This window comes from Acinetobacter sp. AOR14_HL (genome assembly GCF_027855175.1).
Lineage (GTDB): Bacteria > Pseudomonadota > Gammaproteobacteria > Pseudomonadales > Moraxellaceae > Acinetobacter > Acinetobacter calcoaceticus.
This window is the reverse complement of sequence record NZ_JAKTII010000004.1, coordinates 1-57,671: the sequence shown is the minus strand read 5'-3', so window position 1 is coordinate 57,671 and position 57,671 is coordinate 1. Positions and strand designations below refer to the sequence as shown.

The 57,671-nt window shown below is 38.3% G+C and carries 57 protein-coding genes (1 of these 57 running past the window's edge); 23 read left to right on the top strand and 34 right to left on the bottom strand.

The window, feature by feature from the left end; translation table 11 throughout:
* The 10 genes from prmA to MKL38_RS04280 form a co-directional block, all read left to right on the top strand.
* Positions 1-858, top strand: partial view of a 50S ribosomal protein L11 methyltransferase gene (gene prmA, locus MKL38_RS04325; RefSeq protein WP_005039579.1) — the 3' portion only. The gene continues 48 nt to the left of window position 1, outside the view; only the last 858 of its 906 coding nucleotides appear in the window; the start codon falls outside the window, past its left edge; the stop codon is at positions 856-858.
* A gap of 13 nt (positions 859-871) precedes the next feature.
* Complete coding sequence (locus tag MKL38_RS04320; RefSeq protein ID WP_003652503.1) at positions 872-1,717, top strand: zinc-ribbon and DUF3426 domain-containing protein; 846 nt, start codon at positions 872-874, stop codon at positions 1,715-1,717.
* A gap of 376 nt (positions 1,718-2,093) precedes the next feature.
* Positions 2,094-2,363 (top strand): DNA-binding transcriptional regulator Fis, encoded by a 270-nt coding sequence (gene fis, locus MKL38_RS04315; RefSeq protein ID WP_001086304.1) that lies wholly within the window; start codon positions 2,094-2,096, stop codon positions 2,361-2,363.
* 85 nt (positions 2,364-2,448) lie between these two features.
* Positions 2,449-4,023 (top strand): bifunctional phosphoribosylaminoimidazolecarboxamide formyltransferase/IMP cyclohydrolase, encoded by a 1,575-nt coding sequence (gene purH / locus MKL38_RS04310; protein ID WP_270902629.1) that lies wholly within the window; start codon positions 2,449-2,451, stop codon positions 4,021-4,023.
* Between the two features lie 125 nt (positions 4,024-4,148).
* A complete protein-coding gene (purD, locus tag MKL38_RS04305) occupies positions 4,149-5,432 on the top strand; it encodes a phosphoribosylamine--glycine ligase (RefSeq protein WP_270902628.1) in 1,284 nt (427 codons plus the stop codon).
* Positions 5,433-5,922: 490 nt separating this feature from the next.
* A complete protein-coding gene (locus tag MKL38_RS04300) occupies positions 5,923-6,795 on the top strand; it encodes a MetQ/NlpA family ABC transporter substrate-binding protein (protein WP_270902627.1) in 873 nt (290 codons plus the stop codon).
* A 75-nt stretch (positions 6,796-6,870) separates the two neighbouring features.
* Positions 6,871-7,896, top strand: a complete 1,026-nt coding sequence (locus MKL38_RS04295) for a methionine ABC transporter ATP-binding protein (RefSeq protein ID WP_045430473.1) — start codon at positions 6,871-6,873, stop codon at positions 7,894-7,896.
* A complete protein-coding gene (locus MKL38_RS04290; RefSeq protein WP_017392060.1) occupies positions 7,893-8,588 on the top strand; it encodes a methionine ABC transporter permease in 696 nt (231 codons plus the stop codon). The genes MKL38_RS04295 and MKL38_RS04290 overlap by 4 nt, the downstream gene beginning before the upstream one ends.
* 156 nt (positions 8,589-8,744) lie before the next feature.
* A complete protein-coding gene (gene gloB, locus MKL38_RS04285) occupies positions 8,745-9,476 on the top strand; it encodes a hydroxyacylglutathione hydrolase (RefSeq protein WP_270902626.1) in 732 nt (243 codons plus the stop codon).
* 355 nt (positions 9,477-9,831) lie between these two features.
* Positions 9,832-10,035, top strand: a complete 204-nt coding sequence (locus tag MKL38_RS04280; RefSeq protein WP_003652518.1) for a hypothetical protein — start codon at positions 9,832-9,834, stop codon at positions 10,033-10,035.
* A gap of 167 nt (positions 10,036-10,202) precedes the next feature.
* Here MKL38_RS04280 and MKL38_RS04275 read toward each other — a convergent pair whose 3' ends face one another.
* Complete coding sequence (locus tag MKL38_RS04275) at positions 10,203-11,501, bottom strand: dicarboxylate/amino acid:cation symporter (RefSeq protein WP_003652519.1); 1,299 nt, start codon at positions 11,499-11,501, stop codon at positions 10,203-10,205.
* 446 nt (positions 11,502-11,947) lie between these two features.
* Positions 11,948-12,520 (bottom strand): TetR/AcrR family transcriptional regulator, encoded by a 573-nt coding sequence (locus MKL38_RS04270; protein WP_270902625.1) that lies wholly within the window; start codon positions 12,518-12,520, stop codon positions 11,948-11,950.
* 135 nt (positions 12,521-12,655) lie between these two features.
* Between MKL38_RS04270 and MKL38_RS04265 the strand changes: the two genes are divergently transcribed.
* The gene (locus MKL38_RS04265) at positions 12,656-13,858 is read left to right on the top strand and encodes an MFS transporter (RefSeq protein ID WP_209831106.1); all 1,203 of its coding nucleotides are present in this window, start codon (positions 12,656-12,658) and stop codon (positions 13,856-13,858) included.
* A 38-nt stretch (positions 13,859-13,896) separates the two neighbouring features.
* Here the strand turns inward: MKL38_RS04265 and MKL38_RS04260 are convergent, their stop codons facing one another.
* The 8 genes from MKL38_RS04260 to MKL38_RS04225 form a co-directional block, all read right to left on the bottom strand.
* Complete coding sequence (locus tag MKL38_RS04260) at positions 13,897-15,048, bottom strand: sterol desaturase family protein (protein ID WP_270902624.1); 1,152 nt, start codon at positions 15,046-15,048, stop codon at positions 13,897-13,899.
* Between the two features lie 147 nt (positions 15,049-15,195).
* Positions 15,196-16,086: a LysR family transcriptional regulator gene (locus MKL38_RS04255; protein WP_205468886.1), complete on the bottom strand. Its 891-nt coding sequence runs from the start codon at positions 16,084-16,086 to the stop codon at positions 15,196-15,198.
* A gap of 90 nt (positions 16,087-16,176) precedes the next feature.
* On the bottom strand, positions 16,177-17,532 hold the full coding sequence (locus tag MKL38_RS04250; protein ID WP_270902623.1) for an MFS transporter: 1,356 nt from the start codon (positions 17,530-17,532) through the stop codon (positions 16,177-16,179).
* Between the two features lie 42 nt (positions 17,533-17,574).
* Positions 17,575-18,852, bottom strand: a complete 1,278-nt coding sequence (salA, locus tag MKL38_RS04245) for a salicylate 1-monooxygenase (protein WP_270902622.1) — start codon at positions 18,850-18,852, stop codon at positions 17,575-17,577.
* 177 nt (positions 18,853-19,029) lie between these two features.
* Positions 19,030-20,403 (bottom strand): PQQ-dependent sugar dehydrogenase, encoded by a 1,374-nt coding sequence (locus tag MKL38_RS04240; protein WP_270902621.1) that lies wholly within the window; start codon positions 20,401-20,403, stop codon positions 19,030-19,032.
* 70 nt (positions 20,404-20,473) lie between these two features.
* Complete coding sequence (locus tag MKL38_RS04235; protein WP_270902620.1) at positions 20,474-20,884, bottom strand: PH domain-containing protein; 411 nt, start codon at positions 20,882-20,884, stop codon at positions 20,474-20,476.
* 70 nt (positions 20,885-20,954) lie between these two features.
* A complete protein-coding gene (locus MKL38_RS04230) occupies positions 20,955-22,784 on the bottom strand; it encodes a DUF1302 domain-containing protein (RefSeq protein ID WP_270902719.1) in 1,830 nt (609 codons plus the stop codon).
* Positions 22,785-22,886: 102 nt separating this feature from the next.
* Positions 22,887-23,492: an RBBP9/YdeN family alpha/beta hydrolase gene (locus MKL38_RS04225; RefSeq protein ID WP_270902619.1), complete on the bottom strand. Its 606-nt coding sequence runs from the start codon at positions 23,490-23,492 to the stop codon at positions 22,887-22,889.
* A 291-nt stretch (positions 23,493-23,783) separates the two neighbouring features.
* On the opposite strand from MKL38_RS04225, the gene MKL38_RS04220 reads away from it, so the two are divergent.
* The gene (locus tag MKL38_RS04220; protein WP_270902618.1) at positions 23,784-24,794 is read left to right on the top strand and encodes an AraC family transcriptional regulator; all 1,011 of its coding nucleotides are present in this window, start codon (positions 23,784-23,786) and stop codon (positions 24,792-24,794) included.
* 73 nt (positions 24,795-24,867) lie between these two features.
* Here MKL38_RS04220 and MKL38_RS04215 read toward each other — a convergent pair whose 3' ends face one another.
* The 8 genes from MKL38_RS04215 to MKL38_RS04180 all read right to left on the bottom strand — a co-directional run bounded on the left by MKL38_RS04215 (position 24,868) and on the right by MKL38_RS04180 (position 32,153).
* Positions 24,868-25,878, bottom strand: coding sequence for a YeiH family protein (locus MKL38_RS04215; RefSeq protein WP_270902617.1), 1,011 nt, complete (start codon positions 25,876-25,878; stop codon positions 24,868-24,870).
* Positions 25,871-26,197 (bottom strand): Rieske (2Fe-2S) protein, encoded by a 327-nt coding sequence (locus MKL38_RS04210; protein WP_270902616.1) that lies wholly within the window; start codon positions 26,195-26,197, stop codon positions 25,871-25,873. Before MKL38_RS04210 ends, MKL38_RS04215 begins: the two co-directional genes overlap by 8 nt.
* Complete coding sequence (locus tag MKL38_RS04205; RefSeq protein ID WP_270902615.1) at positions 26,194-26,850, bottom strand: DsbA family oxidoreductase; 657 nt, start codon at positions 26,848-26,850, stop codon at positions 26,194-26,196. The genes MKL38_RS04210 and MKL38_RS04205 overlap by 4 nt, the downstream gene beginning before the upstream one ends.
* The gene (locus MKL38_RS04200) at positions 26,847-28,196 is read right to left on the bottom strand and encodes an MFS transporter (RefSeq protein WP_270902614.1); all 1,350 of its coding nucleotides are present in this window, start codon (positions 28,194-28,196) and stop codon (positions 26,847-26,849) included. Before MKL38_RS04200 ends, MKL38_RS04205 begins: the two co-directional genes overlap by 4 nt.
* Positions 28,197-28,313: 117 nt before the next feature.
* Positions 28,314-29,366 carry a 3-keto-5-aminohexanoate cleavage protein gene (locus MKL38_RS04195; RefSeq protein WP_270902613.1) on the bottom strand — a complete coding sequence of 351 codons (1,053 nt, stop codon included), beginning with the start codon at positions 29,364-29,366 and terminating at the stop codon, positions 28,314-28,316.
* Between the two features lie 60 nt (positions 29,367-29,426).
* Entirely contained in the window at positions 29,427-30,275 is an 849-nt protein-coding gene (locus MKL38_RS04190) for a TauD/TfdA dioxygenase family protein (RefSeq protein WP_270902612.1), read from the bottom strand.
* Between the two features lie 11 nt (positions 30,276-30,286).
* Complete coding sequence (locus MKL38_RS04185; RefSeq protein WP_039247267.1) at positions 30,287-31,273, bottom strand: quinone oxidoreductase family protein; 987 nt, start codon at positions 31,271-31,273, stop codon at positions 30,287-30,289.
* A gap of 136 nt (positions 31,274-31,409) precedes the next feature.
* Complete coding sequence (locus MKL38_RS04180; RefSeq protein WP_270902611.1) at positions 31,410-32,153, bottom strand: aspartate/glutamate racemase family protein; 744 nt, start codon at positions 32,151-32,153, stop codon at positions 31,410-31,412.
* Between the two features lie 249 nt (positions 32,154-32,402).
* Here MKL38_RS04180 and MKL38_RS04175 point away from each other — a divergent pair, with 249 nt between their 5' ends.
* From MKL38_RS04175 to MKL38_RS04165, 3 genes are read left to right on the top strand one after another with little or no spacing between them, the layout of a single operon-like run.
* On the top strand, positions 32,403-32,975 hold the full coding sequence (locus MKL38_RS04175) for a nuclear transport factor 2 family protein (protein ID WP_270902610.1): 573 nt from the start codon (positions 32,403-32,405) through the stop codon (positions 32,973-32,975).
* Entirely contained in the window at positions 32,942-33,436 is a 495-nt protein-coding gene (locus tag MKL38_RS04170) for a chalcone isomerase family protein (RefSeq protein ID WP_270902609.1), read from the top strand. Before MKL38_RS04175 ends, MKL38_RS04170 begins: the two co-directional genes overlap by 34 nt.
* A 17-nt stretch (positions 33,437-33,453) precedes the next feature.
* Positions 33,454-34,149 (top strand): response regulator transcription factor, encoded by a 696-nt coding sequence (locus MKL38_RS04165; protein WP_270902608.1) that lies wholly within the window; start codon positions 33,454-33,456, stop codon positions 34,147-34,149.
* On the opposite strand, the gene MKL38_RS04160 is transcribed toward MKL38_RS04165, so the two are convergent.
* The 10 genes from MKL38_RS04160 to MKL38_RS04115 form a co-directional block, all read right to left on the bottom strand.
* Positions 34,146-35,474: a sensor histidine kinase gene (locus tag MKL38_RS04160; RefSeq protein WP_270902607.1), complete on the bottom strand. Its 1,329-nt coding sequence runs from the start codon at positions 35,472-35,474 to the stop codon at positions 34,146-34,148. The genes MKL38_RS04165 and MKL38_RS04160 overlap by 4 nt on opposite strands.
* Before the next feature lie 29 nt (positions 35,475-35,503).
* A complete protein-coding gene (locus MKL38_RS04155) occupies positions 35,504-36,553 on the bottom strand; it encodes an SAM-dependent methyltransferase (protein ID WP_270902606.1) in 1,050 nt (349 codons plus the stop codon).
* Between the two features lie 8 nt (positions 36,554-36,561).
* Positions 36,562-37,341 (bottom strand): DUF1295 domain-containing protein, encoded by a 780-nt coding sequence (locus tag MKL38_RS04150; protein ID WP_270902605.1) that lies wholly within the window; start codon positions 37,339-37,341, stop codon positions 36,562-36,564.
* Between the two features lie 29 nt (positions 37,342-37,370).
* Positions 37,371-38,570, bottom strand: coding sequence for an SAM-dependent methyltransferase (locus MKL38_RS04145; RefSeq protein WP_270902604.1), 1,200 nt, complete (start codon positions 38,568-38,570; stop codon positions 37,371-37,373).
* A complete protein-coding gene (locus MKL38_RS04140; protein WP_270902603.1) occupies positions 38,567-39,358 on the bottom strand; it encodes a DUF1365 domain-containing protein in 792 nt (263 codons plus the stop codon). Before MKL38_RS04140 ends, MKL38_RS04145 begins: the two co-directional genes overlap by 4 nt.
* A gap of 22 nt (positions 39,359-39,380) precedes the next feature.
* Positions 39,381-40,643 (bottom strand): NAD(P)/FAD-dependent oxidoreductase, encoded by a 1,263-nt coding sequence (locus tag MKL38_RS04135; RefSeq protein WP_270902602.1) that lies wholly within the window; start codon positions 40,641-40,643, stop codon positions 39,381-39,383.
* Positions 40,640-41,611 (bottom strand): acyl-CoA desaturase, encoded by a 972-nt coding sequence (locus tag MKL38_RS04130; RefSeq protein ID WP_270902601.1) that lies wholly within the window; start codon positions 41,609-41,611, stop codon positions 40,640-40,642. The genes MKL38_RS04135 and MKL38_RS04130 overlap by 4 nt, the downstream gene beginning before the upstream one ends.
* Before the next feature lie 120 nt (positions 41,612-41,731).
* Positions 41,732-42,295: a lipocalin family protein gene (locus MKL38_RS04125; protein WP_270902600.1), complete on the bottom strand. Its 564-nt coding sequence runs from the start codon at positions 42,293-42,295 to the stop codon at positions 41,732-41,734.
* A 96-nt stretch (positions 42,296-42,391) separates the two neighbouring features.
* Positions 42,392-43,795 (bottom strand): heavy metal sensor histidine kinase, encoded by a 1,404-nt coding sequence (locus MKL38_RS04120; RefSeq protein ID WP_270902599.1) that lies wholly within the window; start codon positions 43,793-43,795, stop codon positions 42,392-42,394.
* Positions 43,792-44,463, bottom strand: coding sequence for a heavy metal response regulator transcription factor (locus MKL38_RS04115; protein ID WP_270902598.1), 672 nt, complete (start codon positions 44,461-44,463; stop codon positions 43,792-43,794). Before MKL38_RS04115 ends, MKL38_RS04120 begins: the two co-directional genes overlap by 4 nt.
* A gap of 125 nt (positions 44,464-44,588) precedes the next feature.
* Here MKL38_RS04115 and MKL38_RS04110 point away from each other — a divergent pair, with 125 nt between their 5' ends.
* On the top strand, positions 44,589-45,056 hold the full coding sequence (locus tag MKL38_RS04110; RefSeq protein ID WP_270902718.1) for a GlcG/HbpS family heme-binding protein: 468 nt from the start codon (positions 44,589-44,591) through the stop codon (positions 45,054-45,056).
* Positions 45,057-45,066: 10 nt separating this feature from the next.
* Positions 45,067-45,468 (top strand): hydroxyisourate hydrolase, encoded by a 402-nt coding sequence (gene uraH / locus MKL38_RS04105; RefSeq protein WP_270902597.1) that lies wholly within the window; start codon positions 45,067-45,069, stop codon positions 45,466-45,468.
* Between the two features lie 59 nt (positions 45,469-45,527).
* Here uraH and MKL38_RS04100 read toward each other — a convergent pair whose 3' ends face one another.
* From MKL38_RS04100 to MKL38_RS04080, 5 genes are all read right to left on the bottom strand, one after another.
* Positions 45,528-46,235, bottom strand: coding sequence for a PqiC family protein (locus tag MKL38_RS04100; RefSeq protein WP_045125716.1), 708 nt, complete (start codon positions 46,233-46,235; stop codon positions 45,528-45,530).
* Complete coding sequence (locus MKL38_RS04095) at positions 46,225-47,892, bottom strand: PqiB family protein (protein ID WP_151743223.1); 1,668 nt, start codon at positions 47,890-47,892, stop codon at positions 46,225-46,227. Before MKL38_RS04095 ends, MKL38_RS04100 begins: the two co-directional genes overlap by 11 nt.
* 7 nt (positions 47,893-47,899) lie before the next feature.
* The gene (locus tag MKL38_RS04090) at positions 47,900-48,709 is read right to left on the bottom strand and encodes a paraquat-inducible protein A (RefSeq protein WP_045430348.1); all 810 of its coding nucleotides are present in this window, start codon (positions 48,707-48,709) and stop codon (positions 47,900-47,902) included.
* Positions 48,706-49,314 carry a paraquat-inducible protein A gene (locus MKL38_RS04085; RefSeq protein ID WP_045430345.1) on the bottom strand — a complete coding sequence of 203 codons (609 nt, stop codon included), beginning with the start codon at positions 49,312-49,314 and terminating at the stop codon, positions 48,706-48,708. The genes MKL38_RS04090 and MKL38_RS04085 overlap by 4 nt, the downstream gene beginning before the upstream one ends.
* 278 nt (positions 49,315-49,592) lie before the next feature.
* Positions 49,593-50,477 carry a LysR substrate-binding domain-containing protein gene (locus MKL38_RS04080; RefSeq protein ID WP_270902596.1) on the bottom strand — a complete coding sequence of 295 codons (885 nt, stop codon included), beginning with the start codon at positions 50,475-50,477 and terminating at the stop codon, positions 49,593-49,595.
* A gap of 93 nt (positions 50,478-50,570) precedes the next feature.
* On the opposite strand from MKL38_RS04080, the gene MKL38_RS04075 reads away from it, so the two are divergent.
* The 4 genes from MKL38_RS04075 (at position 50,571) to MKL38_RS04060 (ending at position 55,210) form a co-directional block, all read left to right on the top strand.
* Complete coding sequence (locus tag MKL38_RS04075) at positions 50,571-50,888, top strand: carboxymuconolactone decarboxylase family protein (protein WP_092706670.1); 318 nt, start codon at positions 50,571-50,573, stop codon at positions 50,886-50,888.
* Positions 50,879-51,289: a tautomerase family protein gene (locus tag MKL38_RS04070; protein WP_270902595.1), complete on the top strand. Its 411-nt coding sequence runs from the start codon at positions 50,879-50,881 to the stop codon at positions 51,287-51,289. The genes MKL38_RS04075 and MKL38_RS04070 overlap by 10 nt, the downstream gene beginning before the upstream one ends.
* Positions 51,290-51,869: 580 nt before the next feature.
* Positions 51,870-53,555, top strand: a complete 1,686-nt coding sequence (gene aspT, locus MKL38_RS04065) for an aspartate-alanine antiporter (RefSeq protein ID WP_270902594.1) — start codon at positions 51,870-51,872, stop codon at positions 53,553-53,555.
* A 56-nt stretch (positions 53,556-53,611) separates the two neighbouring features.
* A complete protein-coding gene (locus MKL38_RS04060; protein WP_270902593.1) occupies positions 53,612-55,210 on the top strand; it encodes a bifunctional aspartate transaminase/aspartate 4-decarboxylase in 1,599 nt (532 codons plus the stop codon).
* Positions 55,211-55,260: 50 nt separating this feature from the next.
* On the opposite strand, the gene MKL38_RS04055 is transcribed toward MKL38_RS04060, so the two are convergent.
* Entirely contained in the window at positions 55,261-55,815 is a 555-nt protein-coding gene (locus MKL38_RS04055) for a TetR/AcrR family transcriptional regulator (protein ID WP_270902592.1), read from the bottom strand.
* Positions 55,816-56,255: 440 nt separating this feature from the next.
* On the opposite strand from MKL38_RS04055, the gene MKL38_RS04050 reads away from it, so the two are divergent.
* A complete protein-coding gene (locus MKL38_RS04050; protein ID WP_270902241.1) occupies positions 56,256-56,765 on the top strand; it encodes a helix-turn-helix domain-containing protein in 510 nt (169 codons plus the stop codon).
* 5 nt (positions 56,766-56,770) lie between these two features.
* Entirely contained in the window at positions 56,771-57,640 is an 870-nt protein-coding gene (locus MKL38_RS04045) for an IS3 family transposase (RefSeq protein WP_270902571.1), read from the top strand.
* Positions 57,641-57,671 lie beyond the last annotated feature (31 nt).

The window sequence follows — 57,671 nt, the reverse complement described above, 5'->3', positions numbered from 1 at the left end:
TTCACAGAAACACTTTTAATGTCTCTAGGTGCGGTAAGCGTAACTCTGGATGATGCTGAAGATCAGGCTTTACTTGAACCATTACCAGGTGAAACACCTTTATGGAATAAAGTGATTGTGACAGGCATTTATCAACAAGACGAACAAGACCCTATTGATGTCGACACTTTAGAAGCTTTCTTAAAAGCTCAACTTCCAGACGCTCCTATCCGTCATGAAGAACTTGAAGATCAAGTGTGGGAACGCGCTTGGATGGACTATTACGAGCCAATTCAAATTGGGGAAAAGTTCTGGATCGTACCTGAATGGCTAGAGCCACCAGAAGCTGATGCAACGAATATTAAGCTAGACCCAGGTCTTGCGTTTGGTACAGGTAACCACGCAAGTACTTTCTTATGCTTACAATGGCTAGGTAAAACTGACGTTAAAGATAAGATCGTCATTGATTATGGTTGTGGTTCAGGCATTTTAGGTGTAGCAGCTTTATTATTAGGCGCTAAAAAAGTATATGCCACTGATATTGACCCTCAGGCTGTTTTAGCAACAAAACAAAATGCTGAACTTAATGGCGTATTAGATCGACTATATGTAGGTCTTCCTGAAGAGTTTGATCAAGAGTTCAAACCTCAACAGGCAGATGTTTTAGTTGCAAACATTTTAGCGGGTCCATTAATGGCACTTGCGCCGGAGTTTGCAAATTTACTTAAATCTGACGGTGAGTTCGCACTTGCAGGTGTAATTGAAGAGCAAGTTGCTGATGTTTCACGTGTTTATTCTGAATTTTTTGATATATTAGATGTCGAAAAACGCGAAGAAAATTGGTGTCGCATTTCAGGAAAACGTAAAACAATAAATTGAGATTTTTTAACTCATGAATGAAAAACAAACCCGCTGCCCTAAATGCTTAACAGTCTATAAAGTGTCTCTTACTCAATTAACTGTTGCTCAGGGTATGGTTTGTTGCCCTAAATGTGATTCGAGCTTTAATGCACTCACCCATCTGATTAATATTGAACAGCCTGTTATGGTTAACTCATCTACATTAGTCAACGGTTCAATGCAAACTAGATATATGACTCACTCTCACGTGTTAGATATCTTTGATCAAAAAGTTGAGAATTCGAATATTGATCTTTTAACCTATCTCAACAACTTAAATTATTTTCACAACGAACCTATTAACGCTCTACCAAATCTTAATTTAGCTGAACAAGCATCTTCACAAGAACAAGATAATAATAAAAAGCATAGTTGGCTGTACTACACGCTTTGGAGCTCTGCCAACCTTATTTTAATTTTAGTCTTCACTTTTCAAATTCTCTGGTTTAACCCTAAGCTCATGCATGCAAGCCCAACCGTCAGCCATGCATTTAATTATGTATGTGAAATACTGCACTGCAATAAGTCAGCTGAACAATATCAACTTATTTATATAGAAAAGTTAAAACTCCGCAAAGTTGACACAAGTCATACGCAATTTTCAGGCATATTGCTTAATCAGAATGATAAAAGTATTGAACTTCCTAACTTAAAGTTGAGTTTCGCAACAGAGTCAAACAAAAAAGAAGAAATTATATTGACTCCTCAACAGTATCTTGTTGAAAACTTACGAGGTATTCAGCGCATTCCCTCGAATACCCCTTTCCGATTCCAATTTGAGCTAAACAGAAGCAAAAAAAGCCTACTAAATTATCGATTAGAAATTGTCCACCCCTAAAATGTAAAAAAAGTGAAAAAAAAATAAAAAAAAATGCAGTTAATTTGCTCACTTTTTCCTAGACAATGGTATGATACGCGCCACGAAAGCTTTGACTCGTATACTCCTCGCTCTCAATCCAAAAAAAATACTGTTAAGCATGTGTGCTTTTCTACATTAAGCACATAGCCTAACTTTTTTTGTTTTTGAGGGAGCTGTAACAAATATTTAACTATTGTTACGCTTATTTTTTATTCAATACGAAGAAATATGGCAAGCTAATTGTTCTTATGTTTTAGAGTCACTGTTTTAGGATCTAAAACAGGGCTCCGTATTTTTAGACCACATTTATATACTACTTTATCCAAGCTAGTATTTGATTTTCGGATTAACTCGCATGAATAGCAAATCTCCTATTTTTACTGCACAATCTGATGTTGCTCTTCGCATCCACGTGGATCGCGCAGTTCGTCATTATTTTGCACAATTGCAAGGTGAGCAGCCATCTCAGGTATATGACATGGTGCTAGCAGAAATGGAGAAACCTCTTTTATCTGTAGTTCTTGAATATACACGTGGTAATCAGACCCGTGCTGCAGAGATTCTTGGACTCAACCGTGGCACTTTACGCAAAAAGTTAAAAGCTCACGGTTTGATGAGTGAATAAATGATAAAATGCTCACGACGTCGTGGGCATTTTTTTATGCTTATTGGTTTTAATCCGTAGACTTGAAATTGTTGAATTAAACATCATGACTATTAAACGTGCTTTGATTTCTGTATCTGACAAGACAGGAATTGTCGAATTTGCTCAAAACCTTGCAGCTTTAGGGGTAGAACTATTATCTACAGGCGGCACATACAAGTTGCTTAAAGATAATAATATCGCTGTGGTTGAAGTATCTGAACATACTGGCTTCCCTGAAATGATGGATGGTCGTGTTAAGACATTACATCCAAAAATTCATGGCGGTATTCTCGCTCGCCGCGGTTTAGACGAAGCAGTAATGGAAGAACACAACATTGATCCGATTGATCTTGTTATCGTGAACCTTTACCCATTCGCTGCAACAGTTGCAAAACCTAACTGTTCACTTGCTGATGCTATCGAAAATATCGACATCGGCGGTCCAACAATGGTTCGTGCTGCTGCTAAAAACCATGCTTCTGTCGGTATTGTTGTAAATGCTTCAGATTACGATACAGTTATTACTGAATTAAAAGCTGCTGGTTCACTTTCTTATGAAACACGCTTCGATTTAGCGGTTAAAGCATTTGAACATACAGCTCAATATGACGGCATGATCGCTTCTTACCTAGGTGCTCGCGTTGGCAAGACCGAAGGTGAAGCTGATTTATTCCCTCGTACGTTCAATACTCAATTGAACAAAGCACAAGATTTACGTTACGGTGAAAACCCACATCAATCTGCTGCATTTTACGTTGAAGCAAATGCAAAAGAAGCGTCAGTTTCTACAGCAAAACAGTTACAAGGCAAAGAATTGTCTTATAACAACATTGCAGATACAGATGCTGCACTTGAATGTGTGAAATCATTTGCAAAACCTGCTTGTGTAATTGTAAAACACGCTAATCCTTGTGGTGTTGCTGTTTCTTTAGACGGCATTAAAGCTGCTTACGATTTAGCTTATGCGACTGACCCAGAATCTGCTTTCGGCGGTATTATTGCATTTAACCGTGAGTTAGATGTTGCAACTGCTCAAGCAATTGTAGAGCGTCAATTCGTTGAAGTAATCATTGCTCCAAGTATTGCTGATGGCGTGCTTGAAGTTACTGGCGCGAAGAAAAACGTACGTGTTTTAGTTTGTGGCGAATTACCTGCGATTGACGCACGTGCACCACAACTTGACTACAAACGCGTTAATGGCGGTTTATTAGTTCAAGATCAAGACTTAGGTATGATTACTAAAGATGATCTTAAAGTAGTAACCAAATGCGCACCAACTGAACAAGAAATTGATGACCTCATCTTTGCTTGGAAAGTTGCGAAATATGTAAAATCAAATGCAATTGTTTATGCGAAAAACCGCCAAACTATTGGTGTAGGTGCAGGTCAAATGAGCCGTGTTAACTCAGCTCGTATTGCTGCCATTAAAGCTGAACATGCTGGTTTGGTTGTTGAAGGCGCTGTAATGGCATCTGATGCATTCTTCCCGTTCCGTGACGGTATTGATAATGCGGCTAAAGCTGGCATTAAATGCATTATTCAACCAGGTGGCTCTATGCGTGATGAGGAAGTTATTGCAGCAGCTGATGAAGCTGGTATTGCAATGGTCTTCACTGGTATGCGCCACTTCCGCCACTAATTTAAATTTAGTCCTCCCTAACCCTCCTTTCATTCAGGAGGGTTTTCCACAATAATGGAGCTAACTCTCCACCTTGAGGGATAGAGGGGGATGAAAAAGGATTAAAGTTAAGGAACAAATTAAAAATGAATATTTTAGTTTTAGGTAGTGGTGGTCGTGAACATGCTTTAGCATGGAAAATTGCGCAAGATACCAATGTTACTCAAGTTTTTGTTGCACCAGGTAATGCTGGAACTGCAACAGAAGACAAATGTCTTAACGTTCAGCTTGATATTTTAGACAATCCAGCAATTATTGCTTTTGCTAAAGAAAATAATGTTGATCTTATTATTGTTGGTCCAGAAGCACCATTAGTTAATGGTGTGGTAGATTCTGCACGTGAAGCAGGTTTAAAAATTTGGGGACCTACTCAATATGCAGCACAGCTTGAAGGCTCAAAAGCATTTGCCAAACACTTTTTAAAGCGTCACAACATTCCAACTGCTTTCTATGATGTTTTCACTGAAGTAGATGCAGCCAAAGCTTATGTTGAAAAAAATGGTGCGCCAATTGTAATTAAAGCTGACGGCCTTGCTGCCGGTAAAGGTGTAATCGTTGCAATGACCAACGAAGAAGCTTTTGCAGCAATTGATGACATGCTTGCAGGCAACAAATTCGGTGATGCTGGTTCACGCGTTGTGATTGAACAGTTCCTTGCAGGTGAAGAAGCTTCTTTCATTTGCATGATTGATGGTAAAAATATTTTACCAATGGCAACTTCACAAGATCACAAGCGTATTTTTGAAGGCGATCAAGGTCCTAATACCGGTGGTATGGGTGCCTACTCTCCTGCTCCAGTGGTAACTTCTGACATTTTCGAACGCGTTATGACTGAAATCATGCGTCCGACTGTTGACGGTATGGCTGCTGATGGACATGTTTACACTGGTTTCTTATATGCTGGTCTAATGATTGATGAGCAAGGCCAACCACGTGTGATCGAGTTTAACTGTCGTTTTGGCGACCCAGAAACTCAACCGATCATGATGCGTTTAAAATCATCTCTTGTTGAATTGGTAGAAGCTGGTATTGCTGGTAATTTACCAAAAGAAGCTGAATGGGATGAGCGTAAGTCAATCGGTATTGTACTCGCAGCTGAAGGCTATCCTGATAGTGTACGCAAAGGCGATGTAATTTCAGGTATCGGACAATCACCTGAAGATACTAAAATTTTCCATGCAGGCACTGCAACTAGTGAAGATGGTCACATTGTGACTTCTGGTGGTCGAGTTCTTTGTGTAACAGCATTAGGCGACAGCGTTCTGGAAGCACAAATTAACGCGCTAGAAGTATGTGGTCAAGTTACCTTTACCGGTATGCAATATCGTAATGACATTGGCTACCGCGCAATTGCACGTGAAAAAGCTTAAAAAACCTACAAGTTTAAAATGCTAATAAAAAAGTCTCTATATAGAGGCTTTTTTATTACGTATCATGATATAAGAAAATCGTATAAATCTTTAAAATTTTGCTAAAGATATCAACAAATAAAAAGAAGCCCCCCTATATCAAGTATACTTTTATTGATATCATTAGCATAACGTTGGAACTGTCAATAAACACTGCTGTTTTAATAATTTTCATAGCGACTTGCTCTACACATTATGACTGTAGAGAGTTTTTTAATGTTCTAAATTTATGAACACTCATTTGGCGACTGTTTGGGGATTAACTGTTTGGGGAAACAGTTTTTTGTTTATAAAACAATTACCCTCTCTTATCGCCAAAGTATGCAAGCAAATTATGAACCCCTGAAAAGATACCAGAGTTTAAATCTGTTGTAATTCCAACTCCTCCCTTTTCATATTGATGTAGATCAATAGTTATTTTTCTATATCTCCTCAATCAGGACTTTTTTAAATGAAAAAGCTGATCAGCCTTTTTTTAAGCATGTCAGTAGTACTATTGGCAGCATGTGGTAAACAAGAAGGTTCTCCACAAACAAATCAAAACAATGATAGCTCACAAGTACAAACTGTAGTGATTGCCTCTACAGGTTCAGATGCTGATATTTGGCGTTATATTGCAACTTTACCTGAAACCCAAGCTGCTGGCTTAAAGTTAGAAGTGAAAAACTTCACAGACTCCGTTTCAATGAATACAGCAATTGCAAATAAAGAAGTAGATTTGAACGCATTCCAAGCTTATTCTTATCTTACTGCATTTAATAATTCAAACCCGGATAAGATTGCAGCGGTTTCTACCACTTATATTGAGCCAATGGGGATTTATTCAAGTAAATACAAAAAAATTGAAGAGCTTCCTGAAGATGCAATTATTGCAATCCCAGATGATGCTGCCAGCGAATCTCGTGCGCTACTCTTGTTACAAACTGCTGGCTTAATCAAGCTTAAAGCTGACTTTAATCCTATTCATGGCAGTCCAATTGATGTTATCGAAAATCCTAAAAAGATCAACATCAAACCAATCAAAATGGAAACTGTATTACGTCTTAAAAATGAATTTGATGCAGTTGTATTAAATAATACCTTAGCACTCGAGGGAGGTTTAAACGTACTCAAAGATTCTATGTTCTTTGAACCTATTGATCAAATCACAAAACTTAGTGTCAACGTTCTAGCAACTACTGAATCACGTAAAAATGATCCTGTCTTGCAAAAAGTTGGTAAGCTTTACCACAATGCAGCTGTTAAAAAATACGTTGAAGAACACTTTGGTGGAACAAAAGTTGACGTAGACAAACCAATCAGCTATCTCTCAGAAGCTAAATAGTAATATAATAGCCCAAACGTGAAACAGGCAAATTCTCTTTGCCTGTTTTTTCTTTCAAGCATAGTTTCTGACGATATGATTCAATTTAAAAACATTTCAAAGCACTATCAGCTCAAAAGCCAAACCATACGCGCACTCGATCAAATCAATTTAGAGATTCCAGAAGGCAGTATTTTCGGCATTATTGGCTATAGTGGTGCAGGTAAAAGTACTTTAATTCGCCTGATTAATTTACTCGAACGACCAAATGAAGGTCAGATTATTATTAATCAAAAAGATTTCACCGCTTTGGATGCGCGCTCATTACGTCAGGAGCGTGCAAATATTGGTATGATTTTTCAGCACTTCAATTTACTACAAACCAAGACGGTTGCTGAAAATATTGAAATGCCAATGCGACTACTGAATTACAATAAAGTAGAACGTGAAAAGCGCTTAAATGAGTTGTTGGAGTTCATTGATCTTAAGCATAAAAAAGATGCTTATCCAGATGAACTTTCTGGCGGACAAAAGCAACGTGTCGGTATTGCTCGTGCTTTGGCAAATCATCCAAAGATTCTTTTATGTGATGAGGCAACCTCTGCCCTAGACCCGCAAACAACCAAGTCAGTTTTAGAACTACTCAAGAAAATTAATCAAGAGCAAAAAATCACGATTGTTATGGTGACCCATGAAATGGATGTCATTGAAACTATTTGTGATCATGTGGCTGTGATGGAAGCAGGTAAAGTCATTGAACAAGGTTCAACGATTGATATCTTTAGTAAACCTCAACATCCAACCACTAAAAACTTCATTCAAACTGTTTTACATCAACAGTTGCCTGTGAATATTTTAAATCAGCTCGAAAACCAGCATCATCATAGTATTTACTGTTTACAGTTTTTAGGGCGTTCTGCTCAAGAGCCTGTAATTCAGTCACTGATTAAAAAATTCGATATTAGCTTAAATATTTTATTTGCCAACATGACTGAAATTAATGGCACAGTCATTGGTCAAATGTTTGTGCAGCTTTTAGGTGATCCTCAGCTAATTAAACAAGCTATTGAGTTTTTAGAACAAAATGAAGTAGGTGTAGTTCAATCAGGAGATCAAGTATGAGAGATTTAATCGTACAGTGGTTAACTGAACTTACTCAACCTTTCTGGCACAGTTCCCTTTCTATTGATCAGTTCGTTACAGCTTTGCAAGAAACCTTTCATATGGTTTTCTTTGCACTTTTGTTTGGCGGCATTTGGGGATTTATTCAGGGAATTATTTTATTAGTTACCCGTCCAGAAGGCATTTTACCCAATAAAGTGATTTATCATTTACTTAATCCAATTGTAAATGCTTTACGCTCTCTTCCTTTTATTATTTTACTCATTGCAGTGATTCCTCTTACTAAGCTATTAGTAGGTACTTCAATTGGTACGTGGGCAGCTATTGTTCCATTGACTATTTATGTTGGCCCTTATATGGGACGTCTGATTGAAACTTCATTACTTGAAGTCAATGAAGGAATTATTGAGTCTGCTCAAGCAATGGGTGCTACACCTTGGCAAATTATCTATCGCTTTATTTTGCCTGAAGCACGTAGTTCACTCATTTTAAACCTTACCACAGCGACAATTAGCCTTATTGGTGCAACCGCTATGGCTGGTGCAGTTGGTGCAGGTGGTATTGGTGATTTAGCAATTTCTTATGGTTATCAACGTTTTGATACCAGCGTTGTGATTTTAACAGTTATTATCCTATTACTATTAGTACAGATTGTACAAACGCTAGGAAACTGGCTCGCTAAACTCCGTTAAGTCACCCATACAAAAAAGCTCTCTTCTAGAGAGCTTTTTTTGTTTTATTACCCTGTTCTTAAAGACAGTTGAGAGCATGGCTCAATACCATTTTCTGGTATGATCAGAATTAGTCATTATTCATTTACTCTTTGGATTTAGTTTCAGGATAAAACAATGCGTTATAGAATTCATTTTATTGATGTGCAGAATGCCCTCCAAAACTATATCTGGATTTTAGAAGATACTGAAACCCAAGAAGCTGTAGCAGTTGACCCAACAGAAGCAGAACTAGTCACCCAATTTTGTCAGAAGCATGAGTTAAATTTAAAACAAATTTGGCTTACTCATTGGCATAAAGACCATATCGGTGGTGTTGCTGATTTAACCGCTGCCCAAAATATTACTGTGTATGGCCCACGCGATGAGCTCACAAAAATTCCGGGAATTACCCACCCCTTACAACATGACGATCATCTAAAATTTAATGATTTAAAAGTAGAGATTATTGCAACCCCAGGTCATACCTTAGGGCATATTGTCTATTTTATTGAAGAATTAGAGGCTGTATTTTGCGGTGATACATTATTTGCAATGGGATGTGGTCGATTATTTGAAGGTACAGCTGAACAAATGTATCACTCACTGAGCCGTTTAGCCGCACTACCCATACATACAAAAGTATATTGTACGCACGAATACACGCTTTCAAATGCCGAATTTGCCTTAACGGTAGAACCGCATAATCATGCCTTATCTGAACGAGCTGAAGAAGTCCGTGAGCTACGTAAACAAGGATTAATCACCCTACCAAGCACGATTGAACTTGAACTAGCAACCAACCCCTTTCTTCGCGCAGAAAGTGTTGAAGACTTCGCCCACCTGCGTGCTCTTAAAGATAATTTCTAAAATTAAGCTTTCAAAGAAGATATGGTTTCATTTAAGAACTGTATCTTTTTGCTTATTATCTGTTGCCTGTAATTATTTTTTACATTTACTCTGTTTTTTATTTGCTCATTATTCTAAAAACAACGTTGAATTTATAATTTTTAAAAACCATCACACAAATAGCTCTTTAAATAAAAAGTTATTATTTTTTAGCTACATAACAGACTCATAATTTCATAAAAATGAAATCTTTTATTTCTTTATCTTACTTTTTTTACAAGTTGCAAAATAAAAAAAAGTTTTTCCCCTTTAAAAAATCTAATTAAAACCCTATTAATAAATAAGATGTAATGCCACGGATAGAAGGAGTTCTCACGTGAAAAAGGTTGTTAAAGCTAAAAATTTGATTGCGTTTCGCATTTGGTTAGAAAAGTTAGGGTATTCAGTTAAAAATCTTGCTGACGGGAAAGGTTTTACTTTTAGTTTTAAAAAAGAATATGGTTTGGTGACCTGTGAGTTAGCAGGTAATTCATTAGCGATGCAATTAGGTGAAGAGTTTGAGGATCACTTAAAAGCATAATTTTTCACGACTTGATTTAAATTACTGTCTGGTCTTTGTTGAAAGATAAGTAATGTTGCAGAACTTTAGAATGGCTTAATTAAAAATATATTTTTAGATATTAAACAAAAAATCTGTAGCTAGGCTATTCTCCCAAATTGCCCTTAGCTACAGATTTTTTTGTAAGGTTAATCTGCTTTAGGGTTCTTTAATGCTTTATCAAGAAGATCTTTATCTAAAGCCTTATCCCAACGTGCCACAACAATTGTTGCACATGCATTACCCACTAGATTTGTTAAAGCACGGCACTCAGACATAAAGCGGTCAATACCAAGAATTAAAGCCATACCTGCGACAGGAACAGCTGGTACAACCGATAAAGTTGCAGCTAGAGTAATAAAGCCTGCACCAGTCACCCCTGCTGCCCCTTTAGAACTGACCATTGCCACTAAAAGCAATGCAATTTGCTCACTAATTGATAAATCTACATTACAAGCTTGTGCAATAAACAGAGCCGCCATAGTCATATAGATATTTGTACCATCAAGGTTAAATGAATAACCTGTTGGAATGACTAAACCTACAACTGATTTTTCACAACCTGCTTTTTGCATTTTGTCCATTAAAGATGGCAAAGCTGCTTCAGAAGAACTTGTTCCTAAAACCAACCAAAGCTCATCTTTGATATAACGAATTAAATGAATAATTGAAAAACCGTTATAACGAGCTACTGCACCTAAAATTACTAGAATAAATAACACAGCAGTAATGTAGAACGTCATGATTAACAGTAATAAATTACCAATTGATTCGATTCCATACGCACCGATCGTAAAAGCCATTGCACCAAAAGCACCGATTGGGGCAAGCTTCATTAACATACCAACCAAATAGAAAACTGGAGCTGTTAAGTTATTTAAGAAATCGGTAATTGGACGTGCTCGGTCACCCAAAGCAGCCAAAGAAATACCAAATAGCACCGCTACAAATAACACCTGTAAAATCTCGCCACCAGCCAAAGGACTGACCAATGTTTGCGGGATAATATTCATGAAGAAGTCGGTAATATTTGTTGCATGCGCCTTTTCAACATAAGTATTTACTTTGTCGTTGACTAAGGTAGCTGGATCAATGTTAAGACCTTTACCCGGTTGGATAATATTTGCCACAATCATACCAACCACAAGTGCCAAGCTTGAGAAGGTAAGGAAATAAAGCATAGCTTTACCAGTTACACGGCCGACTCGGCTCATGTTTGTCATACTGGCAATGCCTGTAACAACAGTTAAAAAGATGACGGGAGCGATAATCATTTTAACGATCTTGATGAATGCATCACCAAGTGGTTTTAAACTTTCGCCAAGTTCTGGGTAAAAATGACCAATTAAAATGCCCAAAATAATTGCAAAAATGACCTGTACATACAAAATTTGGTGAAATTTCTGTTTTTTCTGTACTGCTTCTTGGTCAAGGGTATTGAAATCCATTATCTAAATACCTTTTCGATGGGGATAAAAAAATAAAATATAAAGCAAGCACCACAAGCTGCTTTAACAAGGAAAAGCCATTGTAAAGAATAAAAAACACCCTGTGTCATAAATTTAAAAAATGTTAAATTCAAAAATCATGCATTAAATTGTATAGAATACTTTTTATTTTTAAGTTTTAAATATCGAAAAAATAGTTAATTTTTTAAATAAGTTATTATTTATATTAAAATTTTACACCATAAAAAGTCATAAAACCCGTCATGAGTACTTGTTTATCTACCTCAAGCCAGCCATTTATTAAATAAATGATTTTGTGTAAAACATATAAATTATAAATTATGAAAATTTATTTTAAAAATAATAAGAAAAACTGATATATATTTTTTTAATTAGAAACCGCGTCTATTTCTTGTTAAATATTTAGACTAATAGGCCGCTATAACCTAATTAAAATTGGGATGAGCCTTAAATAACCGCTCTAATAAAATATGGACATAGTCTAAGCATAAGGTGCGGTCAGTGAATAAGATTCTAAACAGCATTGGAGCAATGACTGCTTCGATAATTTCTTGATTCGATATGGTTGGTTCATGACGTAGTTTTGATCGAGCTTGAATAATATCGAGTTGCTGAATAATTAAGGTTTCGCATTGTCGGGCATTTGAAGATTCAACTGCATATAACACATCACGTAGTAATACCTGCCCCACTTCAGAAGAATACTCTTCAAAATACTGTTCGACCCATGCGGTAACATCAAGTTGAAATGAGCCTAAATCTTTTGGCTCCATATCAGGTTTGAGTTCATTTAGAGCAACGTCTGAAAATAACTGATTAATGTCTCCCCAACGGCGATAAATTGTTGAAGGTGTTACTCCTGCCTCATGAGCGATCATGGGTATGGTGATTTGGCTTTGCTCCAATGTTTTTTGAAGCTCTTTGACTGCTTGATGTACCGCAGTTTGGATTCTTTCACTACGGCCGCCCGGTCGTAACCCAGTAACAACTTTTGCCATTAATCAGCTCTACTTCAATAAAAAAACAATTAAAATATTATTTGCATATACAAAATACGCTAAAGCTAAGGATTTGCTTTAGTGTAAAAATAATGTATAAAAGCTAAATATTCGCTTTTATGTTATTCATCTTATATGAACAATTCAAGTTCGAAACGGTCTAGATCTGTTTTTCGGTTAGATTCAAGAGTTGCGTTGACCTTAAACACGATCACGCTCATGACATTTATGGCCGCGTCCAGCTCACCGACTCCTCTATATCGCTTGTATCAGCAAGCATGGCAATTTTCGCCTGTTACATTAACCTTAATTTTTGCGACCTACGCGTTTACCTTACTTGCCTCTTTACTCATTATTGGCTCTTTATCTGATTATATTGGACGTCGACCCGTCATTCTTTCTGCAATTTTTCTGCAAATCGTTTCAATGAGCTTTTTCCTTTTTGCCTCAGATGTTTCTATGCTATTTATTGCTCGTGGGCTGCAAGGCATCGCGACCGGACTTGCTGTTTCTGCCATAGGAGCCGCAATTTTAGATTTCAGCAAGCATCAAGGATCCCTGATTAATAGTATTGCTCCAATGGTCGGCATGGCAGCTGGCATCTTTATTACATGTACTATTTTGCAATTTTCATCACAACCTTTGCAGCTCGTTTTTGAGCTTTTATGTGTTCTCTTTGCATTTCAACTCATTTTAAGTTTCTTTAATCCTGAAACTGCACAAAAAAGATCGGGTGCACTTGCTTCTTTAAAACCCAACATGGCTATTCCTCATCAAGCGAGAAGTGCTTTATTAAGCATTAGCCCTATTAACATTGCACTTTGGATGGTCAGTGGTTTTTTCTTATCACTTATGCCCTCTTTACTCGCAAAGATTTTTCAAACCTCTTCTGCATGGCTAAACGGAATTATGTTTATGGCGCTTGCACTTTCAGGTGCAGCCGGCATATTAACCCTAAGAAAATCTACAAATTTTCGTATTTTGCTCACGGGTACCTTATCCATCATTATTGGAGCAACCGTTTTATTTTTAGCGATTAATTTTACAAGCGCAGTGGTTTTATTTTTAGGCTCTATTATTACTGGAGTAGGTTTTGGTACCGCTTTTATGGGAGCAATTCGCACAGTCATGCCGCTTGCATTACCAGAAGAACGCGCAGGTCTTATGGCTGCATTTTTTGTTGAAAGCTATTTGGCTTTTAGTATTCCGGCAATTCTTGCAGGCTATTTTGTGGGTAAAATTGGACTTATGAACAGTGCTAATATTTATATGAGTTTAATTATTGGCCTTGCTCTGATTGCCCTTGTAATGATTTTTAAAAATATTAAAAGCAAATAATGATTTAAAAAAAGCCTCTAATGAGGCTTTTTTTAACTTTACTGATCACGCCAAGGTTTTAAAAACCGCTTTACATACTTTTTAAAAGGCCAAGTAAATTGTTTCACAAAACTATTTGGAATTTTATAGCCAACCGTTCCATATACACTTGCTAAATGTTTAGGCATATAGACGGTTTTAAAAATAACATCATAGAGTGGGATAAAAGCAGCGTAATTTTTATCAATAGCTGATTTTTCAGAAGAATGATGCCAATGGTGGAATTCTGGTGTTGCAATAATCCAGCGTAAATATGGAAAGCGAAAACGTGCATTGGAATGAATAAAAATAGCGTGAAATGAAATAAAAACTAAATAAGCAAAAACAGCTGAAGTATGAAAACCCAACAGGAAAATCGGTAAAGTCGCAATAAAGCGAGTCATTAATACTTCTATGACATGCAAACGAGAAGATGCTAACCAATCCATATATTCAGTCGAATGATGAATCGCATGAAAGCGCCATAAGAAATTAACTTCATGCATAGCGCGGTGCAACCAATACACCGTAAAATCCACCACAATCAGTAACTCAATAAATTGAAGCCAAATTGGTTGAGCTTGTACATAAGGTACAATCGGGTTATCAGGTAGGTGCGTAATCCAATATTGAATTGGCATAACCGTTAAAAAGCTGAATAGTTGAATCCCAACATGGCTGACCATGAAATACTTCATATCGGTCACCCAACCGACTCTTAATATTTTTTGTTCAGGATTTTTAGCAAAAAAACCTTCAAGCGGAATAAAGACAAACGCTAAAATGAATAGGGTCAGTACAAAATAATCGATACCTGCATAAAACGGTACACTTGGTAAAACGGGAGCTTCAATTACGCCGCAACCCAAAACTGCTGCCACAAGTGAAAAACATAGCCCGTAAAACCCATATCGGTTTTGACGAACAATCGCGCTAAATGCACCAAAACCAGCACTAATCACAATGCCAGTGATCAAACCATAATAGAAAAGATTATAGTGCTTTGCGTAAAGAGGACGAAGTTCTGGTGTCGTTAATACACTGGGAAATAAAAAACATAAAGCACCAAATAAACAAAGCAAGCTGAGTGACATTGAAATAAACGCACTGATTTTCCCTAAACCCGCATTAAGTTCTAAATTTTCAAATTTTGCTCTTAATTGATCGGTCATAATTCGTATCAACAGTTCTTATTGTGTATGTAGCGAATGCTATCAAAATTTAATAATAAATTGGAAAGAACTTTAACTTCTCAGATCAGATCCATTAACCTGAAAATTGAATTTTAAATATAATTTTCAACACAGATATTAATGGTTTTATAAAACTTCAAATATTTGACCGACAGATTGAATCAGCCATTTTCTGGCAATAATATCATCACTACGATTAAACCAGTTCAAGCTCACTTTAAAAGAATCCATAGCGAAAGGTAATTCAAACATTTGGACATTCCCATGAGTTAAGTAATGTCGAGCTGCTCGTGATGGTAATGTCACCAACATATCTGAGCTCTGTAAAACGCCTTGCAAAACACTAAAATGTGGAACTTCTAAACGAATACGTCGCTTCAAATCCATTGTTTTTAAATATTGTTCAACTTGGATATGCCCTGTCGATGATTTAATGGCAACATGATCTTCTTGCAAATATTGTTCTAAAGTCAGTTGCTGTTGTAGCCTTGGATGGTCAGCTCTGGCAATACATACATATCTTTCTTCAAATAAAGTACGTGTTTCTATTTTCGGCATTATTGTCTGCGTACTATTAAAGACAGCCAGATCTAAAAAACCATCAATGAGCCACTGCTCAACCTTATCTGATCGAATCTCTTCAATTTCAATTTGAATATGTGGGGCTGCTTTTTGTAAAAAAGCCATAAGGCTAGGCAAAAGACAAATTTCCCCTGCATCAGACAGTCCAATTCTGAACGTTTTATTCGAGTTTTCAGGATGAAATTCCTGTGCTTGAGCAATCGCCGATTCAATATTAAAAATCGCTTGATGGAAAATTGGATAGAGTTCATGAGCGACTTTTGTTGGCTCCACTCCTCCTCGACTTCGGGTAAATAACTCATCATTTAACTGACGGCGTAATCGGTTCAAATTATAAGTCACCGAAGGCTGGCTTAAATTTAATTTATCGGCAGCTTTACTAATATGACGAGACTCATAAATACAGACAAAAACTTTAATCAAACCTAAATCCATGGTTCTGATCCTTTAAATACTCTAAACAAAGACCTTAGCTTCTTTGTTTAGAGTTTAGTTTCTTTTATCGGGATAAAAAATGCTTAACACTTATGGGAATATGCTTGAATTCAACATGACCCGTTTGGTTCGACTGCAAATACTTATGGCAATAACACTTAAGGTTGCCAGCACACAAGGAATGGCTAGAGCGATAAAATTATATTCAATTGGTAAATGCAAACTTAAAAGCCAGCCGCATAAAATCGGTCCCAGAATAGCGCCAATACGCCCCACACCTAAGGCCATACCAATGCCGGTACTTCGAATTGGGGAAGGATAAAACTGCGCCATATAAGCCAGTAATAAAATTTGCCCTCCAATAGAAGCTGCACCTGCAACAGCAATGCAGAGATATAAAATCACCATAGGTAACGCGTAGCTTAATAAGTAAAGTGAAATTGCACCCGCTAAGAATAGTGAACAAATAACCTTACCTAGATGAAAACGATCAGCAAAGAAACCACCTCCAACCGCACCAAGCATTCCACCTAAATTTAATGCCAGTAAAAAGACTAGACTGGTTGATAGGTCGTAGCCTGCTTCTACCATTAACTTTGGTATCCAATTACCTAGGGCATACACCATAAGTAAAGCCATAAAAACACTGAGCCAAAAAAAGATGGTGACTAAGGCACGATTTTCAGTAAACAAGGCAACCAAAGGACGAGCAGCAACTTGTTGGTTTTCCTGATGTAAAACAATATTGGTCTGGACACTTATATTTTGTTCTGGGGCCAATTGTTGAAGTAAATGTCTTACTTCATCCCACTTCTTCTGGCGAATTAGATAATCAATCGATTCGGGTAAATATTTCCAAATAATCGGTAATAGAACCAACGGAATGCCTGCCAAAATAAACATGATTTGCCAACCAAAATTAGGCACCAACCACATGCCTAAAAGTGCCGAACCCATGCCACCAATGGCGTAGCCACTAAACATCAGTGAAACTAAGGTAGATCTTAACTTTTTGGGGGCATATTCTGTCATTAGGGCAATGACGTTGGGCATTACACCGCCTAAACCTAAACCCGCAATGAAACGGTATATTGCAAACGCTTTTGGACTATCGGCAAGACCGCATAACACAGTAAAACCGCTGAAAATCATGATGCATAACATAATAAGGCGTTTACGGCTAAAGCCATAAGATTCTAATTTGTCCGCTAAACTTCCAAACAACATTGCACCAAACATCATGCCAAATAGTGCAACACTACCTAAAAGCCCAGCAGTCATACTATCTAACTGCCAGTGCTGCATGAGCTTAGGTAATGCAACACCGTAAATGACCAGATCATATCCATCAAAAATAATAATAAGTGCACTCAGCAAAATCACTCGCCAATGCAATGGCGTTAATTTTGCTTCATCAATCAATTGATTTGCATTTAGTTTTTCCATAATTGCTTTCCTTAGCAAATTGTTTATAAAGCATCACATGATTTAAATAGTCGCCATTCCTAGCTGTTTTAATTGTTGCTGTGCCTCTGCAACATCTTGCTCTAAATCGTGTTGCCACAACCAGTCAAAACGATGTTCAAGGTGCTCGCCAATTTCTGCAAACGTTGGGTACTGAGTTGAATAACACTCATAAATTTCGCCAGACTCACGAGAAGTTTGTTGAACACGACAAGCGCGTTTTAAACGGAGCTTTTCATAAATTGAAGACACATCGGTTAGCTGGTCTACTTGTAAGTTTTTTGTCGCCAGTAATGCAGCAAGAACTAAAGCATCTTCGAGACCTTGCCCTGCTCCGGCACCTTGATGAGGTAACATGGCATGTGCAGCATCGCCCATGAGAATCACGTGACCTGAGGCACTTTGATAAGTCGAAAGCTCCTCAATTTCATGTAAGGCCCAAATGGTAGGCTCTTCAATTAAACCGAGTAATGTTTGGCAGCTTTCGCTCCAGTCTGAAAAATCAGAAAGCATTTGAGCTTTATCGACAGGACGTGTCCATGGTGTATCGGCTGGTAATACCGTATCTTCACGATTTGAGCAAAAGGCAACAATATTGATTTGCTCACCCTTACGAATTGGGAACGTCAAAATATGCTTATCTTTACCCAATAACATTTGTGGAATATCTGCTAGGTCTGTATCACCTTGCATTTGCTGCAAGGCTTCTTTAAATGAAGCATGTGAAATGATGCCACGATATGCCCAAGTTCCTGAAAAGCGTGGATGAACAGGTGGTAAATAATGAGTAGCTAAAACATATTGGCGAGCAACAGAGCGAATACCATCAGCCCCAATCAAATAATCACATTCGTGGCGACTGCCATCATTGAAATGTAAAATGACTTGATCTTCTTGTTCTTCAATAGACTCAAGTCGTTTAGAAAAATGAACATTTTGTGATGGCATGTGAGGAATAATGGCATCTAGAAAGTCGGCGCGATGAACAGAAGACTGCCCTACACCTGCTGCTACCGATGCAGATAAATATTCATCGGTATAACCATTACGCCATTGAAACCAAACATCTTGAAACGGCACAGCAACCTTGTCTGCAATTGCGTGATATTCGTTGGCTAAACCTAGCAGTTCAATCGCTTTGACTGCATTGGCACCAAAAGAAATCCCTGCCCCAATTTCAGAAAACTGAGGTGCAGATTCAAACATTTGCACATCTAAATGAGCGTGTTTACTTAAATTACTTGCCAATGCCAGACCAGCAATACCGCCACCAACCACGGCAATTCGAATATGTGTATTCATGTGTTTTATCCTTAAACATCATTGTTGTTTTCACATATTCATTCTTGAGAAGTTGGCTTATAAAGTCCAATTAGTATTTTTTTCGTTCAATTATTTAAAAATTAAATAATAGCCTGTTGGACGAGCCTCTATAAAGCTTAAAGGCCGCCCATGCTAATAAATGATCGTTAATACACTTTATGGTGTGCCTGGCGGGGTTCCAATAGCACGTTTCATTGGAACTTCATAAGTCGTCTCAGCAACTGGTGAAACGCGCCAAATCGTATTGCCTACGTCATCTGCAACTAACACAGCACCCGAGAAATCAATTGCCACACCTACAGGGCGCCCATAAGCTTTTCCTTTATCACTGAGGAATCCTGTCAAGATATCTTGCGGTGGACCAGAGGGTTGACCACTTCTAAATGGTACAAAAATGACTTTATAACCACTATGAGGTTTACGGTTCCAAGAACCATGCTGACCGATCAATGCCCCTCCTCTAAATTGCGGCATGAGTTCAGCTGCATAGAATGCAAGACCTAAAGAGGCTGTGTGATTACCTAGTGCATAGTCAGGTTTAATTGCACGTGCGACCAGTTCAGGATTTTGTGGTTTTACTCGTACATCTACATGTTGACCATAGTAGCTATAAGGCCAGCCATAAAAAGCACCGTCTTGAACCGACGTCATATAGTCAGGTACTAAATCACTGCCAATTTCATCGCGCTCATTAACAACCGTCCAAAGTTTGCCGCTTTGAGGTTGCCAAGCCATACCATTCGGATTACGTAGTCCCGTTGCAAATGGACGTGACTGACCACTTGCAATATCAAACTCCATAATTTGTGCACGACCTTTTTCTTTATCCATACCATTTTCAGCAACATTACTGTTAGAACCAACAGTAATGTACAGCTTACTCCCTGCTGGGTTAGCGATCACATTTTTGGTCCAGTGGTGATTTAAAGGACCGCCCGGTAAGTCCAATACTTTGGTTCCACTGGCTGTAATTTGAGTTTCGCCCTCTTGATAAGGAAAACGCACAAGTGCATCCGTATTGGCGATATATAAATTATTACCTACTAGTGCCATACCAAATGGAGAATTTAAGTTTTGAAGAAATACCGTTTTTTGATCAGCAATTCCGTCTCCATTAGTGTCTCGAAGCAAACTAATACGGTTGGCACTCGGATGAGATGATCCTGCACGTCTCATCACAAAAGTCATAATTTTACCCTTAATCCCTTTGCCGTCTTCTGGTTTAGGCGGGGCATCTGTTTCAGCAACCAATACATCACCATTTGGTAATACATAAAGCCAGCGTGGGTGTTCAAGTCCTTTGGCAAATGCTTTGACCTTTAAACCTTCCGCTGGTTTTGGCATTACCCCACTCGGCCAGCCTTCTGCTGGAGCTATATTAACGGTCGGTAATAGGCTTGATTTAGGCTCAGGAAGTTTTGGATCTGGCCCATAACTGTCGGTAATTGGATATTGAGAGGATGAAGCGCATCCAGCTAATGTAATTAAAACCGTAGTGCCGAAAATTGGCAGTAAAAAACGTGTCGTCATGGGTTATCTCCATTTATTTTTTGTCGTCATGGAAATAGCGTAATTTATGTTTGCAATTAAACAAGCAACTTTAATGGAGTCTTTTGTTTATGGCTTGAAAAAAACGTTCTTTATCTTTTGGTGAAATCATCACTGAAGTAATTTTTCCACTTTTCATATAATAAATTTTGAGTCGATCTAATGAGAGCGCTGGAGATGAAAGTGGATTATGAGTAGGCTCTATTTGGGTAATATCATTAATATTAATTTTCCATCGGAATACCAAGCTCGTAATAATTAATGTGTCGTTTTCTACTAAGTAATAAGTGTTAAAAATTGGAAGCCAAATGACAAAAATAATTAAACTATAAATAATGAGATGCGGAAAATTTGAAGCTAAAGAATAATTATGATTTGCTTCATAAATTTTCATAACGATGATGGCAGTAGTAACAATAAATATTAATAAAAGCCACCAATCAATTTTTGATCTAAATTTCAAAAGTTATCCTCCATTCTAAAATTTCATTTATAACGGGTCTTTCTATAATTTTTTTAAGAAAATAATTGAACTAAAAATTAGCTTTAAATGTTAAAGATATAAAATCTCGATCATCTATAGTACTAAACTCATTAGAACCAAAAAAGTTATTATAGGCAATCTCTGTTGTATATTTTTGCTGATAAGTCATAGATAAAGCTGCACTTACACTCATTTGCCCTTCTTGAAAGTTTTGGCTATATCCATAAACATCATGTCTAAAACTAAGACTTGGCGTAATCACTGTAGAGGGTAAAATATCTTGATAAGTTAATGCGCCACGTAATCGGTACCCAAATGACCATTCATTAAAAAATCCATTTTTATTACAAAAACGTTCATTTAAGTTGTCAATTTCTGCATTTGTAAGATGAGCTGTACCATACGGCGTACATTTAAATGTTCCTGTTTCAGGATTATAAACACCTGTTGAAAGCTCACTACGGCCAAATGCTCCTGTCCGACCTATTCTATGATTACCAATATCTGCAATATGATTTAAGGCAAACTCTGTAGACCATGTCATCGAATTTGCGTCCCAAATATTAAATATGCTGTCAGTTGCTCCGACCGAAAATTGTGTTACAGGTAAGCGTACATAACCTTGAATATATTGACCTAATTCAACAGTTTCCCCCGGCGGTGTAAATGGTGTACCTTCTGACAACACTTGAGCATAGACAATGTCTGTGCCATTTAGTTGTAAAGGTTGATTAGGCTTGTGTGTTAATTCACTAAAAACTGTTGTTGTGCCAACTTTACCAGTCAGACTTAATCCAAACATTTTGATATTTTCAGGATAGATAGAAAAATAACTCGCGGTATTAAAATGTTCGGGTCCTGCTGCTGTTACAGCGGTTCCATCAAAGTTTGCATTGCGACTATGGTAGTTCGCATAGTAAATACCTAACTCAGCATTATTTAAACTTGGTAATGTCTGTTTTAAAGCAATACCATATTGACCGTTATCTTTTGCTTTTCTGCTTTCTGCACGTGGAATATAACTACCTAAATGCACTGCCGTATCAGATAACTTATTACCCCCTCCAGCAATCAGAACTGGTCCCGCGTTTTCGGGAACAAAGTCTGAAATCTCAAAGAAAGTCCCGCTGCCATCAACAACTGAAGGCCTAAATTTAAATTGATAGAACCCTTCTATTTTCAAATTTTTATTAATGCTTGTGTCGAATGAAAACATTTCGGTTGGAATGATTCTTTCTTTTGCATCACCACCCGGTCGGTTGATTGCAGCAAAATCAAATGCACTCACCGAGTTTAAACCGTTTTGAAAAAACTGAGATTTCCCCCAATTTAAAGTCTGTTTGCCTAATTTTAAGTTTATAGTTCGTCCATCGTTAAGTTCAAAATCTTTCCATATATAAGCATTCCATAAATCAATTCCTTTGAACTTTGCGAGCCTTGGCCACGCTGAATCATTAAAGGGTTTAAAGTCTCCTTGTCCTGTCTCATAGGCATGGTCATACCAGTATTTAGTACTGATGACCGCACCCTGCTGTTTTCCATTTAGCTTAACTTCTGTTATGCCTCTAATGATCTGTGAAATGGCATCATATTTACTAAAATTCATGCGCCCATCATCACCATTCACATCAATGCTTGAGCCTTGTTTACCAATTTTGTTTGCATCAGGCCGATAAAGTAATGAAACGGAAGGATCTTGTGTACTCCAACTGGCACCTAAGCTTAATGTCGTTTTTGTATCGAACTTCCAGTCTTTATCAATATCAAAACTAGCTGCATTCGCTTTAGACATAAATAAAATCAGACTTAATGAAATGCCTATTTTTTGAATATATAAAATATGTTGGTTTGTTTGATTTAAATATACGTAATGACTCATCATATTATCTCCCTATAAATATGATTTTTCTTATTTATTGCTTATTACTCAAAGCCATCCATTGGCTTTTAAATGGTTTATATAAGCAGATGTTTTTTCGTACTACGCAGGTTGTTCCACCTGATCTAACTGTTGAATAAATTGCTCAGCTAAAAGCCAATAACCAAAACCTGATGCAGGGTTTAAATGTCCCACTTCACCTAAATTAACGAGTTGGCTACCCCATTTTTCTGCCATTTCACTTACAGCTTCATAGCGAGCTAAATGGTCATTGGTGCTTGCAACCAAAATGCTAGGGAAAGGTAGTGTTTGATCTGGTAAAGGACTCCATCCTTCTTGATGAAGTACAGTTGGACTAGGATAATTTTCAGGCCAACTTTCGTTTAAGTCAGGTGGAGCAACAAGTAGAGCACCTTGAATTGGTCGTTGATGTTTGGCAGCCCAGTGTATAGTCATCAGCACACCCGCGCTGTGGGCAACTAAAATGACAGGCCCGTTTATTTGTTCGAGTTGTTTTTGTATAGCAGCAACTCTATTTTCACAATTGAGTTTATTGGTTTGTACAGGTGGTACAGAGCGAACCTTCGCTAGCCTTGTCTCTAAAATAGTTTGCCAATGCTCGGGAACGTGGTCGCGCAACCCCGGAATAATTAAAATTGTTGCTCTGGTTTGTATTTTTTCCATTTTGACGCCTGTGAACTTTGCCATCTAGGATGCACAAGAATTTTTATAAAACTCCATTCACAATAAAGGCTCATTTCAATTAATGGTGTACATAAGGCGTCACGGACTTTTCATTTGACGACACATCTTTTTAAAATTTAGTAAATTCATTAAAATAATTTTTGTAATTACAACTAAGTCAAAACAAGAAGTTTCAAATTAAGCGTACTTAACAATTAAGCTCTTAAATAAAAGCTTTTGTAATGTGTACATTTTGGTTATAACTAGATATAGGCTGTAAGGAATATGGCTGATTAAGAACAAGGAGATAATAAAATGGTACCTCTTGCGCATACGGCCTCTTTAAAAAATTATTTGGCAGTTGCTCAACAATTAGATCTAAACCCCTACCATTTATTATCACGTGTTGGGCTTAGCCAAACTCAATTGAATGATCTTAAACAACGCATTCCTGTAGATAAGGCAATTACCTTGCTTGAAGACTCAGCCCAAATGAGTAGCTGTGATGTTTTCGGTTTACATATGGCAGAGCAACGCGAAATTGCAGATTTTGGTGAAATTAGCCTTTTGTTAAACTATCAGCATACTTTACGAGATGCCTTACAAACGATTGTTCGTTATAGAAACTTACTCAATAACTCACTTGAAATATATATTGAGGAAATTGATGATACGGTGGTTATTCGAGAAGAAGTTGTGACCACAACTTGCGGATATAGTCGCCAAGCCACTGAACTTGCTTTAGGAATTACCCATCGTTTTTGTGCAGCGTTACTGATGCAAAAATGGCGACCATTAAGTGTTCACTTCACCCATAATCCACCAAGCGATTTAACTTTGCATCGGCGGATTTTTGGCTGTGCGCTAGAGTTTGGCAGTGACTTTAATGGCATTGTTTGTACAGCGGCCGAACTTGATACAACAAATCCTCAAGCAAATCTGGCTATGGCCAACCATGCGCAGCGTTATTTAGATATTTTACAGAATAGTAATGAATCGACCATGATTTTTGATATTCGTAAAAGTATTTATCTTCTTTTACCAATGGGCCGCGCTACGATTGATCAAGTGGCCCAAACACATGGTATTCACGTTCGGACTTTACAACGTCGCTTAGAAGAAGCACAAACGAGTTTTAGTGATTTAATCAATGAAGTACGTAAAGACCTCGTATTTCGCTATTTAAAAAATCTAAATTATTCACTCGCTCAAGTATCTGATATTTTAGGTTACTCAATGCCGAGTTCTTTTACGCGTTGGTTCATTAGTCAATTTGGGATGTCACCGAATATGTGGCGTAGCCATAACAAATCGCTACTGAATTAAGCACGGGTGTATTTAGAACAAAGAGGAAGTTTTGTGAATAACCCAAAACCTCCTCTAAAGATTTAAAATTAAGTTAAAACCAAAAGTGCATTAATGCTAAGACTAATACCACTAAAAATATGCTTTCGCCGACCATGAGAAGAATTGGTTTAATCCCGACAGATGCCAATTCTTTCAACTGAGTTTTCATACCCAAAGCACTAATTGCGATGACTAAAAACCAGCGTGATAAATCGTTTATGCCATTTTGAACCATCACTGGCACCCATCCTGTACTGTTAATACAAGCGAGTATTAAAAAGCCAACGGCAAACCATGGCAGTAATGGTGGACGCTCCCCCATTATATCTGCACCTTGCATGCGGGTAATCATGGCAGCACAAACTATCACTGGAAGCAGCATTGCTACACGCATCAGTTTAACTACAGTCGCAGTATCACCTGTTTCGGTAGACATGCTATAACCTGCTCCCACCACTTGCGCTACATCATGAATGGTAGCTCCGAGAAAGACACCAGCAGCTTGTGGTGATAGCTCTAACCACTTCGCAATCATTGGATAGACAATCATTGCTAGTGTTGAAAGTGCAGAGACCCCAATGACTGTAAACAAGGTCGCTTTTTCTTTTTGTGGATGATTAGGAAAAGCAGCTGACAATGCTAGCGCAGCTGAAGCACCACAAATTGCGGTTGATCCACCGGTCAACATACCAAATAGTCTTTGGAAACCTAAAATTTTAGCTGCAATGACAGAGACAGCGATTGTTACAATAACCAGAGTTATGACTAAGGCTACAGGCTGCCACCCTAATGCAGTGATTTGTCCTAAAGTTATACGCATGCCTAGTAAGGCAATACCCATTCGAAGCACAGTACGTGCGGTGAATTCAATACCTGCCTTACATTTACTTTCGGCTGCTAAAAAATTTAGACTCATACCTAGCAGTAAGGCAAATAACATGACTGGGGCACCATAGTGCTCAGATAAAAAACAGGCAGCCGCAGCAACGACCGAACTGACCACAAAACCTGGTGCTAATTCTCGTGTGCGCTGGGTAAAATTTTTCAAAACTAAACTAGCCATGATTTTCCCCACAGCCCATCACAATAAATACCTTGTCCTCGATCACTTCTACGGGATAGGTTGCAACTTTGAGCTGAGAAGAATTAACTAAACAGCCATTTGTTAAATTAAAGCGTAGACCATGGGCACAACACTGAATCACCCGTCCTTCTAAACGTCCGCTAAATAGCGATGCGCCCTGATGAGGACAACTGTCATCAATTGCATAAAATTGAGTCGCAACGTTAAATAGCGCGAGAGTTTTATCTCCGACTTTTAAAAAAGCCCGTTCGCCTGAATTCGGTATTTTGTCTAGAGGTACTTCAAATCGAGTAGTCACATTAATTCTCCCTGAACAACAAGTGCCTCATGCATCGCTTGATAAAGTGCATCTGCTGATTGCGCTCCAATTAATGCAGCAGCCCGATCAAAAATAAAGTAAGGCACACCATTGCCTCCTGTACTTGCAGAGATAAAATCTTGATGATCTTGAATAAGTAAATTTTTGATTAGCTCAGGTGGGAAGCCACAACGTTTCGCGATTTTGTATAAAGTGGTGGTATTTCCGATGTCTAAGCCATCATAAAAATATGCAGCAAAGAGCTGTTCTAACAACATATTGCACTGTTCAGGAGTGCCTATCTTTAAAGCTTTATCAAATAAGCGATGAGCCTTAGCCGTGTTTGGCATCCGTTTAATTTGTTCAAAATCGATTTTGAGGCCAACTTTATTAGCGGCTTTATTGACTTGTTCTTGTCTCATGCGAACTGCTGTCAAGCTGCCTAACCTTTTCAAATAAAACATTTGAAAAGGTACCCCTTCAGCTGCCAAGTCAGGTATGAGCTGAACACCTCGCCAGTGCACGATAACTTTGACGCTAGGGTGAAGCTGATAAAATCTATTTATAGCGATCAGTAACTGACGTTTTCCGATCAAACACCAAGGACAAATAAAGTCAAAAAATACATCAATGTGTAATTGCCGAATCATCATTTGTTATTCATCCCGCATTTTTGTATTTGGTTATCTGAATGATTTTTAAACTCAGTCATTCCTTGCTGCTCAAAGCGTGCAATATCTTTGTGGTAATGGCGTTTGGCATAAAAAAATACGGCTGTGGCTGCAATACTGACCAATGGCATCAATTGAAATGCGCTATGTAATCCAATCACATCAGATACTTTGCCAACGACTAAAGGACCAAGAGCCAAACCAAGAAAATTATTAGCCAAGGTGAGCGTTGCAAAAGCAGAACCATGAACTGAGTTATGTGTAAGATTGGCTACCATTGCACTGGATGGACCATTGGTTCCTAAGGCAATAAACATTCCGAGGCAGATGAGAAGTAATTGAGTACGCCCCGCGGGCACAGCAAAAGCAATTAATAAAAGCACACAACTAACCAAGCAGTATGTAATGGCTAAACTGACCTTACGATCAGGACAGTTCCGGCCCAAATAATCACATAACATGCCGCATAGAATTGTGCCTACAGCGCTACACAGCACAATAACTGCTGCCATTATACCGGCCTTGTCGGTACTCATGCCGTAATAGCGATTGAGATAACTCGGCATCCAGACAATCACCGTGCCACCAACGAATAGTTGCAACCCACTACCGATGTAAGTGGCAATGACTGAACGACTTGAATATAAAGTTTTTAAAGGACTTTGAATGTGCTTGGTTTTGCTACGATTTTTATTTTGAGGTGAAGAAGCTATTCTTTTTTCTTTGACTAAAACCGGATATAGAAAAGCTAAAATGAGGCCAAATAAAGCAATGGCACCAAAAGCCCAACGCCAGCCAAAGTGCTGTGCCAGAACACCACCTAGAGCCATACCCAAAAATGAACCGAATACACCGCCAGCCATAAAAGCACTTGCGAGTGTTGCACGCATTTCTCTAGGGAAAACAGCAACAACCACTGCGATACCAACACTGCCATAGGCCGCCTCACCCACACCAACCATAAAACGAGCAATAAACATTTGCTCATAGTTTTCAGCCAGTGCACATCCTAAAGTCGCCAAGCTCCATAATGCCGCCATAATGGCTAAGCTTTTAACTCGTCCAAAACGGTCTGCTAATAAAGATAACGGCAGAGTCAATAAACCTACCATTAAGGCGACAATGCCACTGAGCAAACCTAGTTGACTATCACTGAGTAACCATTCAGTTTTGAGCAATGGAAAGACAGCGTTTAATACTTGCCGTGACATATAATCGGAAATGAGCAAGCCAAATGTCAAAGCAAAAACAAGCCATGCATAACGACGAGGTATACTGATTGACGTATCAACATCGCTCATCTGATCTGAATACTGATGCGCATTCATAAGACCTCCTTGTATTTTTTATAATTTCTATTTAGCTAGTGCAGCATTGCGTCTTTAAAATCAAAGCAAATAAGCTGCACTACAATTGAGGTCTAAATTCCATTAGACCTTGTCACATTAGTTACACTGAGGAACGCCTTTTTGCCCTGCTTTACGGTTCGGTGCCATACCATTTGCGATTAGGGTTTCTTCAATACTGTTGTATTGCACCCCAATACGATAAATTTCACGAGCTTCTTTTCCTGAGGCAATTTCACGTCCTAGTTCATGGGCAATTCGAACAGTTTGCTTAATTTGCTCTACAGATGAAAAACGGCGCCCGTGATGATCAATGATCGTGTCTTCGTTACCTACACGAGCATGTAAACCCATTGCCATCGACATCGTATTAAAAGGCAACACATTTTTGAGCAGAGATTCTGATGTCAAAGTACATCCATCAGGTACGCGATGAATAAAATTAAAGAAATTAAATGGGTTTGGACCATCAAAACCACCACCAATTCCAATCCAAGTTAAGTTTAACGGCCCCATATACAACCCTTTACGCACCATACGTTCTAGAGTTTCAAGTCCGTGCATTCCTGTTAATTGAAAGTGCGGTTGAATATTGTTTTTACATAAGCGCTTAATATGTTCGGCCACCCATGCAGGCCCTGCTGGCACGGTCATCTCCGCATATGCTGCCTGAGTCGCTGGATGTGCCAATGAAGTTCCTTCTAAATATTCAGGATAGAGCAATTCCATAATATTCATTTGAGTGGTGTTAATTGCCACCGTGACCTGATCAGGTTTTGGGGTGAGTTCAGCCAACATATGTCGGGTGTCGTCACTTAGCCATAGAGCTGCCTCACCTTCACTCTCTGGTGCAAATGAAATCGAACCACCTACCTGAATAATCATGTCAGGCACAGCTTCACGAACACCTGCGATGAGTTCATTAAACTTTGACAGGCGTTTAGAGCCTTTGCCATCAAGCTCACGGACATGTAAATGCAGCACCGTAGCACCCGCTTCATAACACTCGACCGCTTTTTCTATTTGCTCATCCATGGTCACAGGAATATCTTCGGGAAAGTCTTCAGGCATCCATTCCGGTCCATACGGTGCAACGGTAATGACTACTTTTTCCATATTTTCTGGGTGCAAAGAATCGTCAAAGAATTGCATGTGCATCTCCTTATATATTTTATGAATTTTTAAACAGATAGAATTTTTTAATCTGTAGATTTAATAGGTTGCGTCACCAATAATGCCGGCCCGCTCCATTTTTCGGTGGCAAGGTGGATAGTCCATCACGGCATAGTGTTGCGTACTGCGGTTATCCCAGATTGCAATGCTGTTAGGCTTCCAACGCCAGCGCACTTGAAACTCTGGAATATAGGCTTGAGAGATTAAATAACGTAAAAGTTCGGCTGAGCCAGGATTAGCATCTTGTCCGAATCTGACGCGTTCTTTGGTGTGATAATTACTGAAATGGGTGGTAAATGCATTGACGTATAAAATTTTCTCGCCCGTTTCAGGATGAGTACGCACCACTGGGTGCTCGGCATCGGGAAACTTTGTTTTTAAGTCTAAACGTTTTTCAAGCGGCATCGCAGCACCAAAACTCGCTTCTATGCTGTGGTAAGCACGTAAGTCTGCAATCTTATCCTTAATATCTTCAGGTAAAGATTCATAGGCCATGACCATATTGGTCCACATCGTATCGCCACCTACAGGTGGGCATTCGACACAATGTAGTACACACCCCATTGGTGGAACCTTGCGCCAGCTTGCATCACTGTGCCAAGCATTTTCATAACGATCGATTGGACTTTCTGGGTGTTTATAAATCTGTACTAAACCCGGATGGTCAGGATGACTACCTACAGCTGGATGGTCTTCTAACTGTCCAAATTTTTCTGCAAATGCGACATGATCCTGACGGGTTAAATGCTGATCTCGCAAGAACAAAACACGATGTTTAAGTAGTTGGGTATGAATTTCAGAAAATAAACCATCATCATAAATCGCATCAGCGAGTTTTACACCACTTAACTCTGCACCTATATTGCAAGTTAACTGTTCAATTTGCATAAGAAATCCCTTCAAATTACAAAAATTGATGAACCTATTGTTTTGCGTGCTTCTAAATCACGATGAGCTTGCACGGCATCCTTTAGCTCATAGCGCTGATTAATTTCAATTTTGATTCGTCCATGCCGAACATGATCAAATAATTCATTGGCCAGTTCTTTTTTCTCAGCAGGATCTGCAATGTAATCGGCCAAAGCTGGACGTGTGACAAACAATGATCCTTTCACGGCGAGTAATACCGGATCAAAAGCAGGAATTGGACCCGATGCAGTTCCTACGCAGACCAGCAAACCACGGCGTTTGAGGGAGTCTAATGAGCTCATGAAAGTAGCTTGGCCGACACTATCGAAAACGACATTTACACCAACGCCACCTGTTAACTCACGTACACGTTCGGCAACATTTTCATGGCTGTAGTTAATGACATGATCACAACCATGAGCTCTTGCTACGGCAGCTTTTTCTTCTGAAGATGTGGTACCGATAACAGTCAAGCCAAGTAATTTGGCCCACTGAGAAACAATCAGGCCAACACCACCTGCGGCTGCATGTAATAAAATTGAATCGCCAGCTTTAAAATCATAAATGCGGCGCATCAGATAAGCAGCGGTCAGCCCTCGCATAGTCATGGCTGCCGCTGTTTCACAAGAAATTTCTTCGGGTAATTTAATTAAAGCATTGGCTGGAATTAGACGGTGGGTACTATATGCACCTAACGTATTTAAAAAACCTGTATAAGTGACGCGATCACCTACTTTGAGCTGAGTTACTCCTTCGCCTAAAGCTTCGACGACACCTGAAGCTTCGACGCCCATGCCATTAGGCATTGGAATTTGATAGGTTCCATTACGAAAATATGTATCGGCATAATTTAGGCCGACTGCCACATGACGTAGGCGTACTTCCCCTGCTTTTGGATCTCCTACTTCTACATCTTCATAGCGCATTACTTCTGGCGTTCCTGTTCCATAGAAACGTATAGCTTTCGTCAACGTCATGTCCTATCCCATATTTTGGTTTTTTATTAAGTGCCTATAAAAGCAATAACTAAAACTACAATAAGAAGGATATGGGTCACTTTACATTTGACGACACAGGCTTAACGATTAATGACAAAGGATATTCGAAATATTGCTAAAGAATATTCGCAGCAGTCATGCGTAGATTAGCGCTTTTAGAGTTTGTATTTTCGTTTAAGCTAAAACTCACCGCCTCTTTTGCATGAATGGTCGTCGTATCAAATAAAGGAACCGAGAATTTAAGCTCACCAATCAACATACAAATTTCGGTACAACCCAAGATAATTCCTTCTGCACCTTCAGCTATGAGTCTCTCTACAATAGCTATGTACTTTTGCTGAGAATCTGGGTTGATTACACCTAAACAAAGTTCTTCATAAATGATGCTATGAACTATCTTTCGATCTTCTTCATTTGGAATAATGATATCAATTCCATAATCCTGCAATCGAGCTTTATAAAAATCTTGCTCCATTGTAAAAGCTGTTCCCAACAGGGCGACTTTACGAATGTCTTGACTCACAATTTCTTTTGCTGTCGCATCGGCAATGTGTATAAAAGGGACCGTAATAGCATCTTCAATCTGCGGTGCAATTTTATGCATGGTGTTAGTACACACCAAAATACAATCTGCCCCTGCTTTTTCTAAATTTAGCGCTTGCTCGGCTAAATATGCACCAGCTTCTTGCCATAACCCTTTCGCTTGCAACGCTGCGATTTCTTCAAAATCAACACTATTAATAATTACTTTAGCAGAATGCAATTTTCCTAATTTACCGTGAACCATTTTATTAATTTGTTGATAATAAAGCGCTGTGGATTCCCAACTCATTCCGCCTAATAAGCCGATTGTTTTCATTATTTAAACTTCCTATTTATTCAAATGTAATCTATATCTCTTATGAGTAAAGTGCAGCTAGAATAAAATTGCTTTCTTAATACTAAAATTTGTGGAGCCCAGAGAAACTTCTAACTTAAATAGATCTAATAAAGGGCCTTTCAAAAAGAAAAAACTGTCTTTTAACACAAATCATAAAACATAAGAATTCACGCAAACTTCACGACCAACTCTTTAATTTAATCTTATAAAGTTGGCTCGGATATAGACATGAAAATTATAACCACAGCCCTAGGGCTGATTACCTTGGTAGGTTTAACAGCGTGTAAAAGTGTGCCTAGCTACTCAAGTGACTATGGCAAAGCTGAACAAAAAATTACTGGAATAGAATTAAATGACCAACAGGCGTTAGATATCGGCAATCGTTTTGTTGCTGCCTTTAATACGCTGGGTACCCCTTCCTTTATAAGCAATGCTGGCAATCTCTACGCCGATCAGCTTTATATTAACGACACACTCTCGCAGTTCTCTCAAAAAAAAGATCTCATTAAACATTTTGAAGGCATGAATGCTCGAGTAAGTAATGTCACAGTAAAACTGATTAGTGCAACTCATCACCAAGATACCGCCTATATCCATTGGTACATGACCTATGACTTTAAAATGTTAGGTCGTTCAAAAACCATGGCTTCTTATGGAATGAGTCAAATTAAGATTAATGATCAGCAAAAAATTATTTTCCAGCAAGATTATTGGGATCCGGCGAATGGTCTCTACCGTTCTTTACCAATCTTTGGAGGAGTCTATAAATGGATATTACCGTTCAAAAAAGTCGAGTCTTAATATTTCTGGGAATCTTGATCGTATCTCAAGCTAACGCGGCTGAACTGAAAAAATGTAGTTCAGCACCTTTGATGGTAACGAGTAAGAAAGTGGGAAATGTCAGTTACTTTGCTGAAGATTGCTTAAAAAATTGGCAGAGTCAAAGCATCAAAATGGACTTTAGCTATAACCGCGATATTCCCGAGTGGGCTTTTAAACGTGCAGCAACCCATTATTTGAAAAAGAATATTAGTGGATTTGATGCAAAATCTCCGCTTAATCATATTAATGAACTTTATAGACCCATCAAAAATGGAGATTTATATAGTTTGTATTACCAACATGAAAATCAAAAACTAGAACTAAAATTAAACCAGAAGCTACTCGGTTCTTTAAACGATCCGAATGCAAATCAATATTTTAAAATCTGGTTTGGTAGTGAACCATTTAATGCTAAATTAAAACAACAATTATTAAATTAATGGCTTAATAAAATCTTATGGGTAATCATTTTATCCTCATGGTTGAGGACCATTTTGAACTTGCAGCAACCGTCTGCGAATTTCTTGAAGTGCATGGTTATGTCATCGATCATGCGCGTAATTTAGATGCTGCACGGACTTTTCTAAAATCGCAGCATTATCATCTTTTGCTGCTCGATATAAACTTACCCGACGGCTCAGGTTATGATCTATGCAACTGGCTGCGCACCCAACAAGGTGTTGATATTCCTGTCCTTATGCTGACAGCAAGAGATACTTTAGATGACAAGCTTAAAGGTTTTACCGCTGGAACAGATGATTATTTAGTAAAACCCTTTGATTTTAATGAATTAGTCATGCGGATTCGTGCATTAATTAAAAGAGCAGCTGGCGAAGTCACTCACCATAAAATTCAAATTCATGACTTAATTCTTGATAGCGCAACCCAAACAGTTATTCGTGCTGGAAATAATATCGAATTGCCGCCTATTCAATTTAAATTATTAAAAATTTTGATGCGTCAGTCTCCAAAAGTGGTGACCAAACAAGAACTGATGATGGAGTTATGGGGCGATGAAGAACCTGAAAGTGATGCGTTACGTAGTCATATCTATAATTTAAGAAAAATGGTTGATAAACCTTTTGACCCTAAGCTATTACATACAGTGGCAGGCGTCGGTTTAAAAATTGCTTTAGAAAGTTCTGCAAGTTAACTCAAATAGACCACAACAATTAAACCTGTTGCCTGTTCTAAGTCCAACTCAGGATGAGTAGCTAAATAGTACTGCCGATCAAACAACTCCACTCGCCATCCTAGTTGTTTGCAAAGCTTTTGCACCAATTGCAAACCAATTCCGTGGCCTTTAACTTTTAAAGAAAGTTGGGAGTCACTGAGCTCTTGTACTTTCACATCATTAGGTAGAGAAATTCCAATTCCATTATCAGCAATAATTAGGCTGTTTTTTTGTTGAATAATGTCGATTTGTGAGCCTTGAGAATAGTTCAATGCATTACGTAAAATATTGCTTAAAACCATTTTAGTCATAGAAGGATATAACCAGCGCGGCTGTTCAGAAAGGTCGGGTTGAATATGAATATGTATTCCCTTACTCTCACTCACTGCTTGTAAACTTTCGACTAAATCCTTCACAATTCTAGATAAAAAATTCTTCTCAGACGGTAAGCTTTTTACTGTATTACGTGCAATCGCCAGTAAGGTATCAACTAATAACTGCATATCTTCAATCGTATTATGAAGACGAACTAAGGCTTTATCATCTCCATATCTCGCCTGACAAAGCTGCACATTACCTTTCAAAATGGTTAGCGGAGTACGCAACTCATGGCTCACATCTCCCGTAAATTCCCTTTCGCGTCGAATAAAATCACTTAAAACTTGATGATATTTTTCCAAGGCTTGCTTGAGATATTCTGCTTCCATGTTGCCATTGGTATTAATATCTCTAAAAGGAGATGCTTGAGTGTCTTGATGTGCCCAATCGATATTTTCTAAAGCATTTGCCAAACGTGTAATTGGGGAAAAATAGCGTCTGGCTTTTCGATTTGACCACCATAAGAAGCTATATAGCACAGACAAACTAAACATGAGCGGAGCCAGTCCAAATAGCCAGATCAGCTTATTGACATTGCTCTCGCCAAATACCAACAGAACATGTTGACCATTATGCTCACCATAAACTGTCATTCGCTCTTTACCATCAACGAATACTCGGTGCACCCCACTTTCTAAACGCATACCCCGAAATGGTTGAGGTGCAATCTCTGTATTCCAACGATATCCATATAAATTTTTCGTATCCGGTAAATCTGCATTTGGGTCACGTTCTATGCGTAACCAGTAATGCTCCATTTCCTGCTCTAAAGCGGTTTTAAGTAAAGAGCCTTTAATGACCCATGCACTACAAGCCAACCCGACCACGATCGATAATGCAATCAGACCAATCTGCAACCAATAATATCGATTGAACATTTTGGCTAATGGATGACTAGATTTGCCATCATGTCGAATTCTTATCATATCTTTATCGCCAGGATAGGCTGTAGAAATTACAATGATCTCTTTCTAAATAAAAAGTGACCAATGACCCATTCTTGTCCTTGCTCAAAACCAAACAGCTCAGCACAAGCCATGAAGAAAATACGCCAGCGTTGCCACCAAATATTGGCATCTTTTCCATAGATTTTTTTAAACAGAGGCTTCAATTCAACTTCTTGATTATCCATATTATCAAGCCAAGCATTTGCGGTTCTCATATAGTGCTCACCCGACCACTGCCACTGTTGAGCCAACTCTAAATGCTCTTGAAAATGCAAAAAAGTTGACGTCGCAGGCATTAAACCGCCAGTAAAGAAATACTTGGACATCCAATCATAATCTGATTTTACTTCAAAAGGATAATGTAAAAAGCGATGGCAAAAAATATGACACCAAAGTAGCCCATCTGCCTTCAACCATCCCTGAATTTTCTCAAAAAGACGTTGATAGTTACGAACGTGTTCAAACATTTCAACCGATACAACCCGATCAAATTGATCTTGGTCTAATTCCAGCACATTCACATCACATGTGAGCACTTCAATATTGTTCAAACCCTTCAACTTTGCTTGTCCAAGAATATGCTTTTTCTGGGTTGCAGAGTTTGAAACAGCAGTAATCTGTGAGCGCGGATAGTTTTCTGCCATCCATAATGTTAGAGAACCCCATCCACAGCCTAGCTCTAGAATATGTTGGCCGTTTTTAAGTTGTGCTCTTTCACAGTAAAGCTGAAGTGCCAGCTCCTCTGCCTGATCTAAAGTTGTTGTTTTAGTAGGAAAATAGCAAGCACTGTATTTGAGTCTTTTTCCAAGCACTGCCTGAAAAAACTCAGTCGGCAATTCATAGTGCTGCTCATTTGCTTTGTCTGTTTCAACGGCGATTTCGCTCTGTTTCAGCATATTAAGCACATCCATATAGCGCTGTGCCCCTTGTTCAGGGTCATAACGGCCTTCTTGAATTAAACGCTTTTTGCTTAAAGCACGGATTGCTGCCCGAATTGCATGATCTGGAATCACACCACTTTCAACAATTTTTAAAGACTGATGAACAATAAAATCCATATGCGCACCTATTTTTTGGGTTTTCGCGGAATAAACATTGATGTTTTTTGTTGATAATCAAGATAATTTTGGCCGCGGCTTTTAATTGCTTGTTTTTCACTAAATGGAATACCCGTGACGTAGTATAAAAATAGCCACATCAGTAACGGATAAATCCACAATAAATATTGGCCCGCAGCTAAACCAATGATTGGATAGGCAAACCAGTGTAACCATTCAAAAAAATAATTTGGGTGACGTGAATAACGCCATAAACCCTGATCCATCGTTTTGCCATGATGTTCCGGATTTAATTTAAATCGGTATAACTGCTGATCAGCGAGCTGCTCTCCAATAAAGGCAATCACCATGATGGCAGCAGCAATCACTAAAGCGATTTTATATCCACCACTCCATTCAATTGCTTCTACATTGAGTAGCGTCCACATCGGAAAAAAGAACAAAAGCACCAAAAGCGTTTGAAAAATAAAAAATAATAAAAAGCCAAAGTGCTGGAACTTACCCATCGACTTACGCATGTTCGCGTAACGACCATCTTCTTTGTGTTCAGATTGATAACGTCTTAACAGGTGCCAAAATAATCTTAAAAACCATAAGCCGCTAAAAATACCGACAAAAAGTCGCACTTCAACTGGAGCAACTGAAATGAGTAAAGAAGACACAATAATGTTTACTGCCAGACAGAAACTCCATGCGGCATCTACAATTCCAGCTCGACCATTTGCTGTGGCAAGTAGCCAGCTCAGCAACATGATCATTAAATCTAGAATCAGTAAATTCCAAAACATGAGCAGTCTCCTTGCTTGATGTGTTTGAGTTAGTAACTGGTACTTTCAAACAACAAGTGAACATTGCTTATCACGCCTTCTTTAAAACCACCCTCGCAATAACATAAATAGAAATCCCACATGCGAATGAAGTTTTCATCGAACCCCAGAGCCAATACTTCCTCTCGTGCGATTAAAAACCGTGCTCGCCAGTGATGAATTGTTTTTGCATAACTTAAACCGATGTCATTTAAATGCTTTAGCCTTAAACCACTTTCAGAGGCGGTTTGAGTCAATACACTCACGCTAGGAATAAAGCTACCAGGGAAAATATAACGCTTAATATAATCGACTGTATTTAATGCTTTTTTATAACGGAAATCTTCAATGGTAATGGCTTGAATAAATGCCAAACCTTTCGGTTTTAACAGCGCTTTGCACTGATCAAAATATGTTGATAAATACTGCGCACCTACGGCCTCAACCATTTCAATTGAAACCAACTTATCGAACTTTCCTTCGAGCAAGCGGTAGTCTTTTAATTGCACATCAATTCGATGTGCCAACCCAGCTTCACTTACACGAGTAACGGCTTCATCGTATTGAGCTTGTGAAATGGTAATGGTGGTCACTCTACAGCCATAATGTTGGGCTGCATAAATTGCAAAACCGCCCCAACCGCTTCCAATTTCAACCAAATGATCCATTGGTTTTAAATCTAACTTTTTACAGATGAGCTCTTTTTTTAAATCAGATGCATCTTCGAGTGACATGTTTTCACTTTCAAAAACGGCGCTCGAATACATTAACGACGGATCTAAAAATAATTTAAAAAAGTCATTACTTAAGTCATAGTGCTCAGCAATATTTTTACGGCTCCCGCTTATAGAATTTTTTCTATTTTTATACCAACCCTTCAGAAAAAACTGGCTCGCCTGTGCAATAACATTCTGGTTAAACTGGTCTAATACATCTCGATTACGTGCCAATATCTGAACCAACTCTACAAGTTGTTCGCTGCTCCAATCACCACGGATATAGCCTTCAGCTGCTCCTAAAACACCATTTTTTAAAATGAGATCCATCAGCAAAGGATTGCGAACTTCAATCACAGCATGTAAGTCTGAAACCTCGCCCACCGTACCACTCCACGCGCCCTGAAAAGTGATCTGTCCATGACGTAGTTTGAGAAGACTCTTGAGCAATAACGGTAGTGAGTCATCTTCACCATAAAGAAATGTTTTTATCATGTCTTATCTACCTTGATCTTTTTAGGATGACGATAAAATGGAACTTTTTTTCGCCACAACTTAAATGCCTCTAAATATATTGAAAACAGCATTTTAAAAGGCGCCAAGCTGTTCATAAGAGCATATCGATACTGCTGTGAAGGAAATGTGATGGGCACAAGTTCAAACCGCATAGTTGCATCAAACACTTGTTTTTGTTCTTCAAAGAGCTGCATATGAATGACATTTTTCTGGTCTGAAAAACTAAATCGCCAGCGGTAAGTCAACTGCATGGGCATGAAGGGTGAAACATGAAATGATTTTTCAAAATTAAAATCAAAGCTTTCATAACCACCTACATGAGAGTGTTGATTCATACAGTCGTGTATATACACTTTTCGTTCATTCCAAGGGGTATTGGTGATTTCACTAAGAATAAATAGCGGTTTTCCGGCTTTATTTAAAACAAAATAAAAGACGACCGAATTAAACCGAAAACCCAAACAACGAGGTAAAGCCAATACTCTGATTTGCCAGTCTGGTCTAATATGTAAGTTGTTATTTTGCAGTATCGCTTTTTCTACTTTTTCCTTTATAGACCCTTGATACATATTTAAAAAATCATTTTTGGATAGTTCTAAGACATTCCAATGATTGGTTGACCAAAGTGAGCAATCTTTTGCAATCTCATTTAATTGATCTGGATCGAACCATAAGTAATTTAAGGTCGATGTGAATTGATGCTGTTTGGGGCTATAGCGTCGGTGACGAATAAGTGTAGGAGCTATAGCAAGTTTATTTAATAACATTTGAAAAGCTCCTTACCTATTTTTATAAGTGTAAAATTTGCTCTACAACACGTGCTGCACTGCGGGCACCATCCTCATGGAAACCCCAGCCCCAATACGCTCCACAAAATGAAGTTCTGTTTTGTCCGTTAATTTCTTGCCAACGAGATTGAGTTTGAATCGCTTTTGTATCAAATACAGGATGACGATATTGGCGTTCAACCAAGATGTCTTCGGCTTTAATTTTCATATTCGGATTTAAAGTAGAAAAAACTTGAGTATTGCAGGGTAAATTCTGCAAATTATTCATCCAGTAGGTAAAACCATAATGTATGTCGGACTCATTACTTTGAACTTGCGATGTTGGCGTTACATGTACATGCCAACTTGCCCACTGCAAACGGCTTTTAGGCATAATTGAAGTGTCACGGTGAACCACCATGTGATTATCTTGATAGCTAAATTGACTTAGTATTTCTCGTTCAAGCGATGAAGCATCTTTAATTAAACTTAGGCTATCGTCCGCATGGCTTGCGAAAATTACCCAGTCATATTCGGCTTGCCCTTCAGTCGTTTCGATAAACACGGTTTCTTGTGAACGGCTCACACCTTTTACTTCTGCAAATTTCCACTCAATGGATGGACAGTTTTGTTGAATAGCATGTATATAACTTGCTGAACCGTGTTTGACTGTTTGCCATTGTGGCCGCTCTTTTAGCTGTAGCATGCGGTGATGCTGAAAAAAGCTCACGACAAATCGATATGGAATTTGCCCTACCTGCTCAACCGGAGCCGACCATAATGCCCCGCACATCGGATAAAGATGCTCATAACGGAACTCATGGCTATATTTGTGTAGGTCTAAATAGTCTTCAATCGATAAATTAGGGTCAAAATCTGCTACATCAATATTTTTATTATCATCATAAAAACGCAGCAAATCTGAGAGCATTTGTAGAAATTTACGGTTTAGAAAGTTCTGCGGACGGGCAAAGAGCGACCATTTTTTTGAGGGGTTATATTGAAGCCCACTGACCAGATTATTCACCGAAAAACTCATGTCGCTGCTTTGAGTTTCTACACCTAATTTTTTAAGCATGTCGGTAAATAACGGATAGTTGTAGTCATTAAACACAATAAAACCACTATCTACCGCGACTTTAGTGCCTTCTAGCTCTAGCTCGTGAGTGTCAGTATGACCACCAAAATAGTTATTTTTTTCATATACGGTAACTTGATGTTGTTCTGACAATTTCCATGCAGCATAAAGTCCTGATATACCCGAACCCACAATGGCAATTTTCATAACACTTCCCCATTTTCAATTTTTTCTATCGGTAGATCTTTAATCTTTTTATATTGATAAACCTTCGCTGGTACTGGCTTTAGTCCCCACACCAAACCAAATAAAGACATCAGTTTGAGCACATAAAAGGTGATATCAATCTGCCACCAATAAAAACCTTGACGCACACTACCCGCGTAAAAGTGATGGTTGTTGTGCCATCCCTCACCTAAGGTAATTAAAGAAAGTAAAAAGTTATTACGGCTGTCATCTGGAGTATTAAACTCTCGTGAACCATAACGATGCGCGAGTGAATTAATACATAAGGTTGCATGCGTTAATAGAACGGTAGAAATCACAAATCCCCACACCAAAAGCTGTAAACCATTGGTTCCCAACTCAGGGAAATGTTGCGCAAGCCACGAACCAAAACCATAAATTGCCAAAGCTGTAAAAATCACAATAGGCAAACTAAATCGGTCAAGCCAAATCAGCTCAGGATATTTCAACCAGTCTTTAATCACTTTTTTTCGAATAGCAAAATTCTGCTCATTCAAAAACCAGCCTACATGGGAATACCAAAAACCTGCTTTCGCTGAATGCGGGTCCTGATCGGTGTCGGTAAAGTGATGATGATAACGGTGATGTGCTGCCCACCATAACGGTCCACGCTGTGCACTCATGGTTCCGATCAGTATAAAAATGAACTGGACAATACGTGATGTTTGAAAAGTTTTATGTGAAAGATAGCGGTGAAAAAAAGCAGTAATTGCAAACATGCGAAGAAGATAAAAGCCCAGCATGAAGACAACTGCAAACCAAGATACGCCCACCCAAAACACAGCTAAACAAGCGATATGCAATAAAATAAAAGGAATTATTCTTAACCATTGAATTTTCTTTTCAATGGCATATTCGCTAGAAGTACCCACTTGCGCATTTTCTGAATCTGACCAGCTATCGATCCAGCGCAGAAAAAATTTAGACATTGATTCTTCCTGATCTAAAGCATTTCTTTTGGTTCTAATTTAGAAAATGCGCAATGAATTTTATGTGAAGTTCACACGATTAAGAGATAAATATAAGAATCTACATAACCAGCAACGTCACTATTTAGACTGTGTTGTCTTAACGAGTTTAGAAACATCGTAGCCATAGCTTTTTGCGGTTTGCAGATAAGACTGATATGTCGCTTCATCAATTTGAGGACTACGAGAAAGAATCCATAAATATTTCTGGCTTGGGCCACCCACTAAAGCGACCTGATAATCTTGGTCAACTCTTAAAACCCAATAATCGCCTTTTGTAAAAGGAATCCATCTTAGGCCTGAAGGCAAAAAGCTCACTTTTAATTTACTGTTGCCCTCATTTTGCGAATAGGCCACACCTTCAGATGAAATCATTTTGCCATCTTTGTTGGTACAACTATTTAAAACACCAACGGTTTTGTCCGCGTTAATGGAATAGTTAGCAGTTGTATTGGCTACACAATTACGCTGAAAAAACATAGGTAAATGCGCAATCTCATACCACTTACCTGCGTATTTATTAATATCAATAGATTCAACAGCGACAGGTTTAGTGGTCGTGTCTGCGTAAGTACTCAAAGGAAGCGTTAAGCTAACCGCTGCAAGACTGCTGCTGATGACAAGTGACTTAAATAATAATTTCATAACTACCCTCTTCTATTTATTTTATATGTTTAAACATACGCCAGAGGGCTGTGAACAAAGTGTGAACTTTAAAAATTAAAGAACATTAATAAGGATTTAATTGTATTTATTTGGGGCATCTGCAATTGGAAAATCAAGCTCAAAACATACGCCATCGAGCGTGTTATAAACCCGATATAGGCCATGATGTAGATCCATAATTGAAGCGACAATCGATAGACCTAAGCCACCTGTCTGGTTCTCATCACTTCGACTTGAGTGGCATTGGTAAAATCTTTCAAAAAGATGCTCAAGTTGATGGTCAGCAATTGAAACACCTCCCGTTACCACAGTCAGGCTCACCCATTGCGTATGCTCAATCATCTTATGCTTAGTGGCAATATAAATAGATCGCTTATCACCACCATGTACGAGCGCATTTAAAATGAGATTGTAAACGGCTCTTTGAAATAACTCAGGATCTGCAAATAGCTTTTGGGCTTCTAAGTTAAAACTAAAATGACACTCTTGTTCCTCGGCCTGATATTCAAAAATCTGGCCTAGCCTATCTATAACATGTTGGACGTTTATTTCTTGTTTGTTTACAAGAACCATTTTCTGATCGGCTCTTGCTAAAAAAAGCATGCTATCAATCATGCGTTTTAATCTGTGGTAATCATCCAAATGAGACACCAGCAAATCTTCATATTGTTCAACCGAACGTTCGCCAGTTAAAGCAATCTCGGTTTGCCCAATCAGATTATTTAAAGGTGTGCGGAACTCATGTGCGATATCTTCAGAAAAACGGTTGAGCTGCGTATAACCCTTTTCGATACGTTCAAGCATGTGGTTAATATCTTTTGAAAGCAGCTCAACTTCTAAAGGCAACTTTGATAGATTTAATCGTTTTTGTAGCTGATTTACGTTAATAGAATGAGTTTGTTTGCGAAGCTGTTGTAGCGATTTTAAACCTAAATGACACACTAAAATGCAAAGCACAAAGATCGCAAACACGCCTCCTACCACATACATCAAGAGACTTTCTTGAAAAGGTAAAAGAATATTGATGCGTTCCGACCATTGTTTACCTGCAATGAGCAGATAAGGCTCGTCATTAATTTTTATGCTTTTCCAAGCAATTCGCGTTGGATATGGGTTGTTGGCTAAATCTTGAAATTGAAGACTGTTGCGCTGTGCAAGCTCAGGTAACTGAATATGGAGCGGATTGATATTAATTAAAGCTTTGTCTTTATGAATGAGCAGAAACAAGTTGTCTTGGTTGCCAAGCATGTTTTGATACAGCTTAGGACGCGCAATAATTTGCTCTATATTTTCGCTATCTTGCAGCAAAATTTCCAAACGGTTAATTCTGTCTGCTAAAGCTTTATCTTGTTGCTTTAATAAAATTTGGTTAATGCCTAAATAGGTCATAAAGCCGACTGAACATAAAATTAAGGCAGAACAGAGCGTGACCAGTAATGTAATACGGACTTCAAGAGAACGCAGAAATTTAAAGTTCATAAGCTAACCGAAATTTTATAACCCAAACCACGGATGGTATGAATAAGCTTTAATTCATACCCTTCATCAATTTTGCTTCGTAAACGGCGTACAGCGACATCAATAAAGTTGGTATCGGTATCAAAGTTAATATTCCAAACTTCTGAACCAATTTGTCTGCGCGTCACGATTTGCTCTTTATTGATCAACAGATAACGCAACAAATTAAATTCGGTTTTGCTCAGTTCAATTAAGTTGCCATTACGCCATACTTTATGTCCGACCAAATCCATTTTTAAATCACTGATAGACAGCTCATTTTCTTGCAGATATTGCTGTCTTCTTAACAGGCTTTTAATACGGGCTAACAGTTCGATATAGGAAAATGGTTTAGCCAAGTAATCGTCTGCACCCAACTCCAACCCTTTGACTCTATCTATCACCTGATCTTTTGCCGTTAAGAAAATAACCGGGATTTTGGAGAACTGACGTAATACTTGTAATACGCTCCAGCCTTCTATGTCAGGCAACATGACGTCAAGAATAAGCAAGTCATATTGATCTCTCTTTAGCATTTCCAAACCTTGCAGCCCTAAATGAATGCACTCTGCTTGATATCCAGATTCTTTTAATCCTTTGACCAAATAAGTGGCGATCTTGATCTCGTCTTCAATAATAAGGATACGCATTTTGTAGAGACTCATTTGAAAGATGACAACTTTGTAATGTGATTGTCATGCTTGGAATTATTCAATTTGTTTAAGATTTTCAAAGCGACATAGAGGCAATCATTATGAAAAAATTGAACTGGCTGATGCTAACAGCCGTGCTATTGGGTAATAGTACTTTTGCACAGCCCCCTGCTTTGAATCAAGTCTATTCGTTAGATCTTAAAACTGCGCACCTATTAGCGGACAGTGCGAAAGAGGCATGCAAAAAATTAAATCAAAACATTGCAGTGGTTATTGTTGACCGTGGTGGTAACCCTTTAACTGCCGAACGGCATGAGTTGGTCGGTCCACATAATTTAATTGCTGCTGAAAAAAAGGCCTATACCGCGTTATCTACCAAAACATCGACCTTGGTTTTAAGCCAAAACAGTAATCAAAACCCCGATGCAAAAAATTTAACCACGGTAGCAAATTTACTTTTGTTAGGTGGCGGCGTACCTGTTCGTTTTGAGAACCAAGTGATCGGAGCGATTGGTGTTGCAGGTGCTGGCGGCGCACAAAATGACAATCAATGTGCAAGCAAAGCCATTGAAACCATTTTTCATTCATAAGGAGTTCACCATGACTAAATCATTTATTGCTTTATCTTCTTTATTTGTTGCTTCGGCTACGTTTGCACAAACTAATCCGCTAAGTGTGCATGTGTTAAATCTAGAAACGGGGTTGCCCTCTTCTCAGGTTGAAGTCGTTTTAGAAAAAAACACAAATAACCAGTGGGTTAAACTCAACCAGCAAGTGACCGATTCAAATGGTCGTATTACTGCGCTTTATCCAGAAAATAAAAAATTAGAGCAAGGTATTTATAAAGTTACCTTTAAAACTGAAGACTGGTTCAAAAAGAATAAACAACAAACTTTTTTTGCCGAAGTACCCGTTATTTTTAAAGTGGATGGAAGCGTAAATCACTACCATATTCCTCTACTGCTTAGCCCTTATGGCTATTCAACCTATCGAGGTAATTAAAAGAAAAACCCCTTTATCTGTTTTGCACAAATAAAGGGGTTAATTCAAAGCGATTTGGTTTACGAACAAACCCCATTACTAATCACCGATTTTTTGTTTGAATCGAGCGCCACAATTGAAGAAGAAACCGTATTAATAATTTGAGTCATCGCCTCACTTGACGCACTCACAATTGCTTCCATTTTTTTAGCTTTTTGATCAATCGGCTGCTTAAAAGCAATTCGACAATTTAACTGAGATCCTCTATTAGTGATTACTTTTGCATTAGCTGACTCTAATTGAGTAGGCGGTATTTGACGCTTCACCACCCAAGACACAGCAATATTAATATTGCTGTGATCTACAATATCAAAATGAGAAAAGTCTGTAGAAACTCGATATAACGGTTGATTGTTTCCAGCAAGCCCACTGCTATAACTATCAATTGCCCCTAGCTTTTGTTGTAAACCCGCAGACAAGGTATCGCGTAATTGCGTACCCATGGTCGATGTCCAACGCTCATTGTTTAGCACCGTAGACTTACCACTACTGTCTTGTAGCACTAAAGGCGCACGGTCTAATCGATCTGGAATCCCGACTGGCAACACTTCAATCACCTGCACAGTTGAACTGGTGACCGGAGTGACTTTAGGTGTAAGCGTATAGTAGTTTGGCGTTGGTGAACTCGAACATGCTGTCATAGCAACTGCCGTTAAAAACAAGCCACTCCCAAGCAGCCATTTGGCTGCTTTAGAATGTTGAAAAGATCGATTGTTTTTATTTTTCATCATCGGCCTCTGGGGTCTTACCACGAATAATTGATTCAGGGTGTTGTTCAATATAGTCTGACATTAACTGTAAAGAGGCAGCGGCACGTGTCATTTGCTGCAATGCTTTGCGTACGTCTTGTTGCAACGGCGCATCGCTCGACAAAATAGACTCAGATGACCTTACAGTTTTACGAACATCGTCTAGAGTTGCTTGTAAACCAGGTGCAACTTTGCCATCTAACTGTTTAACCAGCTTGTCGGTAGACTCAATCGCTGTGTTCATATTGTTAAGCGTTTTACGCACATCTTGCCCAATTTCAACTAACGGGAATTTCGTTAACTTATCTGCAATCTGAGAAACTTGTGCTTGTAAGCCACTCAGTTCGGTTGGCGTAGTTGGAATCACCACACGGTTGTCACCTAGAATCTGTAATGTGGCTGGTTTGGCTTTAGGGAACTTGTCTAGAGCAATATAGTTTTGTCCAGTAAGAAGGTTCCCTGTTCGCATTTGAGCACGCCATCCATGTTCAATAAAATCTTTAAAAATTTCACTGTTCGGGTTAAGTGCTTGACCATTTTCAACTCGTGAAGGATAGATGACTGCCTCAACACGCATACGAATCTGTTTATAGTGGTCATAAAACTCGGCATTTACTGATTTAACATTACCAATTTCAATACCCATGAAATCAATTGGAGCACCGACTGTAAGCCCACGTAATGAATGATCAAAATACATAATCACACCACGAGGTTGCCCATCAGGCTCTTTTAATGCATCACCTTTTGAATCCCAAAGATTAAAGCGACTATGATTCGCCGCTGTAGTAGCACGCGAGCTTTCAGGGATTCCAAAAGCAATACCACCTGCGACAATACTTGCCAGCGATTGAGTATCTAAATTAAAGCCCGAAGCATTTAAGGTCACATCAATCCCACTCGCCTGCCAAAAACGTGCATCGGTGGTTACAAACTTGTCATACGGTGCACGGATAAACGTTTGTAGTTCAACATTTTTACCATCATCGGACAATTTATAGGCTGTAATTTGCCCTACATTAATTCGACGATAATAAATCGGAGAACCTATATCTAACGAACCAAGATCATCTGCATTTAAGAAAAATACTTTTCCGGGAACGTCTGAAGATATGACTGGCGGCACTTCTAATCCAGTAAATTCAAACTTATCTTCTGCTGATTTTCCGCCATCCACTTCAATATATGAACCTGACAATAACGTGTCTATTCCTGAAACCCCACTCGTCCCAATACGTGGTCGCACAACCCAAAATCGTGAATCTTTTGCTGCAAAGTTACTCGCACCTTTACGCAAATCAATTCTGGCAATAACGTGTGAACGATCATCTGAAAGATCAATCTGCCGCACCACACCAATATCCACCTGCTTATAGCGAACTGTTGTTTTACCAGCGACTAACCCTTCAGCAGTTCTAAAAGACACATCAATTGTAGGGCCATGAGACAGTAGCGCTTTTACAGCTAATGACAGCGCGATTAAAAGCGCGATCAATGGAATAAGCCAAATTAATAAAGGCTTCCACCGACTCTTCTTTTCTTGGGGCTCTGGTAAATCATTCATGCTATCCAGTTCAACATCTGCATTGCGATGATCTGAGTTACCAGTGGTTATTTCATTTTCAGACATACTCATTGTTCTTTTATTGACTGGGATTAATAGAATCATTATTCAAAGGCGAATGTTCTGCCTGAATAATCGTTGTTTTTTCAGAAGCAACAGAAGACGGTTTATTTGTATTTTGAGATGCATAAAAATTATCCCAAATAATACGTGGGTCAAAACTAAGTGATGCGAACATGGTTAACACCACAACAGCACCAAAAGCAATCGAACCTGGCCCAGCTAAAATCGTAGCAAGCGATTGAATCTGAATGAGGGCTGTTAAAAGTGCCACCACAAAAACATCAATCATTGACCAGCGCCCAATAAACTCGACAATTCGATATAATTTAACGCATTGCTCAGGTAAAAATTTCCAACCTGCCGATTTCTGTAGATATACAGCAAATAATAAAAAATACAAAATCAGCAGCTTCAACATGGGAATAAAAATACTGGCCATGAAAATAACGACTGAAACCAGATAGTCTCCACTTTGCCAGAAGTAAATTACCCCACTCATGATCGTATCTTGCTGACTGCCCAAAAGTGAGTCAGTTACCGTCATGGGAAGTACATTGGCTGGAATATAGAGGATTGTCGCAGCTACTACTAAGGCAAAGGTTCGATTTAAACTCGCTGGTTTACGTGAATGCAGCACGCTATTACATCTAATACAACGTAAAACTTGATGGCTTTTATCTCGTCGTTTTTTTTCATTTTGAGAAGAATTTACGACACCACAGCAATGACACACAATTAATGAGAGATCTTTAGCCCGTGGATATTGAGTTAAGTTCACGCCAGTATTTACGGTTTTTTCTGAGGTCACATTTTTTATTGTTTTCATGGCAGTGACCTATCAATTTCGTTCCATATATCACTTACCTTTATGGAAGTAATATAGACCAACAATACACTTAAGATCGCAAATGCCCATAAAGCAATTTCGGGAATCACCAATACCATTCCCATTAACTTCACAAGCGTGACCAAAATTCCGATTAAGAACACCTCAACCATTCCCCACACTCTCATAAAGAAAAGTGTGCGTAAGGCCATCACCAAAAACGTTGGCCTCTTTTTCAATATACTCACTGTACCGAGCACATAGCTAAGTAATAAAAGATAGGAAAGCGGCACAATAAAAGTGGTAATTAAAATAAGTACACCAACGAATGCCCGATCAAAGTGAAACATGACCCAGACTGCCCCCAGTAAAGTAGTCTCGGAAGTATTTCCTTGTAATTCAATTTTTACGATGGGAAAGCTATTGGCAAGAATAAATACAATTAAGGCAGTTAAAATCAAAGCTAACAATGTTGAAAAAGGTTTGGTGTGCCGATAGAGTTCTGCACCACAACAAACACAATAAGCTCTTTTTCCATAAGCAAGCGGAGCTCTACGATAGACTGTATCGCACTCCTCACAACCTGCTAATTCTTTAAGCTTCATAGTGATACTCTGAAATTTATAGTTTGATTACATTCTTCAACGAGCTTGTTTTACCTAAAAACAATGACTCCTAACACGCAAATATCATTCCAAAAATTTAACTTATAGCATTGGTATATCAACATTCAAGTTAAGAAAGATAGAAGAAAAATGAAAATTTTGATTATTTTACTGCTACCCAAAATAATTTATAGAGAATCTCTTTACTACCAAGTTAAATGAAAATACAAATTAAACCAAAGACTATCTAATTAAATTCAAATTTTTAGACAGATAAATTATTGAAGATGCTGTTCAATATATTTTTGAAATTGCTGAACAATATAACCAGATTCTAATTTTGAACTAGAATAAAGCCCAAACGATAAAGATTTAAGTTGAGGTAATTCAGCACTTTTTAAGATCTTGATATCTGAAGGTATTTGAAATAATGATCTTAAACTGATTCCAATGCCTGCACGTACCGCAGGCCACAAAGCTTGAACAGAATTGCACTCATAGGCAATGTGCCATTCCAAGCCCTTCTCTTCAAGCGCCTGAATTGCCATTTGTCTTAGAATACAAGGCTGCTGTAAAACAACTAATGGAATCGAAGTTCCAGTTTCAATAATCTGCTGGATGTGTGGATGAGAACAAAATAACCACTCTGTTTCTACATTCTGCAATTCATAAAAATTTTCACGGGCTTCATCTTGTTGCCAGATGAGTGCCAAATCCAGCTCTTGTTTTTGTATTTTTTCTAACAAATTAAGATTTCGATCGACCTGAATTTGAAACTGCACTTTAGGATATTGCAACATGAACTGAGCAATTAATTGTTGGAGCGTGCCTTCAGCAAAATCTTCTTGTAATCCAAAGCGAATAACCCCTGTCGCTTGAGTCTGATGAAGTTGTAAAAGTACCCTATCATTCATTGCCAACACACTTTTTGCATGACTAAATAATAATTCACCGCTCGGCGTTAACTCTAACAATCTTCCGTTTTTTCTTAATAATTGGCAGCCAGTCTGCTGCTCTAATTTTTTTAATTGAGCACTAATCGCAGCCGGAGAGCGACATAAGTTTTGAGCAGCCAAATAAAAACTGCCTAGCTCTATACCTTTTACAAATGCCCGTAAGGCATCTAAATCAAGGTTCGTGGGTACTTTGGCATAATCATTCATAAAAACTGAACTATAGGTTCAAAAAGTTTTGATTTTTAAAAATATAACAAACTGCCATAGTCGCTACAACATCCCCCAACGCAGAGTTTTAAGATGTTTAGAAAAATTGATATTAACAATCTAGAAAGTGTCGCTCCCAAACTTTATGAGCTCGGCAAAGATTATTTGTTTGCAGATATCTGGCAAAGACCAATCCTTGATACTCAAACACGCTGTTTCATTACAATCTCGGCGCTTATTTTACAGGGCCGCTATTCACAGCTCGAATGGCATATCAAAAATGCCCTAAGCCAAGGGATCTCTAAGGAACAAATTATTGAGGTTACTACCCATCTTGCTTTCTATGCAGGACTACCCACCGCTATTTCAGCACTTGAACATATGCCAGAGGAGATATGGTCATGCCCATGATTCGTTTTACAACCAGCTATCCATATACCGATTTAGAAAAAGCGCAAATATCTAAAGTTGTGCAAACTTGTATGGAAAACTATTTCGATACGCCTAAAAATGATTGTTTTCATATTTTTGAGCAAATACCGCAAGAACAGGTTTTTGTTGACCCTGATTATTGGGTTAAAACCGCACGTACTGAAAAGTTCATCTTGCTTTATATCACCTCAGGCAAGCCCCGAACGGCGCAACAAAAATCAGATTTAATGCTGCATGTTACAACCCAGCTTAAACAGAATTTTGATGTTTCAGAACAAGATGTCATGTTTGTGATTGTGCAAAATAGTGCAGAAGATTGGTGTTTTGGTCATGCACAGCGCGCTGATCTTTATTTGAAAACAATAGCTCCAACAACGTAATTTCAAAATAAAATAACCCTAACTATTTATTTTTTAGGGTTATCACATTATATGTAAAATTTTAATAATATTAATGACAAAGAGAATATTTAATTAACTTAAATATCCACAAAGACAAAAACCTCTTTTCATATTTTATTTAAAATAAAAAAACATTATAAAGAAATAATTAACAATTAGAACACCACCATAATTATGAGACACAATTAACAAAAAAATTATTTTAAGTAAATTAATTTTCAATTTGACTCAATCATCAAAATTATATTCAAAAAAAATAATAAATTGTTCAATATCAATAAATTAATAAAATATCAACATTATTCATTACAAGACATTCTTTATATTATTGTAATAAAATTTTACTTTATATTAAAAAACAAAAGTTGATTTAATCACTCAGAATTACTGATACACATGGGATCCCAAGCAATTTAAGCACATTATTTTTATAATTAAATTTAAGAAAAGCACCAGTCTTGAAGGTTTGCTTAAGTAATTTTCATATAGTATTTTAAAAAATGAAAAATAAATAAATTTATATATTAAAGATAGATTTAATAATAAAAGTGAGATCAAAATGATTGAATGGTTACAAAGTGTCTTAAAGCACAGCCCCGAAATATTATTGTTCTTATCACTCGCAATAGGCTTCTGGATTGGACAGTTTCAATTTGGAAAATTTCAGTTTGGCGGAGTCGCAGGCTCCTTACTCGTCGCAGTTGTTTTAAGTCTTATTGGCGTACCTGTTGATAACGGCGTTAAAGCAATTTTATTTGCCCTCTTCATTTACGCGGTAGGCTTTGAAAGTGGCCCTCAGTTTTTTAAATCACTGGGACCACAGTCCATAAAAGAAATTCTTTTAGCAGTATTCATGGCGGTTTGTGGTTTAGTCACCGTCTTAGTGATGGCTAAAATTTTTCACCTCGATAAAGGCTTGGCTGCGGGTCTCGCTGCTGGTGGCATGACTCAATCTGCCATTATTGGTACTGCTGGAGATGCAATTTCTAGGCTCGATCTACCACTAGCTGAAATTCAGAGGCTTCAGGCAAATGTCGCGATTGGCTATGCAGTGACCTACATTTTTGGTTCATTGGGAGCGATTATTGTTTGTGTGAATATCTTGCCTAAATTTATGGGTAAAGAAATCCACGACGATGCTTTAAAAGCTCAAAGTGAACGACTCAAAGGTGCTTTCGAGCTAGCACCGGGTCAGGAACTTGCAATGCCGGAAATTGTTGGCCGTATTTATAAAGTCAAACAAGCCGATGGACACACGATTGCGGAAATTGAAGCAAAACAGCCGAGTATTACGATTGAACGGTTAAAACGTAAAGATCAGTTTATTGATGTTGCACCCGAACTAACCTTACAAACTGATGATGTCGTATTACTGGTTGGGCGCCGTGCCAATGTGGTTTCAGTTGCCGAGCAAATCGGGAGCGAATTACAGTCATCGCAAGGTATGGAAATGATTATGGATACCAGCGATGTCATCCTAAGAAATTCCAAATACATCAACCGTACCTTAGGAGACATTAAGGCGAATACGCCTGCTTATTTGAAGCACGGTATTTATGTACTTGCGATTAAACATAACGATGAATCACAACCGTTAAGCGATGATACTCTTTTACGACAAGGTGATGTGGTCACTGTATACGGTACAAAAAGCGATCTCGAACGTTTAGTGAAAGAGGCCGGTAAAGCCTTACCTGAAAGCTTAAAAACGGACTGGATTTTTCATGGTGCAGGCCTTGTGGTCGGTTTAGTGATTGGTCTCTTCGTGATTCGTTTAGGTGATGTGCCCTTAACGCTTGGTGCGGGTGGCGGAGCTTTACTATCAGGTCTTCTCTTTGGCTGGATACGAAGCAGAAATCAGGTACATGGCAATATGCCTCTAGCGGCTTCACAGCTTCTTAAAGATTTGGGTCTAGCAGGATTCGTTGCTGCCGTCGGCTTACAATCAGGTTTACAAGCCATTCAAACCATTAAAGAAAGTGGCCTTTCACTCTTTATGATTGGAGTTGTCGTAACACTGGTTCCTCTCCTACTTTCTATGCTCTTTGCACGTTATGTTCTGCGCTATAACAACGTTGCAGTTATGGCAGGTGCACTATCTGGTTCACGCAGTGCAAACCCTGCATTTGGGGCAATCTTAGACAAAGCAGGAAACTCAATTCCGACTGTTCCTTTTGCAATCACCTATGCCTTGGCAAATGTGTTCTTGACCTTACTCGGACCACTCATCATAGGCTTGGCCTGATTTTATACATTGAATTAGAAATTTTATTCATCTCACTATAATTAAGGAGACGTCCCATGGGGAAAGTCGATTATTCTAAATATGCAAAACTCAGCCCATTTGAACTAAAAGATAATTTAATAGAATTAGCTCAAAGCAGAACTGACAGAATGATGTTAAATGCTGGGCGAGGTAATCCAAACTTTCTCGCAACCGTTCCTCGTAGAGCATTCTTTCAATTGGGTTTGTTTTCGGCGACTGAATCTGAGTTTTCATTTTCTTACATGCCAGAAGGTCTAGGTGGCTTCCCTCGCCCCGTTGGACTCCAGTCACGATTTGATAATTTTATTTTGGAAAACCGTGACAAACCCGGCGTCGTCTTTTTAGGCAAAGCCGTGTCTTATGTGCGAGATCAGTTAGGCTTAGACCCAGATCTTTTCCTGCTTGAAATGGTTGAAGGCATTTTAGGGTGTAACTATCCAGTGCCAGATCGTATGCTCAGAGTGAGTGAAACGATTATTAAAGAGTACGTCTTACGAGAAATGGGCGTACAAGGCATGCAGAAAAAAGATTTAGACTTGTTTGCGGTTGAAGGCGGAACAGCAGCAATGGCCTATATCTTTAACTCATTAAAAGAAAATAAAATTATTAAAAACGGTGACCGTATTGCAATTGGTAGCCCAATTTTTACGCCATATCTGGAAATTCCCAAACTCAATGATTATCAACTTGAAGAAGTACTCATTGAGGCCGACCCTAAACTCGGTTGGCAATATCCAGAATCGGAACTCAGAAAGTTAGAAGATCCATCGATTAAAGCATTCTTTTTAGTGAATCCAAGTAATCCGCCATCTGTAAAAATGAGTGATGAAGGACTTGCGATTTTGGAAGATATCGTTAAAAAACGCCCTGATCTGATTATTTTAACAGATGACGTTTACGGTACTTTTGCCGATAACTTCAAATCGCTTTTCGCAATCTGTCCAGATAACACAATTTTGGTTTACTCATTCTCTAAATACTTCGGTGCTACCGGTTGGCGACTTGGTGTCATTGCACTTTCAAATAACAATGTGCTTGATAAACAAATTGCGAATTTATCGAAAAAAGAGAAGAAAGAACTTGAAGAGCGCTATTCATCTTTAACGACTGACCCTGCAAGCATTAAATTTATTGATCGTTTAGTTGCAGATAGCCGTAATGTTGCTTTAAACCATACTGCTGGTCTGTCTACACCACAGCAAGTTCAAATGGTTTTATTTGCATTGTTTAATCTGATGGACTCACGCCAAAGCTATAAAAAAGCGGTCAAGTCTGTTGTTCGTGAACGTGACGCAGCACTTTATCGACAACTTGGCGTCGATGTTCCAACCGATCCAAATGCCGTGGACTACTACACTCTAGTCAACCTTGAAAACACCTCACGTACTCTCTATGGAGATGAGTTTGCGGACTGGGTAATGAAAAATAAAAATCCGACTGAGCTATTATTTAGAGTAGCTGATGAAACAGGTGTGGTTTTATTACCGGGCTCTGGCTTCGGTGTCCAGCACCCTTCTGCCCGTGCATCATTAGCTAATCTAAATGAATATCAATATGCTGCTATTGGTGACTCTTTAAGACGCTTTGCGGATGAAGCTTATGCAGAGTATTTAAAAACTAAAAAACGCAAATAAGCACCTATATAAAGTGAGGCTCTAGCAGCCTCACTTTTAATAAGCTAGACCTAAGACACCATAGTTAAAAAATAATTTAGTAATCTATCTCGATCATCTATCTGATTTTCTCCTAAAAGCTGAACCATAGCGCCATCAATCACAAATAAAAACAGGTGCGCATCTTCAATTGAAGCCATAACTTTTAACGTTAAAAGTAGTTTATAAATTTCATTAATTAGCCAATTTCGATAGTCAATTACAACCTTATAGGCGGTTGGATAAAGCTTTTCAATTTCAAAAATAGCTTTAAATGGCAAATGGTAAAAGCCCTCTAAATCTGCATGTAAATAGAAAATTTTCTTGAGCTTATCGAACAACATGAGTTCACGATATGAATGGATAATTGAAAACACCTCGTCTTTTAATGCATCTTTTTGAAAAGTTAGGCTCATCTCGATGAGCTTTTCTTTAGAGTGAAAATCATTATAAAAAGTGGATTTTGAAATTCTGGCTTCAGCAATAATTCGGTCGACACCTACATTATGAAAACCATGTTGATTAAATAGATCTCTTGCCGCGTGGAGCACTCTTAATGCTCTAAATGAATTTTCTAAATTTGGCATAAACATTCTGCTCAAAGATAATTTTTGTTGTATATAAAAGAGATAGAAAGGCCTTTACTCTTAAAATGAGTGCTAAAAACAGGCATGCGAAAGCTGCACACAAAGGATGCGCTAACCTATCTCAAGCTTTATTGTTGATATGATTTTTTAGTCGTAATGATCTAAAGGTTAAACCTATAAATGTTTAAACCGTTTTAAAGACCAGTTGAGCGGTATGGATAGAAAGAGCTTGGCAAAGGCCAAAGAATAAGAAAAATTAGTATGCATAGAGGACTCCTCATGTCTAAAGAAGTTCTACCGAATTACTGTCAAATAATTATGGTGGCAGAACGAGAGAAGGTTGACAGACTGGTTAGACGCCAGCACACCCGAGGGTGTCCCTCTCCCGTCCTGAACTGCACCCCATAAGTTAGACTTTTTAAACTTATAAGGTGTGACCTATGCCAGTTCCAAAGCATTCAAAAGAGTTAAAACTCAAAGTAATTCAGGCTTATTTAGATGGTAGTAAAGGCTATAAAATTCTTTCCAAAGAGTTTAATGTAGATCTCCAAACCATTCGGTTATGGATTGAAAACTATAAGGCACATGGTACTGATGGGCTTAATATTAAAATTCAAAAAACTTATTATTCTTCAGAATTTAAAATCAATGCAATACAAATGCTTCTTGATAAGATACCCGTAAGAGAAGTAAGAAGACGGTTAAATCTGAGCGGGACGTCAATTTTAAGAAGATGGCTAGCTCTGTATCATAAAGAAGGGATTGCTGGGTTTAATACTAAACGGACTTATACCAATATGACTAAGCAAGATAAAACTAAAACAGTGAAACCAACAAGAGATGATAAAGACAAGTCTCAGCAAGAGCTCATTGATGAGCTTACAGCTTTACGCGCAGAGGTCGCTTTTTTAAAAAAGCTAAAAGCCTTAAAACTGAAGCAACGTACTTAAATTCAATTTGTACTGCAGACAGTGTTCAAATTATTTCAGAATTAAGGCAAATTTATCCATTAAAGCTCTTACTCAGTATTGCCAAGATAGCCCGTAGTACTTATTTCTACCACATGAAAGCTATACGCTCTAATGATAAATATACTGAGTTAAAACAGCAGATTAAGTCCATATACCATAAGCATAAGGGATGCTATGGCTATCGTAGAATTACTCTTGCTCTGAAAAGTACAGGAATAATGATTAACCATAAATGTGTATATCGACTCATGAAAACTATGGGACTTAAATCACGTATCAGAGCACTAAAATATCGCTCATATAAAAGTGGTTGTGTCGGGATAGTGGCTGATAACGTTTTACAACGGCAATTTAAAGCAAATCGACCAAATCAGAAATGGGCAACTGATGTAACGGAATTTAATGTGAACGGTGAAAAACTTTACCTATCCCCGATTATAGATTTATTTAATGGGGAAATTATTACATTCCGAATCCAACGCAAACTCAATTATGAGTTAGTAAAAGATATGCTCATTCATGCTTTGGCTAAACTTAAACGACATGAAAAACCAATTCTCCATTCCGATCAAGGATGGCAATATCAAATGGCTCATTACCAACAGCAATTAAAACAACAGGGTTTAATTCAAAGTATGTCTCGTAAGGGAAATTGTTTGGATAATGCTGTAATAGAAAGCTTCTTCGGAATATTAAAATCGGAGTGCTTTCATGGTGAAAAATTTCAATCAATTGATGAATTAGAGAAAACCATACAAGAGTACATTCATTATTATAATCATGAGAGAATCAAGGTGAAGTTACAAGGTTTATCCCCTGTACAATATAGAAATCAGTTTTTAAAAACTGCTTAATTAGCTGTCCAACTTTATGGGGTCAGATTAT

Bases quoted from the DNA above. Each gene is read 5' to 3' on its own strand.
- MKL38_RS04160 (WP_270902607.1), bottom strand. From the start codon at position 35,474: ATGATAAGAATTCGACATGATGGCAAATCTAGTCATCCATTAGCCAAA.
- MKL38_RS04250 (WP_270902623.1), bottom strand. From the start codon at position 17,532: ATGGAAAAACTAAATGCAAATCAATTGATTGATGAAGCAAAATTAACG.
- MKL38_RS04085 (WP_045430345.1), bottom strand. From the start codon at position 49,314: ATGAAGCTTAAAGAATTAGCAGGTTGTGAGGAGTGCGATACAGTCTAT.
- MKL38_RS04130 (WP_270902601.1), bottom strand. From the start codon at position 41,611: ATGTCTAAATTTTTTCTGCGCTGGATCGATAGCTGGTCAGATTCAGAA.
- MKL38_RS04095 (WP_151743223.1), bottom strand. From the start codon at position 47,892: ATGAGTATGTCTGAAAATGAAATAACCACTGGTAACTCAGATCATCGC.
- gloB (WP_270902626.1), top strand. From the start codon at position 8,745: ATGCGTTATAGAATTCATTTTATTGATGTGCAGAATGCCCTCCAAAAC.
- MKL38_RS04145 (WP_270902604.1), bottom strand. From the start codon at position 38,570: ATGATAAAAACATTTCTTTATGGTGAAGATGACTCACTACCGTTATTG.
- MKL38_RS04260 (WP_270902624.1), bottom strand. From the start codon at position 15,048: ATGACCGATCAATTAAGAGCAAAATTTGAAAATTTAGAACTTAATGCG.
- MKL38_RS04190 (WP_270902612.1), bottom strand. From the start codon at position 30,275: ATGCAAATTGAACAGTTAACTTGCAATATAGGTGCAGAGTTAAGTGGT.
- fis (WP_001086304.1), top strand. From the start codon at position 2,094: ATGAATAGCAAATCTCCTATTTTTACTGCACAATCTGATGTTGCTCTT.
- MKL38_RS04320 (WP_003652503.1), top strand. From the start codon at position 872: ATGAATGAAAAACAAACCCGCTGCCCTAAATGCTTAACAGTCTATAAA.
- MKL38_RS04300 (WP_270902627.1), top strand. From the start codon at position 5,923: ATGAAAAAGCTGATCAGCCTTTTTTTAAGCATGTCAGTAGTACTATTG.
- salA (WP_270902622.1), bottom strand. From the start codon at position 18,852: ATGAATACACATATTCGAATTGCCGTGGTTGGTGGCGGTATTGCTGGT.
- purH (WP_270902629.1), top strand. From the start codon at position 2,449: ATGACTATTAAACGTGCTTTGATTTCTGTATCTGACAAGACAGGAATT.
- MKL38_RS04050 (WP_270902241.1), top strand. From the start codon at position 56,256: ATGCCAGTTCCAAAGCATTCAAAAGAGTTAAAACTCAAAGTAATTCAG.
- MKL38_RS04205 (WP_270902615.1), bottom strand. From the start codon at position 26,850: ATGATGATTCGGCAATTACACATTGATGTATTTTTTGACTTTATTTGT.
- MKL38_RS04270 (WP_270902625.1), bottom strand. From the start codon at position 12,520: ATGGCAAAAGTTGTTACTGGGTTACGACCGGGCGGCCGTAGTGAAAGA.
- MKL38_RS04225 (WP_270902619.1), bottom strand. From the start codon at position 23,492: ATGGCAAAGTTCACAGGCGTCAAAATGGAAAAAATACAAACCAGAGCA.
- MKL38_RS04170 (WP_270902609.1), top strand. From the start codon at position 32,942: ATGGATATTACCGTTCAAAAAAGTCGAGTCTTAATATTTCTGGGAATC.
- MKL38_RS04155 (WP_270902606.1), bottom strand. From the start codon at position 36,553: ATGGATTTTATTGTTCATCAGTCTTTAAAAATTGTTGAAAGTGGTGTG.
- MKL38_RS04275 (WP_003652519.1), bottom strand. From the start codon at position 11,501: ATGGATTTCAATACCCTTGACCAAGAAGCAGTACAGAAAAAACAGAAA.
- MKL38_RS04100 (WP_045125716.1), bottom strand. From the start codon at position 46,235: ATGAAAAATAAAAACAATCGATCTTTTCAACATTCTAAAGCAGCCAAA.
- MKL38_RS04215 (WP_270902617.1), bottom strand. From the start codon at position 25,878: ATGGCTAGTTTAGTTTTGAAAAATTTTACCCAGCGCACACGAGAATTA.
- MKL38_RS04230 (WP_270902719.1), bottom strand. From the start codon at position 22,784: ATGAGTCATTACGTATATTTAAATCAAACAAACCAACATATTTTATAT.
- MKL38_RS04240 (WP_270902621.1), bottom strand. From the start codon at position 20,403: ATGACGACACGTTTTTTACTGCCAATTTTCGGCACTACGGTTTTAATT.
- MKL38_RS04125 (WP_270902600.1), bottom strand. From the start codon at position 42,295: ATGAAATTATTATTTAAGTCACTTGTCATCAGCAGCAGTCTTGCAGCG.
- MKL38_RS04200 (WP_270902614.1), bottom strand. From the start codon at position 28,196: ATGAATGCGCATCAGTATTCAGATCAGATGAGCGATGTTGATACGTCA.
- MKL38_RS04135 (WP_270902602.1), bottom strand. From the start codon at position 40,643: ATGAAAATTGCCATTGTGGGTTCGGGTATATCAGGACTTTATGCTGCA.
- MKL38_RS04175 (WP_270902610.1), top strand. From the start codon at position 32,403: ATGAAAATTATAACCACAGCCCTAGGGCTGATTACCTTGGTAGGTTTA.
- uraH (WP_270902597.1), top strand. From the start codon at position 45,067: ATGACTAAATCATTTATTGCTTTATCTTCTTTATTTGTTGCTTCGGCT.
- MKL38_RS04090 (WP_045430348.1), bottom strand. From the start codon at position 48,709: ATGAAAACAATAAAAAATGTGACCTCAGAAAAAACCGTAAATACTGGC.
- MKL38_RS04060 (WP_270902593.1), top strand. From the start codon at position 53,612: ATGGGGAAAGTCGATTATTCTAAATATGCAAAACTCAGCCCATTTGAA.
- aspT (WP_270902594.1), top strand. From the start codon at position 51,870: ATGATTGAATGGTTACAAAGTGTCTTAAAGCACAGCCCCGAAATATTA.
- MKL38_RS04150 (WP_270902605.1), bottom strand. From the start codon at position 37,341: ATGTTTTGGAATTTACTGATTCTAGATTTAATGATCATGTTGCTGAGC.
- MKL38_RS04140 (WP_270902603.1), bottom strand. From the start codon at position 39,358: ATGTTATTAAATAAACTTGCTATAGCTCCTACACTTATTCGTCACCGA.
- MKL38_RS04075 (WP_092706670.1), top strand. From the start codon at position 50,571: ATGTTTAGAAAAATTGATATTAACAATCTAGAAAGTGTCGCTCCCAAA.
- MKL38_RS04265 (WP_209831106.1), top strand. From the start codon at position 12,656: ATGAACAATTCAAGTTCGAAACGGTCTAGATCTGTTTTTCGGTTAGAT.
- MKL38_RS04295 (WP_045430473.1), top strand. From the start codon at position 6,871: ATGATTCAATTTAAAAACATTTCAAAGCACTATCAGCTCAAAAGCCAA.
- purD (WP_270902628.1), top strand. From the start codon at position 4,149: ATGAATATTTTAGTTTTAGGTAGTGGTGGTCGTGAACATGCTTTAGCA.
- MKL38_RS04055 (WP_270902592.1), bottom strand. From the start codon at position 55,815: ATGCCAAATTTAGAAAATTCATTTAGAGCATTAAGAGTGCTCCACGCG.
- MKL38_RS04185 (WP_039247267.1), bottom strand. From the start codon at position 31,273: ATGACGTTGACGAAAGCTATACGTTTCTATGGAACAGGAACGCCAGAA.
- MKL38_RS04070 (WP_270902595.1), top strand. From the start codon at position 50,879: ATGCCCATGATTCGTTTTACAACCAGCTATCCATATACCGATTTAGAA.
- MKL38_RS04220 (WP_270902618.1), top strand. From the start codon at position 23,784: ATGGTACCTCTTGCGCATACGGCCTCTTTAAAAAATTATTTGGCAGTT.
- MKL38_RS04080 (WP_270902596.1), bottom strand. From the start codon at position 50,477: ATGAATGATTATGCCAAAGTACCCACGAACCTTGATTTAGATGCCTTA.
- MKL38_RS04110 (WP_270902718.1), top strand. From the start codon at position 44,589: ATGCTAACAGCCGTGCTATTGGGTAATAGTACTTTTGCACAGCCCCCT.
- MKL38_RS04290 (WP_017392060.1), top strand. From the start codon at position 7,893: ATGAGAGATTTAATCGTACAGTGGTTAACTGAACTTACTCAACCTTTC.
- MKL38_RS04120 (WP_270902599.1), bottom strand. From the start codon at position 43,795: ATGAACTTTAAATTTCTGCGTTCTCTTGAAGTCCGTATTACATTACTG.
- MKL38_RS04165 (WP_270902608.1), top strand. From the start codon at position 33,454: ATGGGTAATCATTTTATCCTCATGGTTGAGGACCATTTTGAACTTGCA.
- MKL38_RS04180 (WP_270902611.1), bottom strand. From the start codon at position 32,153: ATGAAAACAATCGGCTTATTAGGCGGAATGAGTTGGGAATCCACAGCG.
- MKL38_RS04195 (WP_270902613.1), bottom strand. From the start codon at position 29,366: ATGCAATTCTTTGACGATTCTTTGCACCCAGAAAATATGGAAAAAGTA.
- MKL38_RS04255 (WP_205468886.1), bottom strand. From the start codon at position 16,086: ATGGATTTAGGTTTGATTAAAGTTTTTGTCTGTATTTATGAGTCTCGT.
- MKL38_RS04115 (WP_270902598.1), bottom strand. From the start codon at position 44,463: ATGCGTATCCTTATTATTGAAGACGAGATCAAGATCGCCACTTATTTG.